The sequence below is a fragment of the Streptomyces kryoterrae genome (assembly GCF_054072135.1).
Genome location: NZ_CM133358.1, coordinates 8,564,830 through 8,622,500, shown reverse-complemented (window position 1 = coordinate 8,622,500; position 57,671 = coordinate 8,564,830). Strand labels below are relative to the sequence as shown.

47 protein-coding genes, 3 rRNA genes and 1 riboswitch (1 of these 51 running past the window's edge) are annotated in these 57,671 nt (G+C 68.7%); of the genes, 20 read left to right on the top strand and 30 right to left on the bottom strand.

The features are described from left to right. Positions 1-54: 54 nt before the first annotated feature. Positions 55-1,386 carry an aminotransferase class I/II-fold pyridoxal phosphate-dependent enzyme gene (locus ACW4TU_RS38330; protein ID WP_457420997.1) on the bottom strand — a complete coding sequence of 444 codons (1,332 nt, stop codon included), beginning with the start codon at positions 1,384-1,386 and terminating at the stop codon, positions 55-57. A 46-nt stretch (positions 1,387-1,432) separates the two neighbouring features. On the opposite strand from ACW4TU_RS38330, the gene ACW4TU_RS38325 reads away from it, so the two are divergent. Together ACW4TU_RS38325 and ACW4TU_RS38320 are read left to right on the top strand one after the other, a co-directional pair. Then, complete coding sequence (locus ACW4TU_RS38325) at positions 1,433-2,188, top strand: pyridoxamine 5'-phosphate oxidase family protein (protein ID WP_457420995.1); 756 nt, start codon at positions 1,433-1,435, stop codon at positions 2,186-2,188. A gap of 5 nt (positions 2,189-2,193) precedes the next feature. Further along, positions 2,194-2,826: an FMN-binding negative transcriptional regulator gene (locus tag ACW4TU_RS38320; protein WP_457420993.1), complete on the top strand. Its 633-nt coding sequence runs from the start codon at positions 2,194-2,196 to the stop codon at positions 2,824-2,826. Between the two features lie 12 nt (positions 2,827-2,838). Here ACW4TU_RS38320 and ACW4TU_RS38315 read toward each other — a convergent pair whose 3' ends face one another. Next, positions 2,839-3,774: a helix-turn-helix domain-containing protein gene (locus ACW4TU_RS38315; protein ID WP_457420991.1), complete on the bottom strand. Its 936-nt coding sequence runs from the start codon at positions 3,772-3,774 to the stop codon at positions 2,839-2,841. 167 nt (positions 3,775-3,941) lie between these two features. Here ACW4TU_RS38315 and ACW4TU_RS38310 point away from each other — a divergent pair, with 167 nt between their 5' ends. Continuing rightward, positions 3,942-4,832: an oxidoreductase gene (locus tag ACW4TU_RS38310; protein ID WP_457420989.1), complete on the top strand. Its 891-nt coding sequence runs from the start codon at positions 3,942-3,944 to the stop codon at positions 4,830-4,832. 3 nt (positions 4,833-4,835) lie between these two features. Here the strand turns inward: ACW4TU_RS38310 and ACW4TU_RS38305 are convergent, their stop codons facing one another. From ACW4TU_RS38305 to ACW4TU_RS38295, 3 genes are all read right to left on the bottom strand, one after another. Then, the gene (locus ACW4TU_RS38305) at positions 4,836-5,804 is read right to left on the bottom strand and encodes a DMT family transporter (protein WP_457420987.1); all 969 of its coding nucleotides are present in this window, start codon (positions 5,802-5,804) and stop codon (positions 4,836-4,838) included. Positions 5,805-6,026: 222 nt separating this feature from the next. Continuing rightward, entirely contained in the window at positions 6,027-7,028 is a 1,002-nt protein-coding gene (locus tag ACW4TU_RS38300; protein WP_457420985.1) for an EamA family transporter, read from the bottom strand. 95 nt (positions 7,029-7,123) lie between these two features. Further along, positions 7,124-7,708 (bottom strand): Clp protease N-terminal domain-containing protein, encoded by a 585-nt coding sequence (locus tag ACW4TU_RS38295; protein WP_457420983.1) that lies wholly within the window; start codon positions 7,706-7,708, stop codon positions 7,124-7,126. A gap of 207 nt (positions 7,709-7,915) precedes the next feature. Between ACW4TU_RS38295 and ACW4TU_RS38290 the strand changes: the two genes are divergently transcribed. Both ACW4TU_RS38290 and ACW4TU_RS38285 read left to right on the top strand, forming a co-directional pair. Beyond that, positions 7,916-8,104 carry a hypothetical protein gene (locus ACW4TU_RS38290; protein ID WP_457420981.1) on the top strand — a complete coding sequence of 63 codons (189 nt, stop codon included), beginning with the start codon at positions 7,916-7,918 and terminating at the stop codon, positions 8,102-8,104. 103 nt (positions 8,105-8,207) lie between these two features. Continuing rightward, the gene (locus ACW4TU_RS38285) at positions 8,208-8,636 is read left to right on the top strand and encodes a type II toxin-antitoxin system Rv0910 family toxin (protein ID WP_457420979.1); all 429 of its coding nucleotides are present in this window, start codon (positions 8,208-8,210) and stop codon (positions 8,634-8,636) included. 117 nt (positions 8,637-8,753) lie between these two features. Here the strand turns inward: ACW4TU_RS38285 and ACW4TU_RS38280 are convergent, their stop codons facing one another. Beyond that, positions 8,754-9,398 (bottom strand): PadR family transcriptional regulator, encoded by a 645-nt coding sequence (locus ACW4TU_RS38280; protein ID WP_457420977.1) that lies wholly within the window; start codon positions 9,396-9,398, stop codon positions 8,754-8,756. 197 nt (positions 9,399-9,595) lie between these two features. On the opposite strand from ACW4TU_RS38280, the gene ACW4TU_RS38275 reads away from it, so the two are divergent. After that, the gene (locus tag ACW4TU_RS38275; protein WP_457420975.1) at positions 9,596-10,294 is read left to right on the top strand and encodes a LuxR C-terminal-related transcriptional regulator; all 699 of its coding nucleotides are present in this window, start codon (positions 9,596-9,598) and stop codon (positions 10,292-10,294) included. Positions 10,295-10,409: 115 nt separating this feature from the next. Further along, on the top strand, positions 10,410-11,219 hold the full coding sequence (locus ACW4TU_RS38270) for a PhzF family phenazine biosynthesis protein (RefSeq protein ID WP_457420973.1): 810 nt from the start codon (positions 10,410-10,412) through the stop codon (positions 11,217-11,219). Positions 11,220-11,299: 80 nt separating this feature from the next. Here the strand turns inward: ACW4TU_RS38270 and ACW4TU_RS38265 are convergent, their stop codons facing one another. Both ACW4TU_RS38265 and ACW4TU_RS38260 read right to left on the bottom strand, forming a co-directional pair. Then, on the bottom strand, positions 11,300-12,100 hold the full coding sequence (locus ACW4TU_RS38265) for a CPBP family intramembrane glutamic endopeptidase (protein ID WP_457420971.1): 801 nt from the start codon (positions 12,098-12,100) through the stop codon (positions 11,300-11,302). A 247-nt stretch (positions 12,101-12,347) separates the two neighbouring features. After that, a complete protein-coding gene (locus ACW4TU_RS38260) occupies positions 12,348-13,865 on the bottom strand; it encodes a glutamate-cysteine ligase family protein (RefSeq protein ID WP_457420969.1) in 1,518 nt (505 codons plus the stop codon). 574 nt (positions 13,866-14,439) lie between these two features. Between ACW4TU_RS38260 and ACW4TU_RS38255 the strand changes: the two genes are divergently transcribed. Further along, positions 14,440-15,024 carry a hypothetical protein gene (locus tag ACW4TU_RS38255; RefSeq protein WP_457420967.1) on the top strand — a complete coding sequence of 195 codons (585 nt, stop codon included), beginning with the start codon at positions 14,440-14,442 and terminating at the stop codon, positions 15,022-15,024. Positions 15,025-15,399: 375 nt separating this feature from the next. After that, complete coding sequence (locus ACW4TU_RS38250) at positions 15,400-15,594, top strand: DUF5999 family protein (protein WP_189150690.1); 195 nt, start codon at positions 15,400-15,402, stop codon at positions 15,592-15,594. A 142-nt stretch (positions 15,595-15,736) separates the two neighbouring features. On the opposite strand, the gene gcvP is transcribed toward ACW4TU_RS38250, so the two are convergent. Then, entirely contained in the window at positions 15,737-18,622 is a 2,886-nt protein-coding gene (gcvP, locus tag ACW4TU_RS38245; protein ID WP_457420964.1) for an aminomethyl-transferring glycine dehydrogenase, read from the bottom strand. 180 nt (positions 18,623-18,802) lie between these two features. Next, a riboswitch (glycine riboswitch) is annotated at positions 18,803-18,897 on the bottom strand. Positions 18,898-19,009: 112 nt separating this feature from the next. Between gcvP and ACW4TU_RS38240 the strand changes: the two genes are divergently transcribed. After that, complete coding sequence (locus ACW4TU_RS38240) at positions 19,010-19,381, top strand: PRC-barrel domain-containing protein (protein WP_457420962.1); 372 nt, start codon at positions 19,010-19,012, stop codon at positions 19,379-19,381. On the opposite strand, the gene ACW4TU_RS38235 is transcribed toward ACW4TU_RS38240, so the two are convergent. The 13 genes from ACW4TU_RS38235 to ACW4TU_RS38175 all read right to left on the bottom strand — a co-directional run bounded on the left by ACW4TU_RS38235 (position 19,303) and on the right by ACW4TU_RS38175 (position 34,892). Then, a complete protein-coding gene (locus tag ACW4TU_RS38235; RefSeq protein ID WP_457420960.1) occupies positions 19,303-20,760 on the bottom strand; it encodes a DNA polymerase IV in 1,458 nt (485 codons plus the stop codon). The two genes, ACW4TU_RS38240 and ACW4TU_RS38235, sit on opposite strands and share 79 nt — an antisense overlap. 54 nt (positions 20,761-20,814) lie before the next feature. Then, complete coding sequence (locus ACW4TU_RS38230) at positions 20,815-21,498, bottom strand: MerR family transcriptional regulator (RefSeq protein ID WP_457420958.1); 684 nt, start codon at positions 21,496-21,498, stop codon at positions 20,815-20,817. Positions 21,499-21,781: 283 nt separating this feature from the next. Then, positions 21,782-22,255, bottom strand: a complete 474-nt coding sequence (locus ACW4TU_RS38225) for a bifunctional nuclease family protein (protein WP_006123076.1) — start codon at positions 22,253-22,255, stop codon at positions 21,782-21,784. 85 nt (positions 22,256-22,340) lie between these two features. Continuing rightward, positions 22,341-23,075, bottom strand: coding sequence for a transcriptional regulator FtsR (gene ftsR / locus ACW4TU_RS38220; RefSeq protein WP_457420955.1), 735 nt, complete (start codon positions 23,073-23,075; stop codon positions 22,341-22,343). Positions 23,076-23,119: 44 nt separating this feature from the next. Then, positions 23,120-24,013 (bottom strand): FHA domain-containing protein, encoded by an 894-nt coding sequence (locus ACW4TU_RS38215; RefSeq protein WP_457420953.1) that lies wholly within the window; start codon positions 24,011-24,013, stop codon positions 23,120-23,122. 130 nt (positions 24,014-24,143) lie between these two features. After that, entirely contained in the window at positions 24,144-25,037 is an 894-nt protein-coding gene (locus ACW4TU_RS38210) for a DUF881 domain-containing protein (RefSeq protein ID WP_457420951.1), read from the bottom strand. Positions 25,038-25,042: 5 nt separating this feature from the next. Next, positions 25,043-25,375 carry a small basic family protein gene (locus tag ACW4TU_RS38205; protein WP_006376801.1) on the bottom strand — a complete coding sequence of 111 codons (333 nt, stop codon included), beginning with the start codon at positions 25,373-25,375 and terminating at the stop codon, positions 25,043-25,045. Beyond that, positions 25,372-26,274 carry a DUF881 domain-containing protein gene (locus tag ACW4TU_RS38200; RefSeq protein ID WP_457420949.1) on the bottom strand — a complete coding sequence of 301 codons (903 nt, stop codon included), beginning with the start codon at positions 26,272-26,274 and terminating at the stop codon, positions 25,372-25,374. The genes ACW4TU_RS38205 and ACW4TU_RS38200 overlap by 4 nt, the downstream gene beginning before the upstream one ends. A gap of 108 nt (positions 26,275-26,382) precedes the next feature. Then, positions 26,383-28,878 (bottom strand): sugar phosphate nucleotidyltransferase, encoded by a 2,496-nt coding sequence (locus tag ACW4TU_RS38195; RefSeq protein ID WP_457420947.1) that lies wholly within the window; start codon positions 28,876-28,878, stop codon positions 26,383-26,385. A 111-nt stretch (positions 28,879-28,989) separates the two neighbouring features. Then, on the bottom strand, positions 28,990-29,598 hold the full coding sequence (locus ACW4TU_RS38190; RefSeq protein ID WP_457420945.1) for a cardiolipin synthase ClsA: 609 nt from the start codon (positions 29,596-29,598) through the stop codon (positions 28,990-28,992). Positions 29,599-29,707: 109 nt separating this feature from the next. Further along, a 5S ribosomal RNA gene (gene rrf / locus ACW4TU_RS38185) occupies positions 29,708-29,824 on the bottom strand. A 98-nt stretch (positions 29,825-29,922) separates the two neighbouring features. Then, positions 29,923-33,046: ribosomal RNA gene (locus ACW4TU_RS38180) — 23S ribosomal RNA — on the bottom strand. A gap of 317 nt (positions 33,047-33,363) precedes the next feature. Then, positions 33,364-34,892: ribosomal RNA gene (locus tag ACW4TU_RS38175) — 16S ribosomal RNA — on the bottom strand. Together the 16S, 23S and 5S rRNA genes form the textbook arrangement of a ribosomal RNA operon. A 570-nt stretch (positions 34,893-35,462) precedes the next feature. Between ACW4TU_RS38175 and ACW4TU_RS38170 the strand changes: the two genes are divergently transcribed. Both ACW4TU_RS38170 and ptsP read left to right on the top strand, forming a co-directional pair. Continuing rightward, complete coding sequence (locus ACW4TU_RS38170) at positions 35,463-35,912, top strand: PTS sugar transporter subunit IIA (protein ID WP_457420943.1); 450 nt, start codon at positions 35,463-35,465, stop codon at positions 35,910-35,912. Positions 35,913-35,991: 79 nt separating this feature from the next. Further along, a complete protein-coding gene (gene ptsP / locus ACW4TU_RS38165; protein WP_457420941.1) occupies positions 35,992-37,662 on the top strand; it encodes a phosphoenolpyruvate--protein phosphotransferase in 1,671 nt (556 codons plus the stop codon). A gap of 73 nt (positions 37,663-37,735) precedes the next feature. On the opposite strand, the gene ACW4TU_RS38160 is transcribed toward ptsP, so the two are convergent. Together ACW4TU_RS38160 and ACW4TU_RS38155 are read right to left on the bottom strand one after the other, a co-directional pair. After that, a complete protein-coding gene (locus tag ACW4TU_RS38160; protein ID WP_457420940.1) occupies positions 37,736-38,629 on the bottom strand; it encodes a hypothetical protein in 894 nt (297 codons plus the stop codon). A 1,476-nt stretch (positions 38,630-40,105) separates the two neighbouring features. Further along, complete coding sequence (locus ACW4TU_RS38155) at positions 40,106-42,082, bottom strand: acetoacetate--CoA ligase (RefSeq protein ID WP_457420938.1); 1,977 nt, start codon at positions 42,080-42,082, stop codon at positions 40,106-40,108. A gap of 181 nt (positions 42,083-42,263) precedes the next feature. Between ACW4TU_RS38155 and ACW4TU_RS38150 the strand changes: the two genes are divergently transcribed. Next, positions 42,264-44,630 carry a glycoside hydrolase family 31 protein gene (locus tag ACW4TU_RS38150; RefSeq protein ID WP_457420936.1) on the top strand — a complete coding sequence of 789 codons (2,367 nt, stop codon included), beginning with the start codon at positions 42,264-42,266 and terminating at the stop codon, positions 44,628-44,630. A gap of 6 nt (positions 44,631-44,636) precedes the next feature. On the opposite strand, the gene ACW4TU_RS38145 is transcribed toward ACW4TU_RS38150, so the two are convergent. Next, on the bottom strand, positions 44,637-45,170 hold the full coding sequence (locus ACW4TU_RS38145; RefSeq protein ID WP_457420934.1) for an NUDIX domain-containing protein: 534 nt from the start codon (positions 45,168-45,170) through the stop codon (positions 44,637-44,639). Positions 45,171-45,408: 238 nt separating this feature from the next. On the opposite strand from ACW4TU_RS38145, the gene ACW4TU_RS38140 reads away from it, so the two are divergent. From ACW4TU_RS38140 to glpK, 5 genes are all read left to right on the top strand, one after another. Continuing rightward, on the top strand, positions 45,409-45,834 hold the full coding sequence (locus ACW4TU_RS38140; protein WP_457430528.1) for a Zn-ribbon domain-containing OB-fold protein: 426 nt from the start codon (positions 45,409-45,411) through the stop codon (positions 45,832-45,834). Next, positions 45,831-47,021 carry a lipid-transfer protein gene (locus tag ACW4TU_RS38135; RefSeq protein WP_457420932.1) on the top strand — a complete coding sequence of 397 codons (1,191 nt, stop codon included), beginning with the start codon at positions 45,831-45,833 and terminating at the stop codon, positions 47,019-47,021. The genes ACW4TU_RS38140 and ACW4TU_RS38135 overlap by 4 nt, the downstream gene beginning before the upstream one ends. Positions 47,022-47,049: 28 nt before the next feature. After that, positions 47,050-47,394 carry a hypothetical protein gene (locus ACW4TU_RS38130; RefSeq protein WP_457420930.1) on the top strand — a complete coding sequence of 115 codons (345 nt, stop codon included), beginning with the start codon at positions 47,050-47,052 and terminating at the stop codon, positions 47,392-47,394. Between the two features lie 480 nt (positions 47,395-47,874). Continuing rightward, positions 47,875-48,600 (top strand): MIP/aquaporin family protein, encoded by a 726-nt coding sequence (locus tag ACW4TU_RS38125; RefSeq protein WP_457420928.1) that lies wholly within the window; start codon positions 47,875-47,877, stop codon positions 48,598-48,600. Between the two features lie 59 nt (positions 48,601-48,659). Further along, the gene (gene glpK / locus ACW4TU_RS38120) at positions 48,660-50,171 is read left to right on the top strand and encodes a glycerol kinase GlpK (RefSeq protein WP_457420926.1); all 1,512 of its coding nucleotides are present in this window, start codon (positions 48,660-48,662) and stop codon (positions 50,169-50,171) included. A gap of 106 nt (positions 50,172-50,277) precedes the next feature. Here glpK and ACW4TU_RS38115 read toward each other — a convergent pair whose 3' ends face one another. From ACW4TU_RS38115 to ACW4TU_RS38095, 5 genes are read right to left on the bottom strand one after another with little or no spacing between them, the layout of a single operon-like run. Beyond that, complete coding sequence (locus ACW4TU_RS38115) at positions 50,278-50,883, bottom strand: GTP-binding protein (RefSeq protein WP_457420924.1); 606 nt, start codon at positions 50,881-50,883, stop codon at positions 50,278-50,280. Further along, positions 50,880-51,179: a hypothetical protein gene (locus tag ACW4TU_RS38110; RefSeq protein WP_457420922.1), complete on the bottom strand. Its 300-nt coding sequence runs from the start codon at positions 51,177-51,179 to the stop codon at positions 50,880-50,882. Before ACW4TU_RS38110 ends, ACW4TU_RS38115 begins: the two co-directional genes overlap by 4 nt. A gap of 24 nt (positions 51,180-51,203) precedes the next feature. Continuing rightward, positions 51,204-51,599: a DUF742 domain-containing protein gene (locus tag ACW4TU_RS38105; RefSeq protein ID WP_457420920.1), complete on the bottom strand. Its 396-nt coding sequence runs from the start codon at positions 51,597-51,599 to the stop codon at positions 51,204-51,206. A gap of 9 nt (positions 51,600-51,608) precedes the next feature. Next, complete coding sequence (locus tag ACW4TU_RS38100; RefSeq protein ID WP_457420918.1) at positions 51,609-52,049, bottom strand: roadblock/LC7 domain-containing protein; 441 nt, start codon at positions 52,047-52,049, stop codon at positions 51,609-51,611. Next, positions 52,046-55,090 carry a sensor histidine kinase gene (locus ACW4TU_RS38095; RefSeq protein ID WP_457420916.1) on the bottom strand — a complete coding sequence of 1,015 codons (3,045 nt, stop codon included), beginning with the start codon at positions 55,088-55,090 and terminating at the stop codon, positions 52,046-52,048. The genes ACW4TU_RS38100 and ACW4TU_RS38095 overlap by 4 nt, the downstream gene beginning before the upstream one ends. Before the next feature lie 480 nt (positions 55,091-55,570). Here ACW4TU_RS38095 and ACW4TU_RS38090 point away from each other — a divergent pair, with 480 nt between their 5' ends. After that, positions 55,571-56,113: a hypothetical protein gene (locus tag ACW4TU_RS38090; protein WP_457420914.1), complete on the top strand. Its 543-nt coding sequence runs from the start codon at positions 55,571-55,573 to the stop codon at positions 56,111-56,113. A gap of 529 nt (positions 56,114-56,642) precedes the next feature. Beyond that, a protein-coding gene (locus ACW4TU_RS38085) for an aldehyde dehydrogenase family protein (RefSeq protein WP_457420912.1) crosses the window boundary here: on the top strand, positions 56,643-57,671 show its 5' portion. 432 nt of this gene lie beyond the right edge of the window; only the first 1,029 of its 1,461 coding nucleotides appear in the window; its start codon is at positions 56,643-56,645; the stop codon falls past the right edge of the window.

Here is a 57,671-nt window from a genome sequence, read left to right as displayed (position 1 = left end):
CGACACAGCCCCACAGCCCCAAACTCCTTCGGGGCGCCTTCGCAGGACCCCGCTTCAGACATGCGTGCGCGCCGACTCCGATCTCAGCGCCGAGGCGATCGCGTCCGCCAACGGACCCGTCTCCTCCCGGGTCAGCGTCGCGACGGTCACCCGGATACCGGACGGAGCGTTCATCCGGAAGCGCGCACCGGGGGCGACGGCCCAGCCGGCGTGCAGCAGCCGGGCGACCGCGCCCGTCTCGTCCGGGACGGGGATCCACACGTTCAGCCCGCTGCGCCCGTGGGCCGTGACCCCGCGCTGCGCGAGCGCGTCGATCAGCGCGCCCCGGCGCTCCCCGTAAGCCGAGGCCACCGCGCGCGCGTCCAGTGCGCCATCGGCCCACAGCCGCACGACGGCCCGTTGCAGCAGCCGGCTGACCCAGCCCGGCCCGAGTCGCTGCCGCCCCAGGACCCGGTCGACGGTGACGGCGTCGCCGGTGAGGACGGCGAGGCGCAGATCGGGGCCGTACGCCTTGGCGACCGAGCGCACGAACGCCCAGTGCCGGGTGACCCCGGCCAGCGGATGGAGGGGCTGGTCGACGATCCGGTAGCCGTGGTCGTCCTCGATGAGCAGGGTCTCCGGGTACTCCCGGAGCACGGAACGCAGGGCACGCGCACGCGTGGCGCTCACCACGGCCCCGGTCGGGTTCTGCGCCCGGTCCGTGACGATCAGCGCCCGTGCCCCGGCCGCCAGCGTCTGCCGTACGTCCTCGGCGAGCGGCCCCTCGTCGTCGACGCCCACCGGGACCATGCGCAGCCCGAGCGCCGGCACGAGGTCCAGCAGCCCACCCCACCCTGGGTCCTCGACGGCGACGGTGTCCCCGGGCTTGAGGTGTACGGCGAGGACGCGCTCGATGCCGTCCAGCGCACTGGAGGTGACGGCGAGGGGCCCGTCCGGCACACCGTCGGTGTCGAGGTCCGCGCGGGCGATGCGGGCCAACTCCGGTTCCACGGTGGCGTCTCCGTAGAGCACCGGAGCCCGGTCACCCTGCTCCCCCGCCGCCGCGAAAGCCGCCGCCAGTGACGGCAGCAGCGCCGGATCAGGATTCCCTCGCGCCACGTCCCGCACACCGGGCGGCACCTCCACCCGGATGTACTCGCGCCCGGTGGTGGCCGGCTTGGAGCGCACCCGGCTGCCGCGCCGCCCATGGGTCTCGATGACCCCCCGTTCGCGCAGGGTGCGATAGGCGGCGGCGACGGTATTGGGATTCACCCCGAGTCGCTCCGCCAACTCCCGCATGGGCGGCAGCAGTTGCCCGGGTTCCAGCTCCCCGGCGCCCACCGCGCGTTCGACACTCGCGGAAATCTCTGCTGCGCCCCGGCCTTTGATCGGATATTCTCCTAGCACAACACGGATTATGCACTAGTGCAATATGGATCGCAAGGAGACCGCGATGTCGGGGACCACGCAGGACGCACAGGACACGCAGGACACCGCACAGGAAGCAGCGCAGGCAGCACCACAGCAGGACCACCAGTCACCCCCGCCGCCCAGCACCGACGCCTACGCCCCGACCGACCGCACGGTCCCCACCCGCTCCGCCGACCGGGCTTCGTACGACAAGGAGTCGGTGCACGCGATTCTCGACGAGGGATATGTGTGCCACCTCGGGTTCGTCCGTGACGGCGCGCCGGTCGTGCTGCCGACGCTGTACGCGCGGCTCGGCGAGCGGCTCTACGTGCACGGGTCGACGGGCTCGCGCCCGCTGCGGATGACCGGCCGGCCCGACCCCGGCCTGCCGGTCTGTCTGACGGTCACCCACGTGGACGCGCTGATCCTGGCCCGGTCCGCCTTCCACCACTCGATCAACTACCGCTCGGTGGTGGTCCACGGCATCGCCCACCAGGTGACGGACCCGGACGAGAAACGGCTGGCCCTGGACGTCCTGGTCGACAACGTGGTGGCCGGCCGCTCGGCCGACTCACGGCCCGCCAACGCCAAGGAACTCGCGGCCACCGCCGTGATCCGCATCGACCTCGACGAGGTCTCCGCGAAGATGCGCACGGGCGGGGTGAACGACGAGCCCGAGGACCTCGCGCTCCCCCACTGGGCCGGCGTGGTCCCGTTGCGCAAGGGCTACGAAACCCCGGTCGCGGACGCGGAGTTGGCGCCCGGCACCCAGCTCCCCGACTACCTCGGGGCCCGCTGATCCCGATGCTGATCCACCCCTGGGACGCACCGCGCGACGACGCGGAATGGCAACGGTGGCTGGCCGCCCACGACTTCGGCCAGCTCGCCGTCAACGGCCTGCCGGGCGAGGCGCCGTACGTCCAGCCGCTGCACTTCGCGTACGACGTCGAACGCACCGAGGCGGTGACCCATCTGGCCCGCCCCAACCCGCTCTGGCCCGCGCTGGAGAGGAACCCGGTCGTCCTGCTCAGCGTGGTCGACGACTACACGTTCATCCCCGGACCGTGGCAGGCCGCACCGGACGGCCCGTCCGAGCACGGCACGCCGACGAGCCTCTACGCGGCGGTCCAACTCCGCTGCACCGCCCACGTCGTGGACGATCCCGCGGAGAAGGCCGCCCTGCTCAACCGCCAGCTGACCCACTTCCAGCCGGAAGGCGGCTCCGCCCGAGTGGCGGCGGGCGAGGCGCCGTTCGGGCGGATGCTCGCCGGTATCCGTGGCATCAGGCTCGAAGTGACGCACGTACGGGCCAAGTTCAAGTACGCCGAGAAGAAACCGGCAGAGGTCCAGGCCCGTATCGCGGCCGGGCTGGCGGCTCGGGGCGGGCCACGGGACGCGGGGGCAGCGGCGGTTCAGCGGCGCAGGCGGGGGCTGTAGCCGGCGCGAACATCACTGTCCGTCGACGCTCTTGTCCTCGCTCCTCATATCGCCCTTCTTGTCGACCCCTGGCGCATCCGTATGCCGGTGCAGTTCGCCGGTGTTCAAGTGCCCTGCGGACAGCGGGGCATTGAGGCTGCCCAACAACCCCAGCAGCTCCGCGTTCCGGCTGCCGGGCTCAGCGTGGAAGACGACGAGGGTGAGGCCGTCCGAGCCGCCGACGTCGAGCTTGTCGCAGTACAGGTCGAGGTCGCCCACCTGGGGGTGGGTCATCCTGCTGACACGTGCGCGCATGGGGAGGACGTCGTGGCGACCCCAGAGCAACCGGAAGCGTTCACTGCGCAGGGACAGTTCCCCGACCAGCTCGACCAGACGCGGATCGTCGACGTCGGCACCGGCTCGCGCGCGCAGGCTCGCGACCACCCCCGCGGTCAGGTCCTCCCAGTCCCGGTGCCGTTCGCGCTCGCCGGGGTCGAGAAAGATGGCCCGGAGCAGGTTCACGCCAAGGACATGATGGGGGGCCAGCGCGCTGTACAGCGCGTTCACCGCGACTACGTCGGCGTACCTGTTCTGCACATACGCGGGGTTCGTGGTCCAGCCGTCGATGAGCTGCCGGATGCTCACCGGCACCGGTGCGGGCTTCGCCGCCCGCTTGCGCCGCGCGGGCCGCCGCCCCGTCCCCGTCAGGCCAAGCAGGTGACGGGTCGCGTCGATGTCCAGACGCAGTACCCGGGCGAGCGCTTCGAGTACCTGGACGGACGGGTTGCGGTCCCGTCCCTGCTCGAGCCGCAGGTAGTAGTCGGAGCTGATCCCCGCGAGCGTCGCGACCTCCTCGCGGCGCAGCCCCGGCACCCTTCGCAGACCGCCGCCGCTGAGCCCGACGTCCTCGGGCCGGACCTGTTCCCGGCGAGCCCGCAGGAACTCTCCGAGCACGTTGTTGGCGTCCATGCCCACCACCGTAGATCGGGAGGCTCTGGATGTGGGTGTCCCTGTCGCTCCCAGGAACAGCGGGGTACTGCCACCCGCGTACCGATCGCGGCAGAGTCGCCCCGGACGACGAACGACAGCCGACAACAGCAACGACGACACAGCGGTACGCGACGAAAGGCATCACCATGGCCGACACCGTCTCCGGCGGAACCCTCACCCCGGCCGAGGGCCTGACCCTGACCCGCATGGGTTACGGCGCCATGCAACTGGCGGGACCCCACGTGTTCGGGCCGCCCAAGGACCCCGACGAGGCCGTGGCGGTGCTGCGAGAGGCCGTCGACCGGGGCATCACCCACATCGACACCAGCGACTTCTACGGGCCCGCGGTCGTCAACGAACTCATCAGGAAAGCCCTGTCCCCCTACCCCGCCGATCTCCGCATCGTCACCAAGGTGGGCGCCCGCCGCGGCACCGACGCCAGCTGGCTGCCCGCGCTGGACCCCGAGAGCCTCAGGTCGGCTGTCCACGACAACCTCCGAAACCTCGGCGTGGACGAGCTCGACGTGGTGAACCTGCGCGTCGGCGCGGACCTGACCAGCGGATCGGCGCCGCTCGGCGAGGAGTTCGGGGTATTGGCCGAACTCCAGAAAGAAGGCCTGATCCGGCATCTCGGGCTCAGCTCGGTGACGGCCGACCAGCTGACCGAGGCGCAGGCCATCGCCCCGGTCGTCACCGTGCAGAACCTCTACAACCTGGCCAACCGCGGGGACGACGCGCTGGTCGAGCGGTGCGCGGCGGAGAACATCGCCTTCGCCCCCTTCTTCCCGCTGGGCGGCTTCACCCCGCTGCAGTCACAGACCCTCACCGACGTCGCCGCCCGTCTCGACGCCTCACCCCAGCAGGTCGCCCTGGCCTGGCTGCTCCAGCGCTCACCGAACATCGTCCTCATCCCCGGCACCTCCTCACGCGCCCACCTGCGCGAGAACATCGCCGCCGCGGACCTGACGCTGCCGGCGGACGCCATCGCGGAACTCGACACGATCGGCGACGCGACGGACACCTCTCGGGGCAACTGAGTCTCAGCCGAACGCCTCTCCGGCCTCAGCCCGCCGCTCCGCGCCGGCGTCCGCACCGGCAGCCCGTGTCTCGGCCACCGCGAGCCCCGCCACCGCGCCCAGCATCAGCAGGGTGCCCGCGACGGTCGCCGCCGTCAGCCGCTCACCGAGCAGGGTGACGGCGAGGGCCGCCGCGCTCACCGGCTCCAGAAGCATGATCACGGACACGGTCGCCGAGCGGACGACGGCCGCCCCGGCGAAGTACAGCCCGTACGCCAGGGCGGTCGGTACGGCGGCGACGTACACCAGAAGCCCGACGAACCGCAGGCCGTCGCCCGTGTGTGGGAGGAGCCCCTCGGCGAGTCCGAAGGGCAGCAGGCAGAGCGTCGTGACACCGAAGGCCCTGACGGACGTACCGAACGCGTCCGTTGTGCCGTCCCGCCCCCACCAGCGGGTGAGGAGGGTCATCACGGCGTACCCGGCCGCGGACACCATCGACCACGCGACACCCGACGGCCGCACCTGTGCGCCACCACTGCCCAGCACCAGCACCGTGAGCCCGGCGAGCGCCCCCGCGACGGCGACGATCCCGCCCGTCCCCAGCCGTTCACCCATGGCCAGCCGGGCGCCCAGCGCGATGAGGACGGGCCCGGCGCCCAGCGTGACGACGGTGGCGACCGCCAGGCCGGTGGCCTGGACGGACGCGAAGTACGCGGTCTGGAACACGGCGAGCGAGCAGCCGGTGACCACGGCGCGCAGAACCTTTCGCCGCCCCGGTTCGGCCCTGACGGCCGTACGGCGGCGCAGTGACCGGGCGAGGAGCAACAGCACGAAGCCGCCCGCGCAGCGCCAGAAGGAGAGGGCGACGGGGCCCATGTCGCTCACCCGGTAGACGAGGGAGGCGGCAGCGCCCGCGGTACCCCAGGCGGCACCGGCCACGGTCAGGAAGAGCAGGCCCCGCCCGATGGGCAGGCCGGAAACGGTATTCGACACGAGAGTCTCTCCGCAGCCGCGCGGGGAGAGGCCGAAAGCCCGCCCACCGCACGGAAGTCGACGAAAGGACCCGGGCCCTCAGGGCTCCACGTGGTCCTCGGACGTCGTCTGCGGGCAGCACCGTCCAGCCCGACGGCGATACGTCGGACACGTTCTCCGGGGAGCCCGCCTCAGGCGGCCGGAGGCGGCAGGACGAGTGCGCGTGCGTGCATGATCGCGACCCTATGCGGCGGTACGGCGCTCCGCCACATCCTTTTCGGGCCCCCGGGCGACCGGCTGGGCCGACCCCTTGGCGGGCGCCGACGACTGCGCGATGAACGCGCCCACGAGCACCACCGCGCCCCCGACGATCTGGGGCGCCGACAGATGCTCGCCCAGCAGCACCCAGGCAAGCACGGTCGCGATGACCGCTTCCAGACAGGCCACGACCCCGGCGACCTGCGGCGAGAGCCGCCGCACGGCGAGCACACCGGTGACGTAGGCGACGACCGTGGCGACCAGCACGAGCCAGCCCAGCAGCAGCCCGGCCGCGACGGGCGTGCCGTCCATGTGGGCGGTACCCGTGAGGACGGACCAATCCATACGCCACGGACGCGCGACCGCGGTCAGCAGGAGGGCGCCGACCAGCAGGCCGTAAGCGATGACGCCGAGGGGGTCCGGCGCCTCGTCGCCCGCGTCGCTGCCCTGGTCGGACAGGACGAAGTAGCCGACCTGGCAGCAGGCGGCGGCGAGCGCGAGCAGCAGCCCCACGGCGTCGAAGCCCAGCCCGGACCACACCTCGACGACACAGGCGAGCCCGCCGACCGCGAGAACGACACCCAGCGCGGCGGCACGGGTCACGGGCCGCCGCTGCACGAACCGCACCCAGCCGAGCACGAGGGCGGGCGCGAGGTACTCGACGAGCAGAGCGACCCCGACGGGGATGCGGGAGATCGCGGCGAAGTAGCAGGCCTGGACGCCGGCCACGGCGAGCAGTCCGAACCCGGCGAGCAGCGCGGGCCGCCGGCGCACCAGCGCCCTGTGCCGCACGGCCAGGGGCAGCATCACGAGGGCGGCGCCCGTCACGCGCAACCACACCACGTGCAGCGGATCGAGGCCCGCCTCGATCAACGGCTTGGCCGCGACACCGGACCCGCCGAACGCGACCGCCGACACCAGCGCGAGCCCGAGCCCGACGCCCCTGACCCGACCGACCTCACCGCTCCCTGACGTGCGCACCGGCACATGATGGCAGGCGACGACATGACCGTCACCCTCGATGACACCTGTCTCACCGACTGGACAGGCCCACAGGGGGTCCGTCGAGCGGGCCCCACGCCTCAGCCGGCGCCGTCACCGCCCCCGGCGTACTCCTCGCACCCCGCCGCCGCCACCAGCTCGATCTGCAGCAGCCGCGCCGGCAGCTCCCCCGCGTCGACGCCGCCCCGTCGCAGCACCTCGACAGCCCGGGACCGCGGATCCACGACGATCGCCGCGAGCAGATCGATCCCGCGGGCCCGCGCGTCACCGCGTCGCCCGGCCCGCTCGCACGCCTCCTCCAGCGCGCCCGCCGCGACCGGTGACCAGCCCGCCGTGTGCGCCACCCCCGGCAGCACGGGCAGGGTCCCGGAGTCCTCGACGGAGCCCTGCCACCGCAGCCCGTAACCGATGCTGCGCTGCACGAGATAGCCGAGCAGCCGCGCGACCTGCGGGTCTCCGCCCTCGAACACCGCGCGTACCTCGGGATCGGACTCCAGGAGGGTGTGCAGCAGATGGGCCGTGTCGATCTGCCGGTCCCCGTCCCGCAGCGCCCGTCTGCGCGCACCGGCGACCACCGCTGCCAGCTCGGCGGTGAGCCTGGCATCGTTGTCCACGCGGTTCGCGCCGTGCTCGGTGGTCGACTGGCGGGGGATACGGGGTTGCACATCCCTACCCCATCAGCCCCAGCGGATCCGGTCATCCTCGCGACGCACCATTTCCGCGTCCCACGGAAGGTGGGCACCGGGCGCGGAATCTCCTCCTTACGGAGGACATCACGCCGCTCCGGCACGAAACCGACGCAAGGGGCGCGCATCCTCATTCCGCGCGCCCCGGGCGCAACCGGAGCACCCGCTCGCACGTCCCACTCCAACATGGAAAGCAGGTGCTGGCTGGTGGCGCTGCCGGCCACGGACGGCAGACAGTACGTGTACCGGGTGTACGCCCCGGAGGACGCGCTGCTCGCCGACCTGTTCTGGGAGGCGTGGCACTGTCACGACCAAGGCCCCTTCCCGCGCGCGTGGGACCTGTTCGACGCGGCCGAGATACAGCGGGTGGGCTGAGTCCGTGCCTCCGCTTCAGACCTGATGACCCGTCAGTATTGAATGTTCCGGCCCTTACGGCTACGTTCCGCGACACCGCAGCCCGAGACACAGAGGTGGTCGCATGGCCGAAATTAGCGCGGAGGCACACATCCAGGCACCGGCTGAGAAGATCTGGGCGCAGCTGACGGACTGGTCGGCGTACGGAGCATGGAACGCGACCCACACGAGCTTCCCCAAGGGCGGCCCCTCGGCATTCGAGGTCGGCGGCACCTTCGAGGAGAACCTGAAACTGATGGGCTTCCCTGCCGAGGTCGACTGGACCATCGAGGAGTTGGAGCCGGCCCGCACACTGGCCATCCGGGGCAAGGGGCCGATGGCGGTGATCGTCGCCACGCGCTACACCCTCACACCCGACGGCGACGCCACGAACGTCCGTATCGACGGCGAGTTCACCGGCGCGGCCGTCACCCTGATGGCCGGCAAACTGAAGGACTCGGGGACGGCCGCCCTGAACGAGTCCCTGCGCAAACTGGCCGGCCTGGTCGTCTGAACCGCGGCCGCAAGTGCCGTACGACAACACACAGGCGCCCCGCGGACACTTCCGCGGGGCGCCTGTGCGCACTGGGGACGCGCCGCCGGGGGCGGACACGTCTCCGAGGGCGGCCCATCAGTCCTCGTCTGCGAGGATCAGATACAGCTTCTTGCGCGCTTCGTTGATCACCGTGAGCGCCTTCTCGCGCTGCTCCTTGCTGCCGGTCTTCCAGACCTGACCGAAGGCCTCCATCAGACCGAAGCCGGCCTGGCGGATGTCGTTCAGCGCTTCCCAGTCGACGCCGCGTCCGGCCTCTTCCCAGGGTGCGTCGGGGCCCTCGTCGGCCGCGGTGCGACCGGACTCGGTGAGCGCGAACAGCTTCTTGCCGCCCTCGTTCTCGTTGACGATCAGACCCTCGTCCTCCAGCAGCTGAAGGGTGGGGTAGACCGAGCCGGGGCTGGGCTTCCACGCCCCTCCGCTGCGCTCGGCGATCTCCTGGATCATCTCGTAGCCGTGCATGGGCCGGTCCTTCAGCAGGGCCAGGATCGACGCGCGGACATCACCGCGCCGCGCCCTGCCCCGCGGTCCGCCCCGGCCTCCACGCCCGCCCCAGGGACCCGGACCGCCAGGGCCACCAGGACCACCGAAACCGGGCCCGAAGGGACCGAAGGCGGCTCGCCGCCCCTCGAAGCCGCCCCGCCCGAAGGCTCGGGGGCCGCCGTGACCGTGTGCGTGTCCGGGACCGAAGCCCGGACCGAATTCCTCTCCATGGGAACGCATCGCAAACCACTCCATTCGTTTTCTTGTCGTTGATCTGTCGCGATGCGTCAACGATATATCGGAATAGCTCGCCCGACAACCCCCCCAAAGAAGTGACCCAGGCCACATCGGAAACGATGACGTTTCGATAGCGCCGAGAGCTAGGCTGACGCATAGCAAAGTGAACGAAACAGTTTCGTACAAGGAGAGTGCCCCCCATGGCCTCCGTACTCGTCGTACACCGCCAGTCTCTGCAGCGCCTCGGACTGCGCATGCTTCTGGCGGCACAGCCCGACCTGACCGTCGTCGGCGAGGCGACGAACGGCACCGAGGCCGTTCGTATGAGCACCGCGCTCGGACCCGACGTCGTCCTGATGGACAGCCTGGTGGTCGACACGGACGGTGTCGACGTCATCCGCCGCATCACTCGACCCCCCACCCTGCTGTCGGTTGCCGAGCCCGTGAGAGCGGCGGGACACCGCCCGCGCGTGCTGGTCCTGACCCCCACCGGCCACGAACGGCACGCCTACGCGGCCCTGCGCGCCGGAGCCGGCGGGTTCCTTCCCCAGGACGCCACCCCCGAAGAACTGACCGCGGCCGTCCGTATCGTGGCCGCCGGAGACGCCGTCACCACCCCCAGCCTCACCCGCGCGCTCATCGACACCGTCCGGCACGAACGCACCACCGGCTCGCTGGAACGGGAAACCGGGCTCGGCGCACTCACCAGGCGTGAACGCGACGTCCTCACCGCGGTCGCCGCCGGCTGGTCCAACTCCGAGATCGCCACCCGCCTGTCCATCTCACCGACCACGGTCAAGTCCCACGTCAGCCGCATCCTCGCCAAGATCGGCGCACGCGCGCGCGTGCAGGCGGTGGTCTTCGCATACGAGTCCGGCCTGGTACGGCCGGCGGCCTGACCCTCCGCGGCGCCCAGCACCCTCGCCTGACCCACCCGGTCAGCCGCCGAAGCAGGTCCAGCACCCGGGAATTGGCTTTGGTCCCCCACCCCGCCGCCCGTCTAGCGTCGTCCCCATGCGCATTCGAATCGTCGACGCCTTCACCGACCGCCCCTTCGCCGGCAACCCGGCCGGCGTCCTGCTCCTCGACGCCTTCCCGGACGACACCCGGCTCCAGCGGATCGCCCTGGAGGTCAACCACGCCGAGACGGCGTTCGCCCACCGGCTGCCCGAGGGCGGCGAGGCCGACTGGGCGCTGCGCTGGTTCACCCCGGCCGCCGAGGTCGCGATGTGCGGCCACGCCACGCTCGCCACGGCCCACGTCCTGCACACCACCGGCTCCCACACGGGACCCGTACGGTTCGCCACTCTCAGCGGTGTCCTCAGCGCGACGCCCCACGAGGACGGCTCGATCACCCTCGACTTCCCGACCGCCCCGCTCACCCGCGTCGAGCTCCCCGCCGGGGTTGCCGAGGCCCTGGGCGCCGAGCCTCTCGCGGCCTTCGACACCGGCCCGAACATCAACGACCTGCTCATCGAGCTCGCCGACGAGAAGACGGTCCTGGGTCTCACCCCCGACCTCAAGGCCCTCACCGCCCACTCGGAACGCGGCGTCATCGCCACAGCCCGCGCCGACAACCCCGCCGGGGGCTACGACTTCGTCTCGCGCTGCTTCTTCCCCCGGATCGGCATCGACGAGGACCCGGTCACCGGCAGCGCCCACACGGCCCTCGCCCCCTACTGGTCCGAGCGCCTCGGCCGCCCCGACCTCACCGGCCTCCAGGCGTCCGCCCGCACCGGCCTGGTCCGCACGGAACTCCGCGGCGACCGCACCCTGCTGACCGGCCGAGCGGTCACCACCATCGACGGCGAGCTGCTCGTCTGAGGGCATACGGAGGGGCGCACGAACCCTTCGTACGCCCCTTGGCCGTCCACTCCAGCCCTCCCCCCAGCCACCCCGGCCGCTCAAGCCGTGGGCAGCCACCCCACCTTCCCCGCCAGCAGCGCGTACCCGACGAACGCCCCGATGTCGAGCAGTGAGTGCGCCACCACCAGGGGGCCCACGCGGCCCCACCGCCGGTAGAGGTACACGAACACCACCCCCATCACCATGTTGCCGATGAACCCGCCGATGCCCTGGTAGAGGTGATACGACCCGCGCAGTACGGAACTGGCCACCAGAGCCGTCCCCGGGGTCCACCCCAACTGGTTCAGCCGGCGCAGCAGATACGCGACGACGATCACTTCTTCCAGGACGGCGTTCTGCACCGCCGAGAGGATCAGCACCGGGAACTTCCACCACACCTCGGGCAGCGCCTCCGGCACCACCGTGAGGTTGAAACCCAGGCCACGGGCCGCGAGGTAGAAGGCGATTCCGCTGCTGCCGATCACCGCCGCGACGGCGGCCCCGCGGCCGAGGTCGGGCCAGGGCCGGGTGCGGTCGAAGCCCAGCGTGCGCAACCCCTTGCCCTCGCGCAGCAGAAAGTGCGCGACCAGGGCGACCGGTACCAGCGACGTCGTGATGCCGAAGAGCTGCCAGGCGAGGTCCAGCCATGGCCGGCCCGGCGCCGCCGAGGCGTTGAGGGTGGCCGCCTGGTCCTTGAGGCCGCCCGGCTTCGTGACCGAGCCGACAAAGCTGATCAGGGCGGAGACACCGCTCGCCCCGAGCGAAAGCCCCAGAACCAACAGCGTCTCGTCCCGGAGAGTCCGTCGCGACGGCCGCTCCTCAGGAACAGAACCGGCCCCCGCGCCCGCCTCCACCTGCACTCCTGCCTCCAGTTGTGTAGTCCCGCCGCTTCCGGCGTGCGTCCCCTTTTCCCTGCCATACGGCCCGTGCGGCCGATTCAGCTCATACGGCTGTCTCGGGCACGTGTGCTGTTGACCAGGGAGGGACACCACCGTCATGGGACATCACAGCTTGCCCGATCCGCCTGAGGAGGGCGCGGGTGACCCCCGTGCACGCGTCGGCCGCCGCACGGGAGTCATCGCGACGGCACTCGTCGCCCGGGGGCGATCACCCCAGGGGCACCGGCTCCGGCAACCCCACGGGCCAGGTGTGCACCGGCTCTCCGAGGTGCATCAGCTCGCTGTAGCGACGGGTGGTCGCGGCCAGCGCGGCTTCCCGGGACAGCCCCTTCTCCAGCGCCCGGTGGAAGGTGGCCGCCTGCCAGGACGCTCCGTTCGCCCGCCGCCTGCAGCGTTCCTCGATCACCCCGAGGTACAGGTCCCGGTCGGCGGGTTCGACCCCCCACGCGTCGAGGCCGGCCGCGGCGAGCGGCAGCAGTTCGTCACGTACGAGCTGCACGGCGTCGACCTCCGCCGTGCCGCCGAACCGGCCACCCCGGGGCCAGCGGAGCCGCGCGTCGATGCCATACCGGCAGGCGACGTCGAAGTTGGCGGCGGCGGCCTCGAAGGGCAGCCGGGTCCACACCGGCCGGGGCTGCTCGGCGAGCGCCCGCACGACTCCGTAGTAGAAGGCGGCGTTGGCGATGACGTCCGTGACGGTGGGTCCGGCGGGCAGCACCCGGTTCTCGACGCGCAGATGCGGAACACCGTCCGCGATGCCGTAGACCGGGCGGTTCCAGCGGTACACGGTGCCGTTGTGCAGCACCAGCTCGCCGAGCTTCGGCACACCTCCGGCGTCGAGGACGCTCAGCGGATCCTCCTCGTCACAGATCGGCAGCAGCGCCGGGTAGTAGCGCAGGTTCTCCTCGAAGAGGTCGTAGGCCGACGAGATCCACCGCTCCCCGAACCAGGTGCGCGGCCGTACGCCCTGCGCCTGGAGCTCCGGCGGACGCGTGTCCGTGGACTGGGTGAACAACGGGGGCCGCGACTCGCGCCACAGCTCTCGGCCGAACAGGAACGGCGAGTTGGCTCCGATCGCGACCTGTACGGCGGCGATCGCCTGCGCCGCGTTCCACACATCGGCGAACCGCCCCGGAGTGACCTGGAGATGCAGCTGTACGGAGGTGCAGGCGGCCTCCGGAGCAATGGACTTCGACGTGCACGAGAGGCGCTCCACGCCGTCGATGTCGAGCGTGAAGTCCTCGCCGCGGGCTGCCACGATCTGATCGTTGAGCAGGGCGTAGCGGTCGACGTCGGAAAGGTTCGAGGAGATCAGGTCGTCACGCTCGAGCGTCGGCAGAATGCCGATCATCATGATCCCCGCGTCCAGCTCGTTCGCTTTCCGGTGGGCATATGCCAGTGATGTACGGAGCTCTTCGGCGAGGCGATCGAATACCCGGCCCGCGAGGCGGTGGGGGGCAATGTTGACTTCCAGATTGAACATGGCGAGTTCTGTTTGGAAATCTCGGCTCGCGATCCTTTCGAGTACTTGCCCATTCATCATTTTCGGCATGCCGTCGGGCCCGACGAGATTCAGCTCGATCTCCAGGCCCAGGAGATTCTTCGGGCGGTCGAACCGCTTCTCGGCCAGCAGCCGCTCCAGCCCCGTCAGACAGTGCCGGAGCTTGGTGCGGTAGCGCTGGCGATCGGACAGGTCGAACGGCCCCGCCACGACCTTCTCCCCCATCGGAGTGTCCCTCCTCGAATGGGCGGGCCGAAGATCCGGCCGCTGACGTCCCGGGTCACGTGGGATAGTGCCCACCAAACGCGATCGATAACGTCCCGCGTGTTCCCGTCACCCGCTACGCCGGCCGACGCGACCCGCGGCACATTCGCCCGGCATGGCACCGTGGACGGTTCAGGCCGGTGCAACCCGACAGTTTCGCGCACTTGCGAACTCGTGAAAAATGCCGACGCCAATTGGCCGACCGCCTCGGGCACATCCACCGAGGTCATCGTCGTACGACCGGCCGGGAATCGGTGGAAACACCGCTCAACGCCGACTGAACAAGCCCTTGCTCTTCACGCGGAAACCAGTTAGACGAAACATAGTCAGAACACGTGTCGTATAAACTCCGCGAACAAGGGCAGAGAGTCGGCGCCCAGGTCGTGGGTCCTGCCGTCCAGGTGACGTCGGCAGGCCGCACCCCGTCAGCGCACCCGGCCCCCGCCTCTTCGGCCCCGAGAGATTTCGAGAGCAGACAGCGCCGTCCGCCCCCGCCCTCGCGCCACCGTGCCTGTCGAATGAGAGGCGTTCCACCATGCCCCTGCATGTCCCCCCGGCTCCCGCACCCGCACTGCGCACCGTCCTCGCGGCACTCGGTTCCCCCACCGCCGTCCGCGAGGCCCGCACCCCAGCCCTTCGCAACGCCCAGGGGCCGACCGCCCCCGAACTCCCGTTGCCCGTGCACGTCCTGGACCGGATCACCCCCGAGGGCACGTCCGCGACCCGGCTGACCGGGTGGCGCTTCCTGATCCGCGCCGGCGACCGCGCGGTGGCCGCGGCCGAGACCATGCTGACCCCCGACGGCTGGGCCTTCTCGCACTTCTTCGAGGGGCCCTACATCGCCTCCACCGAGCGCGCCCTGCGCCAGGCCGAGACGATGAAGCAGCCCTACCAGGCGCGCCTGCTGTCCGTCCCAGGGCTGTACATGCTCACGCTCTGGCTGCACGGCGACATCACCGCCGACGGAGCCGAGGGCCACCCCGCCGCGACCGACCTGCTCGTCCCGCTGGCGCCGGCCCCGCCGGGTATCGCGGCCCACCGTCCACACCGGGTCGCCGAACTGCTGCCGGTGCTGACCCATCGGGTGACTCCGGCCCCGCTGCTGAGTTCCCCCGCCTGACCGCACACGAGACGACACTCTCCGTATTCCCACGTACCCCGCCGCCGAATTCCCGGCGGCGGGGTACGTTGCTCTTTCGCGCGCGATTACGCTCGTACGAGCCGCCAAGGGTTTGCCCCCGCCCGGACTAGCCCTATCCGGCCATCAGGAACCACCCAAAGGGACAGCCCAGTTGGGCTGAACCGTCCGCCCGGGTGATGCGTCTTGAACCTGTGAGAAGTGGTACGGCTAAATACCTGCGGATTGACGCCCGTGGGGCAACACTGGGTTCGAAACGATTTATCACAACGGGGAGCGGCCATGAACAGTGCTTCGAGCCGCAAAACAGACACCACAGCCATCTCACACTCCATGACAGAGCGAAAGATCCCATCAATGTGCCAGCACCAGCCGCCGTGCCCGACAGCTCACTCCACCGACCGGGAGTCAGCCCGACTCATGGCGCACCACCCGGAACAGGGATGGAGCCTGCTGTGCAATGGCGTCCTCCTCTTCGAGGACACCGGTGAGCTCCTGCCCGACGGTCAGATCATCGCCCCGCACCGCCCAGCGGCGATGACGGCAGCCTGACGGCCGCGCACACGGACGAAGGGCAGCCTCCCGACGTCAGGAGCGACTGCCCGCAGCGACTGCCCGAACAACTGAACAGACGAAGAGGGGCCGGCCCGCAGACACCTGCTGCGAACCGGCCCCGACGCATGTCCGAGGGTGACTACTCCTCGTAGGCGTCCAGCGGCGGGCAGGAACAGACCAGGTTCCGGTCACCGAAGGCCTGGTCGATCCGGCGCACCGGCGGCCAGTACTTGTCCGCCGCCGAGACCCCGGCCGGGAAGACCGCCTCCTCGCGCGTGTAGGCGTGCGTCCACTCCCCGCCGAGCGCGGCGGCGGTGTGCGGGGCGTTCCGCAGCGGGTTGTCGCCGGCCGGCCAGCCGCCCGCGCCGACCTTCTCGATCTCACCGCGAATGGCGATCATCGCCGCGCAGAACCGGTCCAGCTCCCCCAGGTCCTCGGACTCGGTCGGCTCGATCATCAGCGTCCCGGCCACCGGGAACGACATCGTCGGCGCGTGGAAGCCGTAGTCGATCAGCCGCTTGGCGATGTCGTCGACGCTCACGCCCGTCGCCTTGCTGATCGGCCGCAGATCGATGATGCACTCGTGCGCGACCAGCCCACCGGGCCCGGTGTAGAGCACCGGGTAGTGCGGCTCCAGCCGCTTGGCGATGTAGTTGGCGCTCAGCACGGCCACCTGTGTGGCCCGCTTGAGACCGTCACCGCCCATCAGCCGGACGTACGCCCACGAGATCGGCAGAATGCCCGCGGAACCCCAGGGCGCCGCCGAGATCGGCCCCACACCGGTCTCGGGCCCGGCCGCGGGCTGCAGGGGGTGGTTGGGCAGATAGGGTGCGAGGTGCTCCCGTACCCCCACCGGGCCCACGCCGGGACCGCCGCCCCCGTGCGGGATGCAGAACGTCTTGTGCAGATTCAGGTGCGAGACATCCCCGCCGAAGTGCCCCGGCTTGGCAAGCCCCACCAGCGCGTTGAGGTTGGCCCCGTCGACGTACACCTGCCCGCCGGCCTCGTGCACCTGGGCGCAGATGTCGGCGACATGCTCCTCGAACACACCGTGCGTGGACGGGTACGTGATCATCAGAACCGAAAGCTCGTCCCGGTACTGCTCGATCTTCGCCCGCAGATCCTCGACGTCGATCTCACCGTCCCCGGCGGTCTTCACGACGACGACCTTCATGCCGGCCATGACGGCACTGGCCGCGTTGGTCCCGTGCGCGGACGACGGGATCAGACAGACCGTCCGCTGCTCATCGCCGTTGGCACGGTGGTATCCGCGTACGGCGAGCAGCCCGGCCAGCTCGCCCTGCGAACCGGCGTTCGGCTGGAGCGACACCTTGTCGTACCCGGTGACCTCGGCGAGCTGCTCCTCCAGTTCACGGATGAGCGTGAGGTAGCCCTGCGCCTGCTCGGCGGGCGCGAAGGGGTGCAGCTGGCCGAACTCGGGCCAGGTGACCGGCTCCATCTCCGTGGTCGCGTTGAGCTTCATGGTGCACGAGCCCAGCGGGATCATGCCCCGGTCGAGCGCGTAGTCACGGTCGGCGAGCCGGCGCAGGTAGCGCAGCATCGCGGTCTCGGAGTGGTACTCGTGGAAGACGGGGTGCGTGAGGATCTCGTCGGTGCGCAGCAGCGCCTCCGGCAGCGTGTCCTCGGCGTCCGCGTCGAGCGCCTCGATGTCGCCCTCGACCCCGAACGCGGTCCACACGGCGCCCAGTTGAGCCCGGTTGGTGGTCTCGTCGCAGGAGACGGACAGCCGGTCGGCGTCGACGAGGTGCACATTGACCCCGTGTTCCCTCGCGGCGGCGGCGACCTCGCCGGCCTTGCCGGGCACCCGCACGGTGAGCGTGTCGAAGTAGGCCCCGTGGACGACCTCGACGCCGCCCGCCGTCAGCCCCGCGGCGAGGATCGTGGCGTACCGGTGGGTGCGCCGGGCGATGGTCCGCAGCCCCTTGGGCCCGTGGTGGACGGCGTACATGCCTGCCATCACGGCCAGCAGGACCTGGGCCGTACAGATGTTGCTGGTCGCCTTCTCGCGGCGGATGTGCTGCTCCCGCGTCTGCAGGGCCAGCCGGTACGCCTTGTGCCCGTCCGCGTCCACGGAGACACCCACGAGCCGCCCGGGCAGGCTGCGCGCGAACTGCTCGCGCACGGCCATGTATCCGGCGTGCGGCCCGCCGAAGCCCATCGGCACGCCGAACCGCTGGGTAGTGCCGACCGCGATGTCCGCGCCGAACTCACCGGGCGAGGTCAGCAGCGTCAGGGCGAGCAGGTCGGCGGCGACGGTGACCACGGCGCCGAGCCCGTGCGCCTGCTCGACGACGGGCTTCAGATCCCGTACGGCACCAGAGGCGCCCGGGTACTGAAGGAGCACACCGTTGATCTCGCGCCCGGCGATGTCGTCCGGGATGCCCGCGCTCAGGTCGGCGACGACGACCTCGACACCGACGGGCTCGGCACGTGTCTCGATCACGGCGATGGTCTGCGGCAGGGCGTCCGCGTCGACGAGGAAGAGCCCCTTCTTGTTCTTGCCCATGCGCCGCGACAGCGCCATCGCCTCGGCGGCAGCGGTGCCCTCGTCGAGCAGCGAGGCACCGGAGGTGGGCAGCCCGGTGAGGTCGGCGACCATCGTCTGGAAGTTCAGCAGCGCTTCGAGGCGCCCCTGCGAGATCTCCGGCTGGTACGGCGTGTACGCGGTGTACCAGGCGGGGTTCTCCATCACGTTCCGCAGGATGACCGGCGGGGTGAAGGTCCCGTAGTACCCGAGTCCGATCATGGACGCCAGCACCTGGTTCCGGTCGGCCAGCGACCGCAGCTCGGCCAGCACCTCGGCCTCGGTACGGGCACCCGGCAGATCGAGGGCGTCGGCGTTCCTGATCACATCCGGGACCGCGGCGGCCGTCAGCTCGTCGAGCGAGCCGTATCCGACCTGCGCGAGCATCTTGGCCCGGTCCTCGTGGTCCGGCCCGATATGACGCCGCTCGAAGGGCGTTCCCTGTTCGAGTACGGCGAGCGGAGTGCGGTGGGCGGTCATTACGGAGGCCTCCTGGTCGTCGCGACCTTCGAGGGGCACCACGGCAGGGGTGCCCGAACGGCCTCCCCCTCTGTCATCTCAACCTGAGAGCTTCACCGGGCCGCCAACGCACTGACGTCCCGGCTTTCACCGTCGGTGAGAGCGAAAGCCGTCGGCTTCCGCTCTTCTTTCCAGAGTGACCTCGTCCGTGCGGTACAGGGGCCTGAGAGATTCCGGGGAGGATTTGCTCCTTCGGCGCCCTCCGAGGTTCCGGAGGACTCTCCCGCACGGGGTCAGCAGCCACTGGCCAGCCTATCAGCGGGCCTCACACACACCTTCGAGTGGCCGCCTTCCCCGAAGTACTCTTTTGTAGTGCTTACGGATGATTTGCGACCATTGGGAGGGCCCGTGCAGACCGACATCGATCCGCGCAACCTGATCGGCCGCAAGGCCTTCGACCGCAACGGCGCCAAGATCGGCACGATCGACGAGATCTATCTCGACGACGCGACCGGAGTGCCGGAGTGGGCGGCCATAAGGACAGGGCTGTTCAGCAGGGACGCCTTCGTGCCCCTGGAACCCAGCGAACTGGTCGACGGCACACTGCGCATCCCCTTCGAGCGGGCTCTGATCAAGGACGCTCCCGACTTCGGCGTGGGCCGCCACCTCTCCCCCGAGCAGGAACTGCAGCTCTACCACCACTACGGCCTCGACGTGGCGCCCCCTCCCCCGTTCCCGGACCACGACTTCGGCAGGCTGGCGGGCACGGAGGACGCCTGATCCGACAACTCCTCATCCGGACCGTCGGGTCCTCGCGGCGCGAGGGTCACCAACGGCAGCGGGTCCGCCGGCTCCAGTGCGGGATCGTCGGTCCGGAACGTACGCACCCGCCCCGGCTGTTCCGCTTCCGGCGTCTCGAACCGGACGGTGACCCGCCCCAGCCCACTCCCCTGCACCCATCCATGCCCGAAGTCGGCATGCCGTACGTCGTGCCCGGTGGTCCAGTGCCGCTCGACGGGCTGCTCCTCCTGCCGTTCCCCACCCTCGCGCTCGGCCTCCTCCACCGGCTCGAGTGCCGCCAACTCCCCGGCGGCCTGGGCGAACAGATCCTCCTGCGTGTAGTCGGCGAGGCCGCTCACCCCGACCCCGAGCAGCCGGACTCCCCCGGTGGTGTCCACCGCCTCCAGGAGCCGGGCCGCCGCCTCCCGCACCACCCCGGGGTCGTCCGTGGGCCCCCGGAGCGTCTCGGACCGGGTCAGCGTGGAGAAGTCGTACCGCCGCACCTTGAGGACGATGGTCCGCCCGGACAGCCCGGCACCGCGCAGCCGACGCACACACCGGTCCGCCAACCGCTGCACCTCCGTCCCCACCCGGACCCGGTCGTGGATGTCCACGTCGTAGGTGTCCTCGACCGACACGGACTTGGTCTCCCGCGCGGACACCACGGGCCGCTCGTCGTGCGCCAGCGCCATCGCGTACAGCGCGTGACCGTGCGCCTTCCCCAGCAGCCGTACGAGTTCGGCCTCGCCCGCCTCGGCCAGTTCGTCGACCGTGCTGATGCCGGCCCGCCGCAGATGGTCCCCGGTCGCCGGGCCGACCCCCGGCAGGGTCCGCACCGACATGGGCCCGAGCAGCGCCCGCTCGGTCCCCGGTTCGATCACGACCAGCCCGTCCGGCTTGGCCTGCTCCGAGGCGATCTTCGCGAGCATCTTGGAGGCGGCGAGCCCCACCGATCCCGTGAGCCCCGTGACCGCTCGTATGTCCGCGCGCAGCCTGGTACCGGCAAGCCGCGCCGACGCCTCGTCCCAGGCCGCCTCACCGGCCTCCAGGTCCACGAACGCCTCGTCCAGGCTCAATGGCTCCACCAGGGGCGACAGGGCGTGCAGGAGCCCCATGACCTGCTCGCTGATCACCTTGTAGAACCCGCCCCGGGGCACGAGATAGGCGGCGTTCGGCGCGAGTCTGCGCGCCTGCGCCATCGGCATCGCGGAGTGCACCCCGAACACACGGGCCTCGTACGACGCGGTGGCCACCACCCCGCGCGGCCCGAGCCCGCCCACGACAACGGCCTTCCCACGCAGACTCGGCTTGGACGCCTGCTCCGCCGAGGCGAAGAAGGCGTCCATGTCGAGATGCAGGATCGTGGGCGCGTTTCTCACATCACCGATGCTGCCCTACGCCACTGACAATGCCCCGGAACCCAGGAGCGCCGCTCAGACCGCCCGGTTGCGCCGCCGCGCCAGTTCGTCCGTGGGATTGAGCCCGACGAGCGTCTCGCCGGTGTCGACGCGCTCCCCGTGCAACTGCGAGAGAGCGCTTTCCACATCCCGCCACACCACGCCGACGGCGATACCGAAAATGCCCTGCCCGCCCTGGAGCAGCGCGTGCACCTCGTCGGGGGAAGTGCACTCGTAGACCGTCGCGCCGTCGCTCATCAGCGTCATCCGCTCCAGATCCCGGAACTCACACGCCCGGAGATGCTGGACCGCCGTACGGATGTTCTGCAGCGAGACACCGGTGTCGAGAAAGCGCTTGACGATCTTCAGGACCACAACGTCCCGGAAGCTGTAGAGCCGCTGCGTCCCCGATCCGTGCGCGGGCCGCACGCTCGGCTCGACCAGGCCGGTGCGCGCCCAGTAGTCCAACTGCCGGTAGGTGATGCCGGCCGCCGCGCACGCCGTCGGGCCGCGGTAGCCGATCTCCTCGGACGCCATGGAAGTCGCCCCTCCGCTGCCTGTTACAGCCGTCGGCCGCTGTGGAACGTGATCGGCCGCGCTGCCGTGATGAGGGTTCCCCCAGCTCGAGCGGAGCCGAGAGTCTGGGGGAGGGTACGGGCCGCTCTCCCCCAGACCGCGTCCGGGGGCACCCCCAGCCGTACCGTCGCCGCTGCTTCTCACGCCGACCTCCGTCCTTGAACTGCCTTCTCGACGGTAGGCAGTCACCAGGGGTGCGTCAACGATCGCCACACTCGGCACGCCGAGTGATAATCACCCAAGGAGTGGTTTCCCGTACCCCACCGCGGGGAAAGGCTAGCCGAATGTGCTCCGCGTCGGCCGCAGGACGCTCTCACACGCCGCTGACAATTGCCATCATCCGTGACATCGCGGGCCAAAAGACGCGCCCCACCGACCAGTGGGTCCGTGGGGCGGCCCGAGCCTCGTCAGCCGTCGCTGTCGCGGCTCACTGGCTGTTGGTCCCGAAGTCCTCGGGAGAGATCTGGTCGAGGAACTCGCGGAACTTCTCCACCTCGTCCTCCTGCTCGTCCGGGATCGCGATCCCTGCGTCGTCAAGTACTCCGTCGCTGCCGTAGATCGGCGTACCGGTACGCAGCGCCAGCGCTATGGCGTCGGACGGACGGGCGCTCACCTCGACTCCGCTGGCGAACACCAGCTCCGCGTAGAAGACACCCTCGCGCAGGTCCGTGATGCGCACCTCGGTGAGCTCCTGGCCGACGGCCTCCAGCACGTCCTTGAACAGGTCGTGGGTCAGCGGTCGTGCGGGGGCCATGCCCTGCTGGGCGAAGGCGATCGCCGTCGCCTCACCCGGTCCGATCCAGATGGGAAGGTAGCGGTCGCCTCCCACTTCACGCAGGAGCACGATCGGTTGGTTGGAGGGCATTTCGACCCGGACACCTACGACATCGAGCTCGTTCACACAGCAACCCTAGGCCGTGCCCGGGATGTTTGGGTAGTCGGGCACGGAACGGGTGACCGATCCGCCCTCCGGCGACCCTCCGCGCTCAGGGCTGCCGCACTCCCAGCGCGATCCGCACCAGGGCCGCGTGCAGCTTCACCGTGAGCCCCGACAGTTCCTTGCTGCGCGCCTCCGCGAGGGCCCTGGTCTGCGGATTGCGATGGCGCTTGAGGGGAGCCACCACCTGGTCGACCAGGCCGGCCTCGCGGTCGGCGGCGGCCTTCATCACCCGCAGATGCCGCGGCTCGATCCCGAACCGCCCCAGCTCGGCGACGAGCGCGGCGACGGTGACCGTCTCCGCGTCGTACGCACCGTCCGGCAGCGGCGCGACCAGCCCGTACGACTGCCACTCCTCGAGTTCCTCGTCACCGATCTCGGCGGCGGCGAGCAGCTCGGCGCGGCCGATCCGGACCGCGGTGGGTCCTTCCGCCTCCAGAACCGGCTCACCGTCCCGCTGCCGGCCCACGGTGGGGAGCGGGACAGCCTCCCCACGCCCCATGGCGTCCAGGTACTCCCTGATCACCTTGAGCGGCAGATAGTGGTCCCGCTGCATTCTCAGGACATGGCCGAGACGCTCGACGTCCTCCGGACTGAACTTGCGGTACCCCGACGGTGTCCGCTGCGGCTCGATGAGCCCCTCCGACTCCAGGAATCGGATCTTGGAGATGGTGACTTCGGGGAACTCGTCGCGCAGGGCGTTCAGCACTGTGCCGATGCTCATCAGCCCACTGTCCGCGGCGGCGATGCCGTGTCCGGCACCGCCGCTCGGTGTTTGAAGCATGGACCTTCCCTGGGGAATCCCCCCGGACTCAGTCCGGAGGAGGGTCAGTAGCCCCGCTGGCTCGCATAGAACACCAGTCGGTACTTGCCGATCTGAACCTCGTCACCGTTCGACAGGGCGACCTGGTCGATCCGCTCGCGGTTGACGTAGGTGCCGTTGAGGCTGCCCACGTCGGCGACCGTGAACAAGCCGTCCTGGCCCCGGCGGAACTCCACGTGCCGACGCGACACGGTCACGTCGTCCAGGAAGATGTCGCTCTGTGGATGACGCCCGGCCGTGGTCAGCTCACTGTCCAGGAGGAAACGACTGCCCGAGTTCGGGCCACGGCGCACCACCAGAAGTGCCGACCCGAGCGGCAGCGCGTCCACCGCGGCCTGCGCCTCGGGCGAGAGCATCGGCATCTGTGTCTGACCGGTGACCTCGGCGTCGTACGCCTCGATGCCGGAGATGGAGATCGTGGACGTCGTCTCCGACGGACGCTCGGGAGTGACCCCGGCCCGCAGCGGCGCACCACAGTTGGAACAGAAGCGGCTGTTCTCCGCGTTGCGGTTACCGCACCTCGTACACACCAGGGCCGACATCGACGGATCCTCCTGCCGCGGCTGCCCCGCCGGGGCATGGGACGCATACGGATCGGAGGAAAACTCTCCACCCGAACTTGAGGTTGACGGTTCCCCGAAACCTATGCGCCCGGACTGGGCAGGGTCAACAGACGGCGCGCCCTGACCTCCAGGAACGTCACCGCCCGGACCGCCGACCTGATCCCGGAACAGCGGACGCTGGCCGTCCGCGTCGGGCTGTGCGCGATGGCGGGCTGTCGCGTTGTCGCTGTTGCCCTCTCGCGCGCTCTTGCCGAACAACTTCGCAAACAACTTCACGGGCGATTCCCCTTGACCGAAACAGACCCGCCCGTGGGGCAGGACGAACCCTGACTGCACCTACCGGTAGACCCGGACATCTTCACAACGTCCGTCGCCACCTGACAGTTTCCACCACGCACCACCCATTCGGTGCGCCGACCCCCCGCAACCTCATGCCCTCCCCGGACAGCCCCCATGCACCCCCGGTTCACTGGGAGGACGACCGAGCGTAGTCAGGCTGCTTCGCCGCTCGCAAGGCGTCCACGACGATCTTGCCCACCCGCTCCACGGTAACCGTGGCCTGCTCCTTCTCCAGAGTCTGCACCACACCTCCGGGGATGTTGAGCGCCGGCTCGAGGTCCTGCGGCTTGCCGATGACCTTGAAACGATAGGGAGTGTCGATCTTGTTCCCGTCGACGCTCACTCCCCCACCGTCCTCGTCCGCCAGAAAGGTTCCCGCGACAACCCGTACACCGTTGACCTGGATCGCCTCGGCACCGGCCGCACGCAACTCCTGGATCGCGTCGAGCAGCATGTCGGCTTCGACCGTTCCCTTCGTGTCCTCGATGGTCAGCGTGATCCCGGGCCCCTGCGCGGCCACCGTGCCCGCCAGGATGCCCAGTTGGCGCTCCTTCTCGACCGTCTGCTTCCGGGCCTCCTCAGCCTGGTCCGAGCTGTTCTCCAACTCGGTCCGCTGATCTTCGAGACCTCGCTTCTCGTCCTCAAGACGCTGCGTACGGTCATCCAGTTCATCAAGAATGCGTACGAGATCTTCCTGACGCGCACCGCGCAGCGCCCCGTCGTTGTCACTGGTGGACGCGACCTGCACCGCCAGCCCGAATCCCAGCCCGAACAGCAGCAGAGCGACGATGAGTTGGGCCCGGGTCACCCGCGGCGGCCACAGCCCCTTCCCCAGCCGCTGACGGCCGGTCAGGGACGCCTCGGTCTCCTCGTCGTCCACCGCGGCCCCCACGTCAAGGGCCTGCGCGTCCGAGGACTCCGCGGGCTTGGCAGGGACCTCCTCGGGCAGTTCCTCGCGCAATCGTTTCTCGCCCGCCTCGGGGTGCTTGTCGCTCGCGTCGTTCTTGTCGTTGTCACTCATCGGCGTCAGGCCCGGAAGACGTGCCGGCGGATCGCCGCGGCATTGGAGAAGATACGGATGCCGAGGACCACGACGACACCGGTGGACAACTGGGCGCCGACGCCCAGCTTGTCGCCCAGGAAGACGATCAGCGCGGCCACGACGACGTTCGACAGGAACGACACCACGAAGACCTTGTCGACGAAGATCCCGTCAAGCATCGCCCGCAGACCGCCGAACACGGCGTCCAGGGCCGCGACGACGGCGATGGGAAGGTAAGGCTCCACGACCGCCGGCACCTCGGGCCGGACCAACAACCCCGCCACGACGCCCACGACGAGGCCCAGTACCGCGATCACGATGTGCCCTTCTCTGTCTCTGTTCTCGGCTGTGCTGTACGTACGATCACGCTCGGTGCGGCGGGCAGCCGGAGGTCGCTCTCCACGGAGATGCTGGTCCGGATGTCGAAGTTCTCCTGCAGCGCGTGCAGATACAGTCCGTCGGCGCTGTCCTGGAACCTGCTGCTCAGCCGCTTGCCGTCCCCCACCGCGAGCACCGTGTACGGCGGCACCAGCGGCTTGTTGTCGACCAGTATCGCGTCTCCCGCGGCCCGGATCGCCGACAGCGCCGTCAGCCGCTGCCCGTTGATGGCGATGGCCTCGGCACCCGACTGCCACAGCCCGTTCACCACCCGCTGCATGTCCCGGTCGCGCACCCGCCCGGTGTCGGAGAACCCGGATGTCTCCCGCGCATCCCCGCCGGCACCGCTGTCGGCTTCTTTCGCATCGTCCACGACGAGTTTGACACCCGGCCCGTGCACCTCGGTCGCCCCTGACAGGATGCCCACCAGGTCGGCCTGTTCACCGCCGCCCTCCGACTTCAGCGCCGCACGCTGCCGCGCGCTCACGTCGTCGCGCAGCTGGTCGACCGTCTTCTCCAGCTTGTCGGCCGACTCGGTCTCCCGGTCGATGCGGTCGATCAGCTCTTCCCGCTCCTTGGCGATCACGGGGGCCGCTATCCGCGCCTGAGCCGCCCCCACGGTCACCACGAGAGCCGCGAGAACCAACCCGGCGGCAAGACCCAGCTTCGCTCTCAGCGGCTTCGGCAGCCCGCCGTCACCCGCGGCCTTCCGACGCGCGGCGGCCTCGGCATACCCCTCGTCGAGGCTGTGGTCCATGACGTTGGTGAGCAGCGACATGGACGCGTCCGGGCGGGTTCGGCTCGTGGGGTTGCTCCGAACGGGGGGCTGCTGCGGCATGCCGCACATCGTCCCACGTCGCGACCACTGCCTCCGAACGGCCCCACCGGCGTGCCGGACAGGCCCCCTTGGGGAACTCCCGTCCGGCACGCGCGTGTGGACGTCGACTCAGCGACCGGCACCGTCCACGACGGCGGACCACTCGTCGAGCAGTGCCTGAGCGGAAGCGTCGTCCGGCCCCTCGGCCCACAGATGCGTGACGGCCTCCGCCGGGTCGGGCAGAACCATCACCCATCGCCCGTCGGTCTCGACCACGCGCACCCCGTCGGTCGTGTCGACGAACCGCTCTCCGGCCTCCTCCACAACCCGCCGCATGACCAGTCCCTTGACAGCCCAGGGAGTCGCCAGATCACGCTTCAGGACGTGCGCCCGCGGAATCCTGGCATCGATCTGGCTGAGCGTGAGCTGCGTCCGTGCGACCAGCCCGATAAGCCGTACGAAGGCCGCCGAACCATCGAACACGCTGCTGAACTCGGGGATGATGAAACCACCACGCCCGTCCCCGCCGAAGATGGTCGTCTCATCACGCCCGACCCGGGTCAGATCGTCGGGCGATGTAGTGGTCCACTCCACCTGTGTGCCGTGATAAGCCGCGACCTGCTCGGCAATTCGGGTGGTGGTCACCGGCAGCGCCACTCGCCCGCTCCGGCGTTCCGCGGCCACCAGATCGAGCATGACGAGCAGCGCCCGGTCATCCTCGATGATCCGCCCCTTCTCGTCGACGAGTGAAAGCCGCTCACCCACCGGATCGAAACGCACACCGAAGGCGGCACCTGCCGACGCCACGATCTCTCCGAGCCGCACCATCCCGGACCGCCGGGTGTCCGCGGTTTCCGTCGGCCTGGACTCGTCGAGACCGGGATTGATGGTCAGCGAATCGACCCCGAGTTTCCCGAGCAGACTGGGCAGCACGAGTCCCGCGCTGCCGTTGGACGCATCCACGACAACCTTGAGCCCGGACTCCGCGATCCCGGTCGTATCGACGTTTCGCAGCAGCGACCCGGTGTACGAGTCGAACACACTGGCCGGGAAATGCAGATCCCCGATCTCCCCGGGGAACGCGCGCCGGTACTCCTGCCGCGCGAACACCCGGTCCAGCTTCCGCTGACTCGCCTGCGAAAGGTCTGCCCCCTGCCCGTCGAAGAACATGATGTCGACGGAATCAGGCACACCGGGCGTCGTCCGGATCATGATCCCTCCGGCACTCCCCCGGGCAGTCTGCTGCCGAGCCACCGGCAACGGTACGTTTTCCAGATCTCGTACGTCGATGGCGCTGGTCTGCAACGCGGAGATCACCGCCCGCTTCAGCGCGCGGGCACCGCGGGAGTGGTCGCGGGCGGTGGTGACAGTGGACCCCTTCTTCAAGGTCGTCGCGTACGCACCGGCCAACCGCACCACCAGCTCGGGCGTGATCTCCACGTTCAGGATTCCGGACACTCCACGGGCACCGAAGAGATGCGCCTGCCCTCTCGACTCCCAGATCACCGAGGTGTTGACGAAAGCGCCGGCCTCGATCGTCTTGAACGGGTAAACGCGTACGTTCCCCTGGATGATCGATTCCTCACCGACGAGGCACTCGTCGCCGATGACCGCCCCGTCCTCGATACGCGCCGCGCGCATGATGTCGGTGTTCTTGCCGACCACGCAGCCACGCAGATTGCTGTGCTGGCCGATGTACACGTTGTCGTGCAGCACGGCCCTGTGCAGAAAGGCTCCGCTCTTGACGACGACGTTCGAGCCGACAACGGTGTGCTCGCGGATTTCCACGCCGGCCTCGACCTTGGCGTAGTCCCCGATGTACAGGGGCCCGCGGAGCACCGCATCGGGGTGCACCTCGGCGCCCTCCGCGACCCACACACCGGGCGAGATCTCGAAGCCGTCGAGCTCGACGTCGACCTTGCCCTCAAGGACGTCGGCCTGCGCCTTCACATAGCTCTCGTGCGTACCGACGTCTTCCCAGTACCCCTCGGCGATGTAGCCGTAGACCAGCCGCCCTTCCTTCATCAGCTGTGGGAAGACGTCACCGGACCAGTCGACGGAGACATCGGCCTCGACGTAGTCGAAGACCTCGGGCTCCATGACATAGATGCCGGTGTTCACGGTGTCGGAGAAGACCTGCCCCCAGGTCGGCTTCTCGAGGAAGCGCTCGACCTTGCCCTCCTCATCGACGATGGTGATCCCGAATTCCAGTGGATTCGGCACCCTCGTCAAGCAGACAGTGACGAGCGCACCCTTTTCCTTGTGGAAATTGATGAGCTCGGTGAGGTCGAAGTCAGTCAGCGCATCACCGGAGATGACGAGGAAGGTGTCGTCCTTCAACGCCTCCTCGGCGTTCTTGACGCTTCCGGCGGTACCGAGTGGCTTCTCCTCATTGGCATAGGTGAGCTCCATCCCGAGCTCTTCGCCGTCACCGAAGTAGTTCTTGACCAGCGAGGCCAGGAACTGAACAGTGACGACTGTCTCGTTGAGCCCATGCCTTTTGAGCAGCCGCAGCACGTGCTCCATGATCGGCCGATTGGCCACTGGCAGGAGCGGCTTGGGCATGCTTGAGGTCATTGGGCGAAGGCGCGTGCCTTCGCCTCCGGCCATCACGACGGCCTTCATGTCGGAAGCGTCCTCCTTGAAGAGACGGTCTAGCCGACTTCACCCGTCCAGATTGTCCCGCACTTTTTCGAAGCGGGCCATCGAGCCACTACAGTCGCCCAATCGGCGAGCTCAATCGGCCATGGAGTCCGCACGGACCAGCCGGCGGACTTGTACCACGTAGAGGACTCCTGCCCACCAGTACAGGGTTGTACCCCATCCGGCGAACGCCCATCCGAAAATAGCAGCGAGTGACGAGATCCATCCACTTCCGTCACTGAGTAGAAGTAGTGGGAAGGCGTACATCAGGTTGAACGTAGCGGCCTTCCCCAGGAAGTTCACCTGCGGCGGCGGATACCCGTGACGCCTGAGGATGCCCACCATCACCAGCAGAACCAGCTCTCGCGCCAACAGTGCAGCGGTCAACCAGATGGGCAGGATCTCGCGCCAGGTGAGACCGACCAAAGTCGAGAGAATGTAGAGCCGGTCGGCTGCGGGATCGAGGAGCCGGCCAAGACTGCTGATCTGATTCCAGCGCCTCGCGAGCTTGCCGTCCAGATAGTCACTGATCCCGCTCAGCATCAGCACCAGGAGTGCCCAGCCGTCGCTCTTCGGACCACCGAACTCAGGCCAAAGGATCAGCCACAGAAAGACGGGGACGCCGACGAGACGCGCCATGCTGAGGATGTTCGGGATGGTGAGCACCCGGTCTGTCTGGACGCGGGTCTCCTGGACCTCCACCCGGGGGCCTCCTGTAGAAAACGAGCCAACGATGCCCCCTGACCTTACCCCAACGCAAAAAAGCTCCGGCTCTCGGGCGGTATGCCCAAGAGCCGGAGCTATAAAAGGAGTTCGGCGGTGTCCTACTCTCCCACAGGGTCCCCCCTGCAGTACCATCGGCGCTGTGAGGCTTAGCTTCCGGGTTCGGAATGTAACCGGGCGTTTCCCTCACGCTATGACCACCGAAACACGGTGAAACACATATCAACCGCACCACCCCCGTGACCAGACAAAGGGGTGGGGTTGTTCGTGGTTTCAGAACCAACACAGTGGACGCGAGCAACTGAGGACAAGCCCTCGGCCTATTAGTACCAGTCACCTCCACCCGTTACCGGGCTTCCAGATCTGGCCTATCAACCCAGTCGTCTACTGGGAGCCTTACCCCATCTAGTGGGTGGGAACACTCATCTCGAAGCAGGCTTCCCGCTTAGATGCTTTCAGCGGTTATCCCTCCCGAACGTAGCCAACCAGCCATGCCCTTGGCAGGACAACTGGCACACCAGAGGTTCGTCCGTCCCGGTCCTCTCGTACTAGGGACAGCCCTTCTCAATGTTCCTGCGCGCGCAGCGGATAGGGACCGAACTGTCTCACGACGTTCTAAACCCAGCTCGCGTACCGCTTTAATGGGCGAACAGCCCAACCCTTGGGACCGACTCCAGCCCCAGGATGCGACGAGCCGACATCGAGGTGCCAAACCATCCCGTCGATATGGACTCTTGGGGAAGATCAGCCTGTTATCCCCGGGGTACCTTTTATCCGTTGAGCGACGGCGCTTCCACAAGCCACCGCCGGATCACTAGTCCCGACTTTCGTCCCTGCTCGACCCGTCGGTCTCACAGTCAAGCTCCCTTGTGCACTTACACTCAACACCTGATTGCCAACCAGGCTGAGGGAACCTTTGGGCGCCTCCGTTACTCTTTAGGAGGCAACCGCCCCAGTTAAACTACCCATCAGACACTGTCCCTGATCCGGATCACGGACCCAGGTTAGACATCCAGCACGACCAGACTGGTATTTCAACGACGACTCCACAAACACTGGCGTGCCCGCTTCAAAGTCTCCCAGCTATCCTACACAAGCCGAACCGAACACCAATATCAAACTATAGTAAAGGTCCCGGGGTCTTTCCGTCCTGCTGCGCGAAACGAGCATCTTTACTCGTAGTGCAATTTCACCGGGCCTATGGTTGAGACAGTCGAGAAGTCGTTACGCCATTCGTGCAGGTCGGAACTTACCCGACAAGGAATTTCGCTACCTTAGGATGGTTATAGTTACCACCGCCGTTTACTGGCGCTTAAGTTCTCAGCCTCGCACACCCGAAGGTGCACTAACCGGTCCCCTTAACGTTCCAGCACCGGGCAGGCGTCAGTCCGTATACATCGCCTTACGGCTTCGCACGGACCTGTGTTTTTAGTAAACAGTCGCTTCTCGCTGGTCTCTGCGGCCACCCCCAGCTCGAGGAGTAAATCCTCTCACCAGTGATGGCCCCCCTTCTCCCGAAGTTACGGGGGCATTTTGCCGAGTTCCTTAACCATAGTTCACCCGAACGCCTCGGTATTCTCTACCTGACCACCTGAGTCGGTTTAGGGTACGGGCCGCCATGAAACTCGCTAGAGGCTTTTCTCGACAGCATAGGATCATCCACTTCACCACAATCGGCTCGGCATCAGGTCTCAGCCTTGATGTGCGACGGATTTACCTGTCACACGGCCTACACCCTTACCCCGGGACTACCACCGCCCGGGATGGACTACCTTCCTGCGTCACCCCATCACTCACCTACTGCAGATCTGGTCCGTCGGCTCCACCACTCCCCCTTGCCCGAAGGCTCCGGGGCGGCTTCACGGACTTAGCATCGCCTGGTTCAATGTTTGACGCTTCACAGCGGGTACCGGAATATCAACCGGTTATCCATCGACTACGCCTGTCGGCCTCGCCTTAGGTCCCGACTTACCCTGGGCAGATCAGCTTGACCCAGGAACCCTTAGTCAATCGGCGCACACGTTTCCCACGTGTGTATCGCTACTCATGCCTGCATTCTCACTCGTGAACCGTCCACCACTAGCTTCCGCTGCGGCTTCACCCGGCACACGACGCTCCCCTACCCATCCCAGCCGCCGTTGGGCGTATATGCTGAAATGACACGACTTCGGCGGTACGCTTGAGCCCCGCTACATTGTCGGCGCGGAATCACTAGACCAGTGAGCTATTACGCACTCTTTCAAGGGTGGCTGCTTCTAAGCCAACCTCCTGGTTGTCTGTGCGACTCCACATCCTTTCCCACTTAGCGTACGCTTAGGGGCCTTAGTCGATGCTCTGGGCTGTTTCCCTCTCGACCATGGAGCTTATCCCCCACAGTCTCACTGCCGTGCTCTCACTTACCGGCATTCGGAGTTTGGCTAAGGTCAGTAACCCGGTAGGGCCCATCGCCTATCCAGTGCTCTACCTCCGGCAAGAAACACACGACGCTGCACCTAAATGCATTTCGGGGAGAACCAGCTATCACGGAGTTTGATTGGCCTTTCACCCCTAACCACAGGTCATCCCCCAGGTTTTCAACCCTGGTGGGTTCGGTCCTCCACGAAGTCTTACCTCCGCTTCAACCTGCCCATGGCTAGATCACTCCGCTTCGGGTCTTGAGCGCGCTACTAAAACGCCCTATTCGGACTCGCTTTCGCTACGGCTTCCCCACACGGGTTAACCTCGCAACACACCGCAAACTCGCAGGCTCATTCTTCAAAAGGCACGCAGTCACGACCCACCAAGTAAACTTGATGAGCGACGCTCCCACGGCTTGTAGGCACACGGTTTCAGGTACTATTTCACTCCGCTCCCGCGGTACTTTTCACCATTCCCTCACGGTACTATCCGCTATCGGTCACCAGGGAATATTTAGGCTTAACGGGTGGTCCCGCCAGATTCACACGGGATTTCTCGGGCCCCGTGCTACTTGGGTGTCTCTCAAACGAGCCGTTGATGTTTCGACTACGGGGGTCTTACCCTCTACGCCGGACCTTTCGCATGTCCTTCGCCTACATCAACGGTTTCTGACTCGTCTCACGGCCGGCAGACCATGAAAGAGAGATCCCACAACCCCGTATACGCAACCCCTGCCGGGTCTCACACGCATACGGTTTGGCCTCATCCGGTTTCGCTCGCCACTACTCCCGGAATCACGGTTGTTTTCTCTTCCTGCGGGTACTGAGATGTTTCACTTCCCCGCGTTCCCTCCACACACCCTATGTGTTCAGATGTGGGTGACAGCCCATGACGACTGCCGGGTTTCCCCATTCGGAAACCCCCGGATCAAAGCCTGGTTGACGACTCCCCGGGGACTATCGTGGCCTCCCACGTCCTTCATCGGTTCCTGGTGCCAAGGCATCCACCGTGCGCCCTTAAAAACTTGGCCACAGATGCTCGCGTCCACTGTGCAGTTCTCAAACAACGACCAACCACCCACCACCCCACCCTTACAGGCGAGTTCACTGGGGCCGGCACTGAAGGCGACCAGACAAGCCGGCCGTACCCTCAGACACCCAACAGCGTGCCCGGCCCTCCCACCACTCAGATCAGCTTTCCACGCCCCGAAGGACAGTACTCACAGCCTGAGATGACTGAAGATGCCGAATAATCAACGTTCCACCCATGAGCAACCACCGCCGGACAGATGCCGACGTAATGGCCCTGGGCCACCAGACAATGTCTGGCGGCCTAGATGCTCCTTAGAAAGGAGGTGATCCAGCCGCACCTTCCGGTACGGCTACCTTGTTACGACTTCGTCCCAATCGCCAGTCCCACCTTCGACAGCTCCCTCCCCGTGAGGGGTTGGGCCACCGGCTTCGGGTGTTACCGACTTTCGTGACGTGACGGGCGGTGTGTACAAGGCCCGGGAACGTATTCACCGCAGCAATGCTGATCTGCGATTACTAGCAACTCCGACTTCATGGGGTCGAGTTGCAGACCCCAATCCGAACTGAGACCGGCTTTTTGAGATTCGCTCCGCCTCACGGCATCGCAGCTCATTGTACCGGCCATTGTAGCACGTGTGCAGCCCAAGACATAAGGGGCATGATGACTTGACGTCGTCCCCACCTTCCTCCGAGTTGACCCCGGCAGTCTCCTGTGAGTCCCCATCACCCCGAAGGGCATGCTGGCAACACAGAACAAGGGTTGCGCTCGTTGCGGGACTTAACCCAACATCTCACGACACGAGCTGACGACAGCCATGCACCACCTGTACACCGACCACAAGGGGGGCACCATCTCTGATGCTTTCCGGCGTATGTCAAGCCTTGGTAAGGTTCTTCGCGTTGCGTCGAATTAAGCCACATGCTCCGCTGCTTGTGCGGGCCCCCGTCAATTCCTTTGAGTTTTAGCCTTGCGGCCGTACTCCCCAGGCGGGGAACTTAATGCGTTAGCTGCGGCACCGACGACGTGGAATGTCGCCAACACCTAGTTCCCACCGTTTACGGCGTGGACTACCAGGGTATCTAATCCTGTTCGCTCCCCACGCTTTCGCTCCTCAGCGTCAGTAATGGCCCAGAGATCCGCCTTCGCCACCGGTGTTCCTCCTGATATCTGCGCATTTCACCGCTACACCAGGAATTCCGATCTCCCCTACCACACTCTAGTCTGCCCGTATCGAATGCAGACCCGGGGTTAAGCCCCGGGCTTTCACATCCGACGCGACAGACCGCCTACGAGCTCTTTACGCCCAATAATTCCGGACAACGCTTGCGCCCTACGTATTACCGCGGCTGCTGGCACGTAGTTAGCCGGCGCTTCTTCTGCAGGTACCGTCACTTTCGCTTCTTCCCTGCTGAAAGAGGTTTACAACCCGAAGGCCGTCATCCCTCACGCGGCGTCGCTGCATCAGGCTTTCGCCCATTGTGCAATATTCCCCACTGCTGCCTCCCGTAGGAGTCTGGGCCGTGTCTCAGTCCCAGTGTGGCCGGTCGCCCTCTCAGGCCGGCTACCCGTCGTCGCCTTGGTGAGCCACTACCTCACCAACAAGCTGATAGGCCGCGGGCTCATCCTTCACCGCCGGAGCTTTTAACCCCCACAGATGCCTGCAGGAGTATTATCCGGTATTAGACCCCGTTTCCAGGGCTTGTCCCAGAGTGAAGGGCAGATTGCCCACGTGTTACTCACCCGTTCGCCACTAATCCCCCACCGAAGCGGGTTCATCGTTCGACTTGCATGTGTTAAGCACGCCGCCAGCGTTCGTCCTGAGCCAGGATCAAACTCTCCGTGAATGTCAACCCGTAATCGGGTCACACCACGAGAGCGGAACAGTCAGGCGGAATAAGCCCGACCGTTCACAGCGTCCTCGCTGTGTTTACTACTTCAAAGGAACCTCAACCCACAGACAGACGCCTGTGAGCCGGGGTATCAACAAACTTGGCGTTGATTTTTGGCACGCTGTTGAGTTCTCAAGGAACGGACGCTTCCTTCGTACTCACCCAAGAAACTCTCTCGGGCTTTCCTCCGGGCGCTTCCCTTCGGTGTTTCAAACTCTATCAGTGATTTTCCGTCCCCCTGACCACCGTTCCGCAAACATGCGAAAGGAGACCCCGGGATAGGATCTGACAAGTTGAATGCTGCCAGGCAAGGACAGTTGATCGCGTCACTCAGCCTCAGGCAGGAGAACGACTGTACACGGGGCATCAGAGCAGGCGCAAATTGATTGCCTGGTGCTCCAGGGGCGCCAACCGCCGTCTCTCGCACGGAACCGGCACTTCATATGACATACGCTGCTCAACAGTGTGCCGTCCGGGAACAGACAGTGACGGCCCGTATGAATCTCCATCCCCGGGAGGCTTCCCTTGACCACCGTGACGTCCCCCCTTGCAGGACGCGCCATCGGACTGGCTGCCGTGCCGGATCCGGTCTTCTCCGGGGCCATGGTCGGCCCCGGCACCGCGATCGACCCTGTGCGTGAGCCCTCGGAGGCCGTCGCCCCCGTGGCCGGCGTCATCGTCTCGCTCCACCCGCACGCCTTCGTCGTCGTTGACGACGAAGGCCACGGTGTGCTCACTCACCTCGGCATCGACACCGTGCAGCTCAATGGCGAGGGCTTCGAGTTGCTCGTCAACAAGGGCGACACCGTGACGCGTGGTCAGAGCGTGGTGCGCTGGAACCCCGCCGCCGTGGAAGCCGCCGGCAAGTCCCCGGTGTGCCCGATCGTGGCGCTCGACGCCACGGCCGGTTCCCTCTCCGATCTCGTTGAAGGCGGCACGGTGAAGGCCGGTGACAGCCTCTTCGGGTGGCAGTGACGGCAGCGCCCGTTCCAATGACGGCAAGCAGGAAAACCACTGCGGCGGCGGGACCCGCCGCGCTAACGGAGACGGTGAGATGGTGACAACGCTGCGAGGCGTCGGCGTGAGCCACGGTGTGGCGATCGGCGAAGTTCGGCACATGGGAACGGCGGTACTCGAACCGCCTGCCAAGCAGATCCCGGCAGAGGATGCGGAGCGTGAACAGGCGCGTGCCCGGCAGGCCGTGGATGCTGTGGCGGCGGACCTGAACGCACGGGGCAATCTGGCGGGCGGCGAGGCCCAGGCAGTTCTCGAGGCACAGGCCATGATGGCCCAGGACCCCGAACTGATGGCGGACGTGGACCGGCGTATCGCGGTCGGGAGTACTGCCGAGCGCGCTGTGTACGACGCGTTCGCCTCGTATCGCGCTCTCCTGGCCGGTGCCGGCGAGTACCTCGCTGGTCGTGTGGCCGACCTCGACGATGTGCGGAATCGTATCGTCGCCCGGCTGCTCGGGGTGCCCATGCCCGGTGTCCCCGACAGCGACGAGCCCTACGTCCTTATTGCTCGTGATCTCGCTCCTGCCGATACCGCGCTGCTGGATCCGACTCTGGTGCTCGGCTTCGTCACCGAGGAGGGCGGGCCGACCAGTCACAGCGCGATCCTGGCCAGGGCCCTCGGTGTCCCCGCTGTGGTGGCGTTGCCCGGTGCGGGTGAGCTCGCCGAGGGCACCGTGATCGCGGTGGACGGCAGCACGGGGGAAATCTTCGTCGAACCCAGTGCGGAGAAGAAGGCGCAGTTGCAGGCGGCTGCCGCCCAGCGCAGGGCAGCGCTGTCCGCCTCGACCGGGCCGGGTGCTACTTCGGACGGCCACAAGGTCCCGTTGCTGGCGAACGTCGGCGGGCCCGCGGACGTACCGGCTGCCGTCGAGGCCGGGGCCGAGGGTGTCGGTCTCTTCCGTACCGAGTTCCTTTTTCTTGACGACAGTAAGAACGCGCCGTCCGAGGCGAAGCAGGTCGAGGCATACCGGCAGGTTCTCGAGGCCTTTCCCGAGGGGCGCGTCGTCGTTCGGGTGCTCGACGCGGGCGCCGACAAGCCGCTGGACTTCCTGACGCCGGCCGACGAGCCGAACCCTGCTCTGGGTGTGCGTGGTCTTCGGAGCCTGCTCGACCACCCCGATGTGCTGCGCACCCAGCTGACGGCGCTCGCGAAAGCCGCGGAGGGGCTGCCTGTCCACCTCGAGGTCATGGCTCCGATGGTCGCGGACCGTGCCGACGCCAAGGCGTTCGCGGACGCGTGCCGTGCGGCCGGCCTGCGGGCGAAGTTCGGTGCCATGGTGGAGATTCCGTCGGCCGCGCTGCGGGCGCGCTCGATCCTGCAGGAGGTCGAGTTCCTGTCCTTGGGAACCAACGACCTCGCGCAGTACACCTTCGCCGCCGACCGTCAGGTGGGTGCGGTTTCTCGTCTGCAGGATCCGTGGCAGCCCGCGCTGCTCGACCTGGTCGCGCTGTCCGCCGACGCGGCGAGGGCCGAGGGCAAGAGCTGTGGTGTCTGTGGTGAGGCGGCGTCGGACCCGTTGCTGGCGTGTGTGCTGATCGGTCTGGGTGTCACCTCCCTTTCCATGGGCGCGGCTTCGATTCCTTACGTACGGACGTCGCTGGCCAAGTACACGCTGGCGCAGTGTGAGCGGGCCGCCGCAGCGGCCCGGGCTGCGGACAGCGCCGACGAGGCTCGCGACGCTGCTCAGGCGGTGCTGTCGGGCGAGTAACTGTCGGTCGACCCGCGTCTCGTCGGGCGAGGGGCGTTCCACTTCGTGTGGGGCGCCCCTCGCCCGCGCTCGTTCAGTGAGCGTGGCCCGTCGTGGGGTTTTCTTCTCCGAGGTCGGGGGGTGTGCAGTAGTCGACGTCCGGTTCCGGGGAGATGAGGTCGCCTGATTCGGCGTCGGTGCAGTAGGCGTCGAAGACCTCGCCGGCGGTCAGCGGTTCGACACCGTTGCCGCGCAGGTGCCAGCCGTAGATGCGGTCGGTGGCGCCGGGGGTGGTGGTGCGCATGACGAGCCCACCTGGGCTCTGGGTGGCGAGGCCGAGAGCCAGGACCGTGGTGAATTCGAGGGCTTCGGCCTGGTCTAGTTCTGTGTCGCCCTCGCTGTCGTCGTCCGCGTGGAGAACGGCGACGAGTGTTTCGGCCGGGGTCGTCACACTGCAGACGAGGTGCCTGTTTCCTTGCGGAGCGGTGTCGAGGATGCGGACGAGAAGGTTCGAGGCATGGGCGAAGGCTGCGCGTCCGATGTCCTCACCGCAGGATGCGCAGGCGCCGATTCGTGCCAGGAGTGTGGCGGCGTACTCCCAGGTGGCCTGTCGGACGGCCTCGTCGACCAGGTGCGGAAGCAGTTCTGCGAGAGGTTGGCCGTCGTACGCAACGGTCGGGCCCGTGGTGGCGAGTTCTGCTGTGAAGCGGGTGCGGCTGGACGGGGCGTCCGGGGCGAGGCCGGTGGAGACGCAGAATTCGGCGTACTCCTCGGGGTCGAAGAGCGCGACGGTGGTGTGGTTGCCCTGGGCGGCAAGGCTCTTCAGAAGAGCTTCCACCTCGCGGAGGTAGGCCGTGTGGCTTTGGAAGGTGAAGGTGCGGTAGCGCCGCATCGCCCGGAAGTCGTGCTCATCGGTGAGCAGGCCGATGGTGCCCGCGATTTCGCGGCGCAGAGCGCGCCGCATGGTCGGGTGGCCGGTGTTAGCCATGGTTTCCCCCTGTGTGCAGTCGATCAATTCTCACTCACAGTAATGGGAGCCACTGACAATGCCTTTCGGGTCAGGCGGTCGCGAACGAGTTGGTGTTGAATTACGCAGGTCACAGCGATGTCGACGCCAGGGCCGGTCTAGCCGAGAGGGCCGGTGGCGATAGCCGCGGTGACGGTTAGTAACCGATGGTGCGCTGGACGGCTTGCGCGAGTCCATGAACCCCGAGGTACGCGCCCTGGGCGGTGTCGGAGCGAGGGCCGCCGAGAGTTCCAGGAGACGGTGGCGTGGAGCATCGCGGCAAGGGTGAACGCGGCGGCCGAGACCGTGAGGAACAGCGTCGCGGAGGAAGCCGTTCCGGCTGTGTGCGGCCCGTTGCCGACAGCCCCATCGTGATGCCTGGTGGTGGCGCCGAAGCGGGCCAGGGGTGTCCCGGACCGACTGCACGACTCGGCCGGGGTCACCCGGATCCCCGGCTGGTGCCGCCCGCGCCTCTCTCCTGGTGCCCGGTCGCAACGCGCGACGCCCCGGGTGTCGCGGTTGGGACACGTCGTCCGGGAGTGGCTCGGACCCGACGGAGCACGTGGCCTTCGCCACGCAGCGCTGGATCTGATCGGGGGGCTGCTGTCGGTGGAGCTGCGACCCGGCGATGCGGTGGCCATGGAGGACCCTGGCTACCACCATCTGCTGATCTGGTGACCGCGTTGGGGCTGCGGAACCTCCCCGTCGCGGTGGTGGATGACCGGGGATTGATCCCTAAGGCTCTGCGAGAGGCGCTGCGGGCGGGTGTGCGGGCCGTTGTGTGCAGTCCGCGAGCGCAGAATCCGCGCGGCGGGTGCTTCTCGGCGGCGCGCCGGGACGCGCTTGTCGCGGTGTTCCGGGAGGGGCCGGAGGTTCTGGTGGTGGAGAACCATCACGTGTCCGCCGTCACGGACGCTCCTTTGTACACGCTGACCTCGGGTGGACTGGCCCGGTGGGTACACGTCCGCACGGTGAGCAAGTTCCTCGGGACCGACCTGCGGTGGGCCGCGGCGGCTTGTGACCCGACCACACCGGCCCGGCACGACGGACGGATGCTGCTGACGTCCGGCTGGGTCAGTCATCTGCTCCGGGAGACCCTGTACGGACTGATGACGGACGACAGCACGCGCGCGTTGGTCGCGCGTGCGCGAGAAACGTACTCGCTGCGGCGGACCGCTCCTGCGGGAGCTCGAACGGCATGGGATCCCGGCGCAGGGAGCGAGCGGGATGAACGTCTGGGTGCCCGTGCCGGACGAATCCGCGGTGGTGAGCGGGCTGCGGTCGTACGGCTGATGGGTGGCGGCCGGGGCGCGTGTCCGGCGCGTGTCCGGGCCGGCGGTGCGGATCGCGGTGGCCGACCTCCAGTCTGCCGTCGCGGCGCGCCGGCCTCGGACTTCGCCGGCGTGCGGGTCGAGTCCGAGGCCACCTCCGGTGGCTGACCGTGTTACGGGACGCCTGTCAGGCGCGTTTGCGGGCCAGCTCTTCGTAGAAGTGCAGCAGGTCGAGGTTGTCGATGGAGCCGGGGTTGACGGCCTTCTCCAGGGGGCTGCCCTGGAGAAGGCGCTTCACCGGGACCTCGATGCGTTTGCCGGTGAGCGTGTGCGGAACTCCGGGGACCTCGATGACCTCGTCGGGGACGTGGCGCGGGGAGAGCTGTTCGCGGATGGTCTGTTTGATGCGGTTGAGCAGGGCCTCGTCGAGGACGGCACCTGGCGCGAGGTGGACGAAGAGCGGCATCCAGTAACCGCCGTCGGGTTGCTCGACGCCGATGACGAGGGATTCCTTGATCTCAGGGAGGCGTTCGACGGCTTCGTAGATGTCGGCCGACCCCATGCGTACACCCTGGCGGTTGAGCGTGGAGTCGGAGCGGCCGTGGATGATCACGGAGCCGCGCGAGGTGAGAGTGATCCAGTCGCCGTGGCGCCACACTCCGGGATAGGTGTCGAAGTAGCTGTCGTGGTACCGGCTGCCGTCGGGGTCGTTCCAGAAGCGGACGGGCATGGACGGCATCGGGTTGGTGACCACGAGTTCGCCGACCTCGTCCACGAGGGGCCTTCCGCTCGGGTCCCAGGACTGGAGGTCGGTGCCCAGTCCTGGCGCCTGGAGTTCGCCGATGTGCACCGGGAGGGTCGGTACGGCTCCTGCGAAGCAGGAGCACACGTCCGTGCCGCCGCTGACCGAGGCGATCCACAGGCCGGCCCCGCTCGCCGCGAACTCGTCGTGCAGCCAGCGGAATCCGTCTGGGGGCAGCGGCGATCCGGTCGTGGCGACGCACTGCACCTTGGACAGGTCGAAATCCCGGGCCGGACGCACTTCGGCCTTGCGGCAGGCCATGACGTACGCCGCCGAGGTGCCGAAAAGGGTCGCCCCCGTACGTTCGGCGATCCGCCACTGGGCACCAGTGTCGGGGTAGCCGGGGCTGCCGTCGTAGAGGACGATCGTCGTGCCCGTCAGGAGGCCGGAGACAAGGAAGTTCCACATCATCCAGCCGGTCGACGTGTACCAGAAGAAGCGGTCCTCCGGCCCCAGGTCGCAGTGCAGGCCGAGTTGTTTGAGGTGCTCGACGAGGATGCCGCCCTGGGACTGGACGATCGCCTTGGGGAGCCCGGTCGTGCCCGAGGAGTAGAGCACCCACAGGGGGTGGTCGAAGGCGACCTGCTCGTAGGTGGGTGTCACATCGGCGGACGTGAGGGCGGACCATTCCAGGGCGCCTTCGGGGGGCTCGGTGCCCAGCAGCGGGATGTGGACGACGGCGCGCAGGGTGGGCAGTTCGCGGCGGAGTTCGGCGACCGTGTCACGGCGGTCGTGCTCCTTGCCTCCGTAGCGGTAGCCGTCGACGGTGAAGAGCACGACCGGTTCGACCTGCTGGAAGCGGTCGAGGACGCTGCGGGCACCGAAGTCGGGGGCGCAGGACGTCCATACACCGCCCACGGCGGCCGTGGCGAGCAGAGCGACCACAGCTTGTGGAACGTTCGGTAGATAGCCGCTCACGCGGTCTCCTGGGCGCACTCCGAGCGTACGCAGCTCGGCGGCGAGGGAGCCGACCTGGCGGCGCAGCTCGGACCAGGTCACCGGGCGGGGTTCGTGGGTCTCGTCGACGTACAGGAGAGCCGGTTCGTCCGCACGGGTGTCCGCGGCGCGCAGGGCGTGCTCGGCGTAGTTGAGCCTCGCCCCGGGGAACCACTGCGCGCCGGGCATCGAGCGATCGCCGAGCACGCGTGCGTAGGGCGTCGAGAAGCGCACGTCGAACCATTCGGTGACGGCTTGCCAGAACGTGTCGAGCTGGTCCACGGACCAGCCGTGCAGTGCCGCGTAGCCGCCGTCGGCTGGAGCTCCGTGCTGTTCGGCCGCCCACGCCTGGAACCTGGTGATCCGGGCCCGGGCGACGCGTTCTCTGTCGGGCTGCCAGAGGGGCGTGGGGTTGGTGGTGGACATGGGGCGGCTCCCGGACAGTGCTCGTGACACGGCTGACACGGACCATGCCATCTGATCGACTCCGGCACCAGGGTGCGCCGCGCGGGGGTCGTGTCGCGGAGATGAAGATGTGGTCCCTGCCAGGGTGAACGGCTGCTGAACTATGCGCCTATCGGGTGAAGTCAGTGGCAGGCTGAACAGCATGGAAGGTCGTGACCTGGTGCGTTCGGTGAAGGCGGTCGGTTCGGCGGGGGCTGCCCAGGGGTTGCGTACCGTACGGGCCGCCTGGCGCCGGAGGCGGGCCGACGCCGCCGGGCTTCCGCCGCGGGGTGCCGAGCGCGCGCGGGTGCCCGGGCCCGTGCGAGAGGTCGAGCCGGGGCCCGGTGGTGGTGTCGTCCGGTTCGCGAGGTCCGAGCTGCGGATCGTTGTCGCCGTCAACGGGGCGCTCTTCTGGGGCTGGGACGGGGCCGGTCCCGAGCCGTCGTACGCGCTGGCCGGCCGCTGTCCGGAGCCGGATCCCCGTGCTTCGCTGGAGCCGGACACGGACGGTGGCTGGCGGGTCGTGGCCGAGCGGGTGACGGTCGTGGTCTCGCGGCACGGCGCGGTGGAGGTGCTCACACCCGGAGGGGTGAGCCTGCGACGGGAGCTGCCGCCCCGCTGGTGGGAGCCCGTCGGCGGCGGCACGAGCCGCTGGACGCAACGCTCCGAGGTGGCCGCGGACGCCCGGTTCTTCGGGCTCGGCGGGCGCGCCTCGGGACCGCGGTTGCGCGACGGAACGTACCGCCTGTGGAACACGGATCCCGGTCGCGCCTTCGGTTCCGGCGACGATCCGCTGTCCATCACCATGCCGGTCCAGTTGGTGGTGGCCGACGCGGCGACCCATCTGGTCTTCCAGGACACCACCTGGGACGGCACGGTGACGCTGCGGGAGGGCGCGGAGGGCGCGGGTTCGGGGCATGACCGGGCCGGCACGTCCGAGCTGCGGATGGACGGCGGGCCGCTGCGCTGCTGGATGATGGTGGGCACCCCCGCGCGCGTGCTGCACACCTGGGCCACGCTCACGGGTGCGCCCGCGCTCCCACCCTCGTGGGCGCTGGGCCACCACCACGCGTGCGGAGGTCTCGGCGGCGAGCAGGAGGTGCGGCGGATCGTCGCGGGCTATCAGGAGCACGATCTGCCGCTCGACGCGGTCCATCTCGGCACAGGCCACTTCGACGGGCACCAGGTGTTCACCGTCGACGAGGAACGGTTCCCGAAGCTACCGGCCCTCGCCGAGGATCTGCGGCGCGACGGCATACGACTGGTGTCGGTCGTCGGCCCCGCGGTCAGGGCCGAACCGGGCAACGCCGTGTACGACAGCGGGACCACCGAGGACGCGTTCGTGCGGGATGCGTCGGGGCACCTCGTACGGGGAGTCGCGTGGCCCGGGGACTCGGTCTACCCCGACTTCACGCACGCGCGTGTGCGTGCCTGGTGGGGCCGGCTGTACGAGGAGCGGCTCGGGCAGGGGTTCGCCGGTTTCTGGCACGACATGGACGAGCCCACGTCCTTCACCGCTTTCGGGGAGTCGACCCTGCCGCGTTCGGCCCGCCACGGACTGGAAGGGCGCGGCGGTGATCATCGCGAGGCGCACAACGTGTATGCCCTGTCCATGGCCCAGGCCGCCTACGAGGGGCTGCGTGAGCTGGCGCCGGAGGAGCGGCCGTTCATGTTCTCCCGCTCCGGCTGGGCCGGTATGCAGCGCTACGGAGGGGCGTGGTCCGGGGACGTGGCGACCGGCTGGCCGGGGCTGCGGGCGTCACTGTCGCTGGTCATGGGCCTCGGGCTGTGCGGGGTGCCTTACTCGGGCCCTGCTGCGGGCGGTTTCGACGGGAGCCCGTCGCCGGAGCTGTATCTGCGGTGGTTCCAGCTGGGAGCCTGTCTGCCGCTGTTCCGCACGCACGCGAGTCCCCGGACGGGGCGCGGGGAGCCCTGGGAGTTCGGTGCGGACGTCCTGGCACGCGCGCGCGTGGCACTCCTCGAACGCCGGCGCCTGCTGCCGTATTTCATGACGCTGGCGCATCTGGCGCGCCTGACGGGGGCGCCCTGTGTGAGGCCGCTGTGGTGGGGGGCGCCCGAGGAGCGCGCTCTGCGTGACTGCGAGGACGCCTTCCTGCTCGGTGACTGTCTTCTGGTGGCACCGGTGCTCGACCCGGGTGCGGACCAGCGGGTGGTGCGGCTGCCGCGCGGGCGCTGGTACGACACGGTGACGGAGCAGGCGTACGAGGGGCCTGGTCAGGTGCTGGTCGCCGCCCCCTTGTCGCGGATTCCGGTGCTCGCGCGCGCGGGCGCCGTCGTGCCCGTGCGGGGCGACGACGGCGGCCTGGAGCTGGAGGTGTGGGCGCCCGCCCGCGGACGTACCGGGGGCGGGCTGGTGGTGCGGGACGCGGGTGACGGGTGGGCGGAGCCCGAGGTCGAGCGGTACGTCACGCGCTGGGAGGGGCGTCGGGTGGTCGTCGAACGGGAGGGGGAGGACGGCGTGAGCGAGTCGCCCCGTCCTGTGCGCGTACGAGGACTCGACGGGCACTGAGCAGGCTCAGTATCGGCCCTCGAACCAGGCGCGTGCAGCCAGCGTGTGCAGCGGGAAGGCGAGCTCCTCAGGCCTGCGCAGAAGGTGCCAGCCGTCGGTCTCGTCCGTGGCCGCGGACCGCGGCAGTTGGTCGGCGGGGCGTTCGGGCAGGGTTCCGAAGAGCAGCAGGTGCCCGTCGGGCGAGCTCAGCGCGTCGACGAGCCGGACGTCGCGGCTCGCGGCCTCGATGCCTGTCTCCTCCCTGAGTTCACGGACAACGGCCTGCCGCCAGTCCTCGCGATGGTCGACGTACCCGCCGGGCAGGGCGGTGCCTCCGCGCGCGGGGGCGATGGTTCGGGTGATGACGACCAGGGCGGCGCCCTTGGTGTCGTACACGGGCTGGAGTGCCACCGCGACGGGCAGCGGGTTGCGGTAGGCCACGGTGCCACAGGCGGGGCAGGTGCGGGGCCAGCCGGAAACGCCCTCTCCGTAGGGCACTCCGCAGCTCGAACAGTGGGAGCCCGGCGCGGAGTTGTCGGTTGATAGTTGTTTTACGGACACGCCGCGGACTGTATCCGATCATGCGGACGAAGGCCTTCCGGGGGCGGGACCTCGCCGTGCGGCAGGGACGGCCGGAACCACCCCCGTGGACTCCGACCGCCCCTACCGATACGACGACGCACGCGGGGCGTGTGCGGTTCTGTGCGACGGCTGCCCAATCCGATGGGACCGTGCCACACTTCTGACGTTCCGTCAGATCCAGGTCTCTGGAGGGAATGTGGCACGCGTCCGTACACCTGTGGTCGCCGGGTGGTTCACCGAGGACGGGGACGGCTTCCGGCTCCTCGGCACCCGCTGTTCGGTCTGCGCCTCGGTCTTCTTCCCCCGCGAGGACGTCCACTGCCGCAATCCGGGCTGCCCGGGCGGCCGGTTGGACGAGGTGCCGCTGTCCCGGCGCGGGCACGTCTGGTCGTACACCGACAGCCGATACCGGCCTCCGTCACCGTATGTGACCGATCCGGAACTTCCGTGGGAACCGTACGCGTTGATCGCTGTGGAGCTGGAGTCCGAGCGGATGGTGGTACTGGGACAGGCGGTTCCCGGGGTCACCGTCGCCGATCTGACGGTGGGCATGGAGGTGGAGGTCGTCCCGGGGGTGCTCCATGAGGACGCGGAGACGACCTGGACGACCTGGCACTGGCGACCGACGGGGGCGATGAGATGACGGGAGAGGTGGCGGTGCTCGGCGTGGGTATGCACCCCTGGGGCAAGTGGGGGCGCGGCTTCACCGAGTACGGCACGGCCGCCGCGCGCGCGGCGCTCGCCGACGCGGGGGTCGACTGGCGGGACGTCGACTCGGTCGTCGGCGCGGACACCGTGCGCGGCGGCTATCCCGGGTATGTGGCGGGGGCGACGTTCGCCAAGGCGCTGGGCTGGCAGGGCGCCCGGGTGACCAGCGTGTACGCGGCGTGCGCGTCCGGGGCGCAGGCGGTCGCCGTCGCACGCGCGCAGATCCTCGCCGGGCTCGCGGAGGTGGTGCTCGTCGTGGGCGCGGACTCGGCACCGAAGGGGTTCTTCCGGCCGGCCGGCGGGAACCGGTCCGATGATCCGGACTGGCTGCGGTTCCGGGTCCTGGGGGCGACGAACCCGACGTACTTCGGGCTGTACGCGCGGCGGCGGATGTCCCTGCACGGCGACACCCTGGAGGACTTCGCGCAGGTCAAGGTGAAGAACGCGGCCCTGGGCGCCCTCAACCCGAACGCGCGCTACCGCAAGCGGGTCACCGCCGACGAGGTCGCCGCGTCCGCGGTGGTCGCCGATCCGCTTCGGCTGCTCGACATCTGCGCCACCTCGGACGGCGGGGCCGCGCTGGTGCTGACCGGCATGGAGTTCGCGCGCCGGCACGGGGTGGCGGAGCCGGTGCGGATCCGGGCGGTGTCCACGGTGACACCGCGGTACCCCACCACCGTGCTGGACCTGCCGGACATCGCCACGGACTCGGCGGCGACGGTGGAGCCGGCGGGCGGGTCCTTCCGGGCGTCGATCGCACGGGCCGCCTACGAGGAGGCGGGCATCGGCCCCGAGGACCTCTCTCTGGCCGAGGTCTACGACCTGTCCACGGCCCTGGAGCTGCAGTGGTACGAGGATCTGGGGCTGTGTGGTGAGGGCGAGGGGGCGAAGCTGCTGCGGGAGGGTGCGACGGCCCTGGGCGGGCGCATACCCGTCAACACCAGTGGCGGCCTCGCCTCCTTCGGAGAGGCCGTCCCCGCGCAGGCCATCGCCCAGGTGTGCGAGCTGACATGGCAACTGCGGGGCGACTCCGGTGACCGGCAGGTCGCGAGGGCCCGGGTGGGCATCACGGCCAACCAGGGCCTGTTCGGGCACGGTTCCTCCGTGGTCGCGGTGCGGTGAGGCGCAATAGGCGGGCAGGTCGCCCGCGGTGTGCGCCCGGCCGGGAATCGCCACGCTGGACGGACGGGCCACCCCGTTTGGCCTGTCGGCCGGTCGTCAGCCGGGGGTGCTGCTGCCGCTCCACGTCAACGTGTTCGTCGGCGGCGACCCGCCGCGCACGGTCGTCACCCGGTACAGGCGGTGCGTGGATCTCGCACGGCTGGTGGATCTCGTACGGGCGCTCACCGCAAGCCGGAGCGAGGGGGTGGCGGGGCTCGATCCGCTGACGCGGCTGCCCGGTTCGGGCGCGACCACCGGGTGGTGGACCAACGGATCGCGGACAGGCGGGCGTTCACGCCGGGCCGGCTGGACGTCGGCCACTTCGAACGGTTAACGACGTGCCCGTGACGAGTTGGGGCGAAGTCCCTCGACGGGGCAGGGTGCTCGGACGGGCGGGTGTGCCCGGGCACGGGATCCGGCCAGGTTCGGGGGTGGCAGCCGCCCAGGCGAGGTGAGGACGGCGGGACGACCGGCATCGACGGAGCAGCCGCCGTACGGCGACCGTCGGCGCGGCCCCGAGGTGCGAGCGCCTCAGCCATTGTCGTCGCCGACCTTGACGCCCACAGGACGTCGGAGAACACTTCCGGTGTCGGTCGGCATCGCCGCACATTCTCGGCGTATTCAGACAATGCGCCGTGCGGGCCCCGCTGAGCCACGGGCCTTCCCCTGCGCGCGATTCGGCTGTAGGCAGCACGCTCGTCACGGACGCCGGGTGGGCGCGGGAGATCCCCGCCCCCGGTGAAGTAGCCATGGGAACGCACTCTGCAAGGTCGACCGGGGCCGGACCGCCCCGGGCGAGGGCCCAGGAGCCGCCATGAGCAATGGGGACATCTTTGTCGGCGAGATCATCGGTACAGCGATTCTGATCCTCTTCGGCACCGGTGTGGTCGCCGCTGTCGTACTGAACCACTCCAAGGCGAAGGACGCCGGCTGGGTCGTCATCACGTTCGGCTGGGGCTTCGGCGTGCTGGCCGGGGCGTACACCGCCGCACCTCTGTCCGGCGGACATCTCAACCCCGCGGTGACGATCGGTATCGCCATCGACACCGGGGAGTGGGACAAGGTGCCCTTCTACCTCGCCGGGCAGATGGTCGGCGCCTTCCTCGGCGCGATCCTGTGCTGGCTGGTCTACTTCGCCCAGTTCCAGGCCAACGCGGAGGAGGAGATCGCCCAGCCGACGCTCGGGATCTTCGCCACGACGCCCGCGATCCGCAGTCCCGTCGCGAACCTGGTCACCGAGATCATCGCGACCATGGCTCTGGTGCTGCCGATCCTGGCCTTCGGTCTGACCAAGGGGCTCGGCGAGTCCGGCACGGCGATCCTGATCGTCTCCTTCCTGGTGGTAGGCATAGGTCTGTCGCTCGGCGGTCCCACGGGGTACGCCATCAATCCGGCCCGTGACCTGGGCCCGCGCATCGCCCACGCTCTGCTTCCGATCCCCAACAAGGGCACCTCGGACTGGAGTTACGCGTGGATCCCGGTGGTGGGGCCGCTGATCGGCGGCGCGCTGGCGGGGATCGTCTTCAACGCAGCCTTCTGACGCGTACACACGCCTTTCCGGGGCTGCAGACTTCCGGAGCTTCCCACGAAGGGGACGTCATGACGGACAAGTTCGTCGCCGCGATCGACCAGGGCACCACGTCAAGTCGCTGCATCGTCTTCAACCACGACGGCGCGATCGTCGCCGTCGACCAGCGCGAGCACCGCCAGATCTTCCCCAAGCCCGGGTGGGTGGAACACGACGCCACCGAGATCTGGTCGAAGGTCCAGGCGGTGGTCGCGGGCGCGCTCGCCAAGGCCGGGCTGCGTGCCGACCAGCTCAGCGCGCTCGGCATCACCAACCAGCGCGAGACGACGGTCCTGTGGGACCGCGCCACGGGCAAGCCGGTCCACAACGCGATCGTCTGGCAGGACACTCGTACGGCGGCGCTCTGCCACGAACTCGGCGGCACCGACGGGCAGGACCGTTTCCGCGAACAGACCGGACTGCCCCTGGCCAGCTACTTCTCCGGCCCGAAGGCGGCCTGGCTGCTGGACAACGTGCCGGGGCTGCGTGCCCGCGCCGAGCGGGGCGAGATCGCCTTCGGCACCATCGACTCCTGGCTGATCTGGAACCTGACGGGCGGCACGGACGGCGGACGGCACGTCACGGACGTGACCAACGCCGGCCGCACCATGCTGATGGATCTGGAGACCCTCCAGTGGGACGCGTCCATCCTGTCCGCGATGAACGTCCCCGAGAAGATCCTCCCCGAGATCAGGTCCTCGGCCGAGGTGTACGGCACCGCGGTGGGCCAGCTCGCGGGCGTCCCCGTGGCGTCCGCGCTGGGCGACCAGCAGGCCGCGGTGTTCGGTCAGGCCTGCTACGACGTGGGAACGGCCAAGAACACGTACGGCACCGGCAGTTTCCTGCTGCTCAACACCGGCAACCGACCCGTTCAGTCGAAGAACGGTCTGCTGACCACGATGGGTTACAAGATCGGCGGCGAGGCTCCCGTCTACTGCCTCGAAGGGTCGATCGCGATCACCGGTGCGCTGGTGCAGTGGTTCCGCGACCAGCTCGGCATCATCCGTACCGCCGACGAGATCGAGACGCTCGCGGCGAGCGTCGACGACAACGGCGGCGCGTACATCGTGCCGGCGTTCTCCGGCCTGTTCGCGCCCTACTGGCGCTCGGACGCGCGCGGGGTGGTCACCGGCCTCACGCGGTACGTCACCAAGGGGCATCTGGCGCGCGCGGTGCTGGAGGCGACGAGCTGGCAGACGCGGGAGGTCGTGGACGCCATGTTCCAGGACTCCGGGGTGAGCATCACGACCCTGAAGGTGGACGGCGGCATGACGAAGAACAACCTGCTGATGCAGCACCAGGCGGACGTCCTCGGGGTGCCGGTCATCCGGCCGAAGGTTTCCGAGACGACCTGCCTGGGAGCGGCGTACGCGGCCGGGCTGGCGACCGGTGTGTGGAACGACCTCGACGAGCTGAAGTCGCACTGGCAGAAGGACGTGGAGTGGACGCCTGTTATGGAGGCGTCGGTCCGCGACCGTGAATACCACAACTGGCGCAAGGCCGTGGAGAAGAGCTTCGGCTGGGAGGACGACGGCCGGAGCTAGGGCCACCGCTCGCAGGACACCTCTACGCGCGCGTGCCTCTGGACCGCGGCCCGTACCCCGGTCGGCGGGGGTACGGGCCGTGCGCGTGCGCAGCGGTGAGGGGCTGTCAGGTGGTGACGGTCGCCCGGCGGTCGGCCGCGTACGCCATCGCGTGCTGGACGACTCCGATGAGGACCTCCTTGACCGACTCCCGGTTGCGCGCGTCGCACAGCACGAGCGGCACGTTGGGGTCGAGGTCGAGCGCCGCCCGGACGGACTGCGACGGGTAACGGGCCGCTCCGTCGAAGCAGTTGACGCCGACCAGGAAGGGTATGGAGCGCCGTTCGAAGTAGTCGACCGCGGCGAAGCTGTCCTCCAGGCGGCGGGTGTCGGCGAGGACCACCGCGCCCAGCGCGCCGGTGGCGAGCTCGTCCCAGAGGAACCAGAAGCGGTCCTGTCCGGGCGTCCCGAAGAGGTACAGGACAAGGTCCTCGCGGAGCGTGATCCGGCCGAAGTCCATGGCCACGGTGGTGGTGTTCTTGCCCTCCACCCCCCTGATGTCGTCGACCGGGCGGCCCGCCTCGGTGAGCAACTCCTCGGTGCGCAGCGGCTTGATCTCACTGACCGCGCCGACGAGGGTCGTCTTGCCCGCACCGAATCCGCCGGCCACGAGGATCTTGAGCGTGACGGGCTCGACCGGGGGCTTGCCGCGCTCAGAACGCCCGAAGATCATCGGTCTCTTCTCCTGCTTGCTCGGGGTCGGTCGCGCGGTGGGCCGTAGCCCCCGTCGCCCGGGGTTTCGATGACATAGGTGGAGGTGGTCAGGGGCTCGTTGAACCGGAGACGGCGAACCGGCCCCTCTCCAGCGCGCCATTGTCCCGTACCGCCGCTGCCGGGCAGGACGGTGCCGTCGGCGGCGATACGCAGCGCGCCGATGGCGACGGTCGTACCCGTCCGGGCTGCCTCGACGGGCTCCCGGGTGTCGGTGAACATCCCGTCCCGAACCACCCGGAACTGCCTGCCTGTCACGTCTCCACCCCGCTTCCGCGCTGCTCAGAGCGCCCGGAGGCCGTTGATGACGTCGCGCAGAATATTCTCGTCCACCAGCTCGGCCGGAGGTACGGGACGCGTCACATGGACCATTTCCTCGTCCACGAGGTCCCCGATGAGAACCCGCACCACACCGATGGGGAGATTGAGTTCGGCAGCGAGTTCGGCGACCGACTGGGGGGCGTCACGACAGAGTTCGACGATGTCCACGTGTTCCGGGGACAGCGTGCGATCCGCTTCCGGGTCGTCCGCGTGCGCCTCCGTGATCACCACCGCGATCAGGTCCAGGCGGTGCTGGGCCGCATGGCTGGTGCGGCCTCGCGTCATGGCGTACGGACGGACGACCGGTCCCGCCTCGTCGTCGAACCAGTGGCTTCTGGGTTGGCCGTCTCCGCTCATGTCATCCCACTACCCGCCTGCGGGCAGATCGGTGCGCGGAGCAGCCGCCAAGTGCACACCGACACGCTTCACCAGGAGAGTCATCTCGTAGGCGACCTGCCCCACGTCCGAGTCCGCGTCCGAGAGCACGGCCAGGCAGCTGCCGTCCCCGGCTGCCGTCACGAACAGGAAGGCGTCGTCGAGTTCGACGACCGTCTGACGGACACTGCCGGCGTCGAAGTGACGTCCCACGCCCTTGGCGAGGCTGTGGAATCCGGAGGCGACGGCGGCCAGGTGCTCGCTGTCCTCCCGGCTGAGGTCCTTGGAGACCCCGGTGGGCAGTCCGTCGCCGGAGAGCACGAGCGCTCTGCGGATGCTGGCGACCCGGTCGACGAGGTCGTCGAGGAGCCAGTTGAGCTCCCCCGACGCCTTGTCACTCGAGGTCTGGCCGGTCGGCTTCGGTGCGGTCATCGACCGTCCCCCTTACTCGTTCCTTGCGCTGTGCCGTCCTGGGCGCTGTCGCCCTCGGCGTTCTCGTCACGACCACGCTGCCAGCCGCGCTGCAGCGAGGCCATACGGCTGCGGACCTCGTCGGCGTCGCGGTCGAAGAGGTCGGCCCCGTCCTGGGGACGTGGCTTCGACCGTTCGGCGCGCCGCTCCGGGCCGTCCCTGAGCTGCGGAGCCAGATTGGCCTGGCGTACGCGTCGAGGCAACCCTGCCGTACCGGACGCGGCGGGGTCGGCCGCCGCACCGGGGCGGGAGACAGCCCCGGCGGAGCCACCGCGCCGGTCACGCTGCGGGAGTGCCGGGGATTCCGGCGACAGGTCACCGAGGCCGTCGCGGCCCGACTCCGCTCGCCCGCCGACGCCACGGGCGGACGCGTCGGGACGGCCGCTCCCGGTTCGGTCGCCGAAACGCGACGCGGACAGTTCCGTGCGGTCGGTGAAGCCCCTGGAGCCCGTTGAGTCCGCGCGGTGGTCGTCGAGGCCACGGCCGACGGCTTCCCCTCTGCCCTCCCAGCGCCGCACCGGGGTCTCCGGGCGGTCGCCGAAGCCGTCACCCGGGTCCGTTTCACGGTGGATCGCTGTGTCGCCCCGGCGGCGGGCCGGGAGCGGGGCGAGCGTGTCCGGGTCCATCGAACCCACACCGTCCGCCGACTGTTCGTCCGCCGCGGACGGGTGGCGCCGGGGCTGCTGTTCGGAGACCGGACGGCCGTGGGAACTGACCAGCTTCGGGGTGCGGCGGCGCGGCAGCGTCACGGGATCTCCCGAGCGGCCGGCCGCGCCGTCGGGGGCGGGCGCGCCCCAGCTTCCGGAGTGCTGCTGATGCTGCTCGCCGGGGACGTCGCCCGTTTCGGCCGTCACTCCGGGGATCGAGCGGTGCGGCCGGGAAAGTACGCCGGGTTCGCTGTCCGCGTCACCGAAGGAACCGGGAAGGTCGTCGAGGGCGTCCAGGTCGACCGGCGCCTCCAGTTCGACGGGCCCGTCGATGAGCGAGGCGGGCAGGCCGGGGAGGCGCATGGGGGCCGGGGAGAGCACGGCCCTGCGGCTCTCCTCGAACTCGGTCTCCTTGGAGGGCCGGGCGCGGTCGAGGCGGAAGCCGATGCCGTTGGTGTCCGGGATGTCGTCCGTGAGGAGTGCGTCGGGGACGAAGACGACGGCTGTGGTGCCGCCGTACGGGGACGGCTGGAGGGAGACCCGGACGTTCTGCCGCTGGGCGAGCCGGCTGACGACGAACAGGCCGAGCCGGTCGGTGTCGGACAGTTCGAACTCGGGTGTCTCGGCGAGCCGCAGATTGGCGTCGAGAAGCGCCTCCGCCGCCATGCCCAGGCCCCGGTCGTGGATCTCCAGGGTGAAGCCGTTGGCGACACGCTCACCGAGGACCTGGATGGCCGTGTGCGGGGGCGAGAACACCGTGGCGTTCTCCAGGAGTTCGGCCACGAGGTGGGTCAGGTCGGCGACGGCGGGGCCGGTGACGGCCATCCGCGGCAGCCTGCGGACCTCGATGCGCTCGTAGTCCTCGACCTCGGCCACGGCGGCGCGTACGACGTCCATCAGCTGGACGGGTTTGCGCCACTGCCGGGAGGGGGCGGCTCCGGAGAGGATCACCAGGCCTTCGGCGTGCCGGCGCATACGGGTCGTCAGGTGGTCCAGGCGGAACAGGTCGGCGAGTTCGTCGGTGTCCTCGGTCCGGCGTTCCATGGTGTCGAGCAGGGTGAGCTGCTTGTGCAGCAGGACCTGGCTGCGCCGGGCGAGGTTGACGAAGACCTCCGAGACCCCGGAGCGGAGTTCGGCCTGTTTGACGGCGGCCTCGACGGCAGCGCGCTGCAGGGTGTTGAGAGCCTGGCCGACCTCGCCGATCTCGTTCCTGTCGTACTCCAGGCGCGGGACCTCGGTCTCCACGTCGACCTGTTCGCCCGCCGACAGACGGCGCATCACGCTGGGGAGCCGGACGCCGGACGCCTCGTGGGCCTCCAGGCGGAGTTGGCGCAGGTCGCGGATGAGGGCGCGGCCGATGCGTACGGACAGGAAGAGCGAGAACAGCAGGGCGACCAGGCCGAGGACGCCGGCGACGACGGCCTTGACGATGACGCCCATCACCACCGGACGGATCCGGTCCTGAAAGCGGTCGCCCGACTCGTCGTTGAGCTTGCGGAGTTCGTCGAGGACATCGCCGGCCGTGGTGTCCCAGCTCTTCGCCGTGACACCCCGCGGCTTGCCGGACTCGGCGCCGATGGCGGCCTGTTCGGCCACCCGGAGCGGCGCGGTGGAGGCGTTCTTCCAGAACCGCTCGTAGCGTGCGCGGTCCGTCAGCGGGAGCAGCGGGAGGCTGACGTCGTACATGACGGTGCGCTGCGCCACGAGGTCGGAGATGTCGCGGGACTCGTCGCGGGTGAGCTTGCCGACGACCAGGGCCGAGCCGAGCAGGGCGTCCTCGCGGGAGAGGAGTTCGCGGGCGCGGGCGGCGTTGACGAGGGCGCGGGCCTGCTTGTCCATCTCCAGGTTGTCGATGATGTGCAGGTTGGCGAGCAGGACGTAACAGGGATCGACCAGGTTGTTGTAGAGGTTCAGGGCCTGGATCCGGGTGACGGTGCCTTCCTCGACGCTGCGGCGCAGCGGGCCGATGCCGTCGAACGCCTCCAGGACGGCGGTGAGGCGCTCGCTGTCACTGTCGCTGATCGAGTTGCGCACACTGGACTTGTCGGCGTTGTCGCGGATCTTGCCGATGACGTCGTCGGTGGCGGTGCGGCTGCGCCGAAGGGCCGCCAGCGCGTCGGCGGCACGGGGATCGGCGAGGTAGACGAGGGTCTGGCGCCGCTCCTGCTGAAGCACGCGTACCGCGTCCTCGGTGGGGTAGCTGACCTTCTCCACGACCGACGACACATTGAACAACTCGGCCGCCTCACGCCCCGTGAGGACGGTGGCGAAGCCCCAGATCGCGGTGAGGGACACCAGCGGCACGAGAAGCAGCGCCACGATCTTCCGGCGGATGGACTTCCCGCGAAAGCGCATGGCCTCCCCCAGCTCGCCCCCGTCGACGCGGGGGTACACATGTGCGTCAATAATCGGCGTGAGCCTACTACTGACCCACAGATAACTCGAAGACCTGTCTGAGGGCTGAACTGCCGTACTCCGGGCGAGACATGGCGAGTTGTCCGATCATTGCGGGAGATTGCCTCCTCGAATCCGGCATCGACCGCATGACGGCAACCGTCGGCCCACTTGGCCGTTTGGCTGGATTTTTACGTTTGACGGGAATCTTCGAGACACGCCGATCGTCTTTGTACACAGGAGATGGGTGGCGGAACCGTCAGCAGGGTCCGCATCCCGCGTCCAGGCCGCGTAAAACAGCGTAAGCCGGGCAACCACTGGGGAGCCGGTGTCAACGACACCGGGACGGGCGGTCTGCTGGGCGGTGGGGAGTGACACGTGATGGGCACGGCGGAACGACGCGAAGCACTCGGGAACGGAGTTGCGGTTGCGGCACCCTTGGTGGTGCACGGGAGCGCCAGGAGCAACAGCACGGGCCAGGACATGGGCGGCGGCAGGGGCGGCGGCACCGAACCGCCCGCCAACCCCAGCTACGCCTCCACTTCGGCCGAGCAACTCCCCAAGCCGGTCAGGGCGCGGACACAGCCCTCCTACCGACAGCTGTGGGTCGAGGAGCCCGCGCGTCGGCGCCGGCTGCCGGACCCGGTGCGTACGGCGGCCGTGCGGGCGGTGCTCGTCATCTCCGTCACGCTGATCCAGGCGATGGTGGCCTTCCTGTCCACGCTGGCCGGTTCGTGGCTGGCTTTCCCGATGGTGATCAGCAGCGTGGCCAGCACGGTGGTGGCCACCTGGGCCGCGCTCGACGTGTGGGTGACGCGCCAGGTCTGGCGCCAGCGCAACGGCGTGGTGTCGACCCCGAGCAGCACGGCACGGGCGCTGCGACGCGAACGCCGCAGGGCCCGGCGAAACGCTCGGACCACCGCCCGGACCCAGGAGCGCATACGCAGGCAGGGCGGCGGGTCGGGGCAGTTGTCGCACCCCTGAGAACCCTTGAGGGGGAGGACTTCCCCGGGGGCCCACCCTGAGCCACCTGAACAGCCCTTGCGTTCAGGGTGGGTCCATCACAGCCGTGCCGCCACGGAGGCAGGACGGGGCTGCGTGAACGAGCCCTGGCGGGCCACAGGGCCGTCGCGTTCCCCTCCGCCAACACACCGCCCGGGCGTTGACCCGGCGGCCTTGATGAGCGCCGTCCCCGAGCACTCTCACTTCCCTTACGGGTTCCCCCTCGCCACCGATGCGGCGAAACCCGCGGACCACCCCGGGCAATCAATCGAACCTTCTCGCGGTTCTCGTGGCAGATACGACCCCCGATGGCATCGCGGACGCGCCGGAACGGTGGTGTGCTGGGTGTCGAACGAAGGGGTCACAGACGGAGTCCCTCTGGGCATGGCGCGTCGCCGCGCGCCCGATCGGGTGTGTCGAAGATCACATCTGACATGAACGGTCTTCGGCCGGAAAGGGGCCCAACCGGAAGGGCGCCTTCAGCATGGCGCTGACCAGGAGGAACGAGAACATGCCCGAACTCTTCATCGGCGGTACCTGGAGATCCGCGCTCGACGAGCGCACCCGCGAGATCCGCTGCCCCGCCGACGGCTCCCTGGTCGGTGTCGTCGCCGAGGCCGGCGGCAAGGACACGGTGGAGGCCATCACCGCCGCCCGCCGCGCCTTCGACGAGGGCCCCTGGCCGGGCACGCCGGCCGCCGAGCGCGGCGACCTGCTGCTGCGTGTCGCCGACCTGATGGTCCGCGACAAGGACGAGCTGGCCCGCGCGGAGTCCCTCGACACCGGCAAACGCCTGGTGGAGAGCGCCTACGACATCGACGACATCGTCAACTGCTTCCGCTACTTCGGCCGGCTCGCGGCGAACGAGACCGGACGCGTCATCGACACCGGCTCGCCGAGTGTGGACAGCCGGGTCGTCTATGAGCCGGTCGGTGTCTGCGCGCTGATCACCCCGTGGAACTATCCGCTCCTCCAGACCGCGTGGAAGGTCGCCCCGGCACTGGCGGCCGGGAACACCTTCGTCCTCAAGCCGAGCGAGTTGACCCCGCACACCGCGATCCACCTGATGCGGCTCCTGGAGGAGGCCGGACTGCCGGCCGGCGTGGCCAACCTCGTCCTCGGCGCCGGTCCGGAGGCAGGCGCGCCGCTCGGCGACCATCCGGACGTCGACCTCCTCTCCTTCACGGGCGGACTTCAGACCGGCCGCCGCCTCATGGCCGCCGCGGCCGGAACCGTGAAGAAGGTCGCGCTCGAACTCGGCGGCAAGAACCCCAACATCGTGTTCGCCGACGCCGACTTCGACACGGCCGTCGACATGGCGCTCACCGCCGTGTTCCTGCACTCCGGGCAGGTCTGCTCGGCCGGGGCCCGGCTGCTGGTGGAGGACTCGCTGCACGACCGGTTCGTCGACGAGGTCGTCCGGCGGGCCCAACTGATCCGGCTCGGCGGCCCGTTCGACGAAGAGGCCCAGACCGGCCCGCTGATCTCCGAGGCACATCGCGCGAAGGTCGAGGCATATGTCGCCCAGGGCCTGGCCGAG

What these genes read in the sequence shown, in the direction of transcription:
- ACW4TU_RS38325 (WP_457420995.1), top strand. Translation starts at nt 1,433, where the DNA reads ATGTCGGGGACCACGCAGGACGCACAGGACACGCAGGACACCGCACAG.
- ACW4TU_RS38320 (WP_457420993.1), top strand. Translation starts at nt 2,194, where the DNA reads ATGCTGATCCACCCCTGGGACGCACCGCGCGACGACGCGGAATGGCAA.
- ACW4TU_RS38315 (WP_457420991.1), bottom strand. Translation starts at nt 3,774, where the DNA reads ATGGACGCCAACAACGTGCTCGGAGAGTTCCTGCGGGCTCGCCGGGAA.
- ACW4TU_RS38310 (WP_457420989.1), top strand. Translation starts at nt 3,942, where the DNA reads ATGGCCGACACCGTCTCCGGCGGAACCCTCACCCCGGCCGAGGGCCTG.
- ACW4TU_RS38290 (WP_457420981.1), top strand. Translation starts at nt 7,916, where the DNA reads ATGGAAAGCAGGTGCTGGCTGGTGGCGCTGCCGGCCACGGACGGCAGA.
- ACW4TU_RS38285 (WP_457420979.1), top strand. Translation starts at nt 8,208, where the DNA reads ATGGCCGAAATTAGCGCGGAGGCACACATCCAGGCACCGGCTGAGAAG.
- ACW4TU_RS38280 (WP_457420977.1), bottom strand. Translation starts at nt 9,398, where the DNA reads ATGCGTTCCCATGGAGAGGAATTCGGTCCGGGCTTCGGTCCCGGACAC.
- ACW4TU_RS38275 (WP_457420975.1), top strand. Translation starts at nt 9,596, where the DNA reads ATGGCCTCCGTACTCGTCGTACACCGCCAGTCTCTGCAGCGCCTCGGA.
- ACW4TU_RS38270 (WP_457420973.1), top strand. Translation starts at nt 10,410, where the DNA reads ATGCGCATTCGAATCGTCGACGCCTTCACCGACCGCCCCTTCGCCGGC.
- ACW4TU_RS38260 (WP_457420969.1), bottom strand. Translation starts at nt 13,865, where the DNA reads ATGGGGGAGAAGGTCGTGGCGGGGCCGTTCGACCTGTCCGATCGCCAG.
- ACW4TU_RS38255 (WP_457420967.1), top strand. Translation starts at nt 14,440, where the DNA reads ATGCCCCTGCATGTCCCCCCGGCTCCCGCACCCGCACTGCGCACCGTC.
- ACW4TU_RS38250 (WP_189150690.1), top strand. Translation starts at nt 15,400, where the DNA reads ATGTGCCAGCACCAGCCGCCGTGCCCGACAGCTCACTCCACCGACCGG.
- gcvP (WP_457420964.1), bottom strand. Translation starts at nt 18,622, where the DNA reads ATGACCGCCCACCGCACTCCGCTCGCCGTACTCGAACAGGGAACGCCC.
- ftsR (WP_457420955.1), bottom strand. Translation starts at nt 23,075, where the DNA reads ATGCTTCAAACACCGAGCGGCGGTGCCGGACACGGCATCGCCGCCGCG.
- ACW4TU_RS38210 (WP_457420951.1), bottom strand. Translation starts at nt 25,037, where the DNA reads ATGAGTGACAACGACAAGAACGACGCGAGCGACAAGCACCCCGAGGCG.
- ACW4TU_RS38200 (WP_457420949.1), bottom strand. Translation starts at nt 26,274, where the DNA reads ATGCCGCAGCAGCCCCCCGTTCGGAGCAACCCCACGAGCCGAACCCGC.
- ACW4TU_RS38195 (WP_457420947.1), bottom strand. Translation starts at nt 28,878, where the DNA reads ATGAAGGCCGTCGTGATGGCCGGAGGCGAAGGCACGCGCCTTCGCCCA.
- ptsP (WP_457420941.1), top strand. Translation starts at nt 35,992, where the DNA reads ATGGTGACAACGCTGCGAGGCGTCGGCGTGAGCCACGGTGTGGCGATC.
- ACW4TU_RS38160 (WP_457420940.1), bottom strand. Translation starts at nt 38,629, where the DNA reads ATGGCTAACACCGGCCACCCGACCATGCGGCGCGCTCTGCGCCGCGAA.
- ACW4TU_RS38155 (WP_457420938.1), bottom strand. Translation starts at nt 42,082, where the DNA reads ATGTCCACCACCAACCCCACGCCCCTCTGGCAGCCCGACAGAGAACGC.
- ACW4TU_RS38150 (WP_457420936.1), top strand. Translation starts at nt 42,264, where the DNA reads ATGGAAGGTCGTGACCTGGTGCGTTCGGTGAAGGCGGTCGGTTCGGCG.
- ACW4TU_RS38135 (WP_457420932.1), top strand. Translation starts at nt 45,831, where the DNA reads ATGACGGGAGAGGTGGCGGTGCTCGGCGTGGGTATGCACCCCTGGGGC.
- ACW4TU_RS38125 (WP_457420928.1), top strand. Translation starts at nt 47,875, where the DNA reads ATGAGCAATGGGGACATCTTTGTCGGCGAGATCATCGGTACAGCGATT.
- glpK (WP_457420926.1), top strand. Translation starts at nt 48,660, where the DNA reads ATGACGGACAAGTTCGTCGCCGCGATCGACCAGGGCACCACGTCAAGT.
- ACW4TU_RS38115 (WP_457420924.1), bottom strand. Translation starts at nt 50,883, where the DNA reads ATGATCTTCGGGCGTTCTGAGCGCGGCAAGCCCCCGGTCGAGCCCGTC.
- ACW4TU_RS38105 (WP_457420920.1), bottom strand. Translation starts at nt 51,599, where the DNA reads ATGAGCGGAGACGGCCAACCCAGAAGCCACTGGTTCGACGACGAGGCG.
- ACW4TU_RS38100 (WP_457420918.1), bottom strand. Translation starts at nt 52,049, where the DNA reads ATGACCGCACCGAAGCCGACCGGCCAGACCTCGAGTGACAAGGCGTCG.
- ACW4TU_RS38095 (WP_457420916.1), bottom strand. Translation starts at nt 55,090, where the DNA reads ATGCGCTTTCGCGGGAAGTCCATCCGCCGGAAGATCGTGGCGCTGCTT.